Consider the following 49,049-nt stretch of genomic DNA (forward strand, 5'->3'; position numbering starts at 1 on the left):
AAGACAAGCCAGCTGCTGGCGGCATGCCAGACATGGGCGGCATGGGTGGCATGGGCGGCATGATGTAAGCCAGCCCTGGCCCTAGCTGCATGAAAAAGCCCCGCCTTGTGCGGGGCTTTTTCATGCGCGCGTGTCAGACCTGCGTCGGCTCAGGCAATGCCGCGTTCAGCCACGGTCACCCTTGCCATCCCCCTGCGATAGAGCACCAGGTAATAGCAGCCCAATCCGATCAACCAGCAGAACACGGCGGTCCAGACGTTGTGCGAGAGAAAGTGTGCGCCCTGCATCATCCGGCCTACCGATAGCACCACCCCGACACCTGCCGCGAGGGCGAAGGCACCACGTGCCAGGCGTGGCTTGCGGTCGCGCAGCACGAAGAACAATGCGAACAGGCTGAAGCCGGTCGCTGCATGGCCGCCGGGCCAGCACAGCCCTGGTTTGTCGGTCGCTGGCCGCGCTTCGAGCAGTTTGCTGTAGGTTTCCTTGCCGCCAAACTGGGTCAGGCTCCACGGGCACTGCACCGCCGTCAGTTGCTTGAGCGGCGTGACAAAACCGGTGGACAGCCCCAGGGCCAGCACCAGGCAACCCAGTTCGCGACGCCAACTGCCCAGGCGTGACCAGAAGAAACTGGCGATGAACGCCACTACCGCCAGCAGCCCGACACCGATCACCGCCTGCTTGACCCGGTCATGCAGGATGGTCTCCAGGAAGTAGCTATGGCGCCCGATGAATTGACCCACGGACGGATCGAACATCAGGTTGGCCACGTCCATGTCCAGCGATGTGGCCTCGAGCAGCAGCAGAACCAGTGCGGTAGCCAGGGGGATGCCAAGGTACAGCCAGAGGTTGATCGGGCGGGGTCGGGCGGTGTGCATGAAGGCTCCACAGGCAAGGGGGAAGGCACGAAAGATCGGGCATTTTCGGTCCGCGGCTATGCTCTGTGTGTGAAGGATCAGTGAAAAAAGCGTCAGTTACGCTGTTTTTCCACCAAGGCTGGCGATGCCTGGCCAATGGCCGTAAGCTGCGCCTGCCGCGCACAGCGAAGCGCCGCACAGGAGACCCCGATGCGCATTCTACTGGTTGAAGACAACCGCGATATCCTCGCCAACCTGGCTGATTACCTGGGCATGAAAGGCTACACCGTCGACTGCGCCCAGGACGGCCTGTCGGGCCTGCACCTGGCCGCGACCGAACACTATGACCTGATCGTGCTCGATATCATGCTGCCTGGCATCGATGGCTACACCCTGTGTAAGCGCCTGCGCGAAGACGCCCGCCGCGACACCCCGGTGATCATGCTGACCGCCCGCGACCAGCTGGACGATCGCCTGCAGGGCTTCCGTTCCGGGGCCGACGATTACCTGCTCAAGCCGTTCGCCCTGTCCGAATTGGCCGCGCGCATCGAGGCGGTGCTGCGTCGCGCCCAGGGCGGTGGTCGGCGTACGCTGCAGGTGGCAGACCTGAGCTACGACCTCGACACGCTGGAAGTCACCCGTCAGGGCAAGCTGCTCAAACTCAACCCGGTCGGCCTGAAGTTGCTGGCGGTGTTGATGCAGAAGAGCCCGCACGTGCTGCGCCGCGAAGTCCTTGAAGAAGCCCTGTGGGGCGACGACTGCCCCGACAGCGACAGCTTGCGCAGCCATGTCCACCAACTGCGCCAGGTGATCGACAAGCCGTTCGAAAAGCCCCTGCTGCATACCGTCCATGGCGTCGGCTATCGCCTCGCCGAGGGTCGCGATGGAGTTTAAGCAGAGCCTTGCCCAGCGCATCATCATTGCCTTTGCGCTGATGAGCGCGCTAGTCGCCGGCGCGTTTGCCTTCGGCATCGTCGCCACTGTTCACCTGGTCGAAGAACGCCTGATTTCCTCGGTGCTGGGGGGCGATCTGCAGCGCCTGCTGCGCATGGACAGCGTCAGTGACTGGAGCCACCGCCCGCGCCCTGACCAGTTGTTCTACTTCAGCGGCGGTCGCGATGATTTCGAATTGCCCAAGGACCTGCGTCACCTCGATGCCGGGTTCCACGAAGTGTTCCGCGACCAGCTCTCCTACCACGCCATGGTCGAGGTCGTGGACGGTCGTCGCTACGTGCTGCTGCAGGATCAGAGCGATTTCGAGGAGCGTGAGCGGGTGCTGTTCGCCGTGGTGGTGGTGGGCTTCCTGCTCAGCCTGGTGCTGGCGGCATTCCTTGGCTGGCTGCTGGCGCGTCGGGTCATGGCGCCGGTGATTCGTCTGGCGCGTCAGGTTCGCCATCGTGACCAGTTGCTCGGTTTGGCGCCGCCGCTTGCGCCGGACTATGCTGCCGACGAAGTCGGGCAGTTGGCGGTGGCGTTCGACGATACCCTTGGTCGCTTGCGCGATGCGTTGACCCGCGAGCGACTGTTCACCAGCGATGTCAGCCACGAACTGCGCACCCCATTGATGGTGCTCGCGACTTCCTGCGAACTGCTGATGGAGAACACCGGCCTGGACAGTCGGTCACGCGCCCAGGTGGAACGGATCGCCCGTGCCACCGAGGAGATGCGCGAGCTGGTCAAGACCTTCCTCATGCTGGCCCGGGCCCAGCGTGACGAAGGTGCGGTGGCCTCGCGGGCCAGCCTGCGCGAGGTGGCTGATGATCTGATCGGCGTGTGGCGCGACACCATCGAGCAGAAGGGCCTGACCCTCTACTACGATGGCCGTGTCAGTGCCAGCCCAACCTTGTACAACGCCACTTTCCTGCAATCGGTGATGGGCAACCTGCTGCGCAACGCAGCGCATTACACCGATACCGGTTATATCCGCCTGAGCCTCGAGGCCCGCGGTTTCAGTGTCGAGGACAGCGGCGTGGGCATTCCCGAGGAGCAGCGCGAGGCGATGTTCAAGCCTTTCGTGCGTGGCGACGAGCGGCGTGGCGAGGGGCTCGGCCTGGGGCTTTCGCTGGTGCAGCGGATCTGCGACGACCAGGGCTGGCGCGTGACCCTGACCGCCACCGCGCCCCACGGCTGCCGCTTCCAGGTAGACCTGAGCCAGGGCACCGCGCTGGCGCATGAGCAGGAAATCGACACGACACTGCAGTAGAAACCGGGGCCGTACGGCGGCCCCGATGCAGAATGTTGTGTAATGCTTCGTAAGATTTAACCCTTTCGTGTGACAGTTTTTTCACATGGCGATGACCTGATGCCAACGCTTGCCCACCTAATGTGGTCGGCATTGAGTCAGGAGATGTCCCATGCGTAGCCCTATCAAACTCGAATTTTCCGAAAAGTACGATCAGCAGCACGCCCGTGAGTACTTCATCAAGCATCAGGATGGCCTGGCCCGTCGCCTTTCCCACACGCGTGACGAGCAACTTGCTCGCCGCGCCCTGACACTGGCCGGCGAGCCGGGCCTGGTGCTCGACCTGCCATGCGGCGCCGGCCGTTTCTGGCCGCTGCTGGCAGAAAAACCCAACCGCGTGATCATCGGTGCAGACAATTCCGCTGCGATGATCGAGACAGCCTGTGCGTCGCAACCGCCAGCGGTGGTCGAGCGGGTACGCCCTTTGCAAACCTCAGCCTTTGCCATTGACCTGCCGGACAACTCGGTAGACAGCATTTTCTGCATGCGATTGTTCCACCACATCGGTGATCCGGCCCATCGCAAGACAATTCTTTCTGAATTTCAAAGAGTTAGCCGCGATAGCGTGATCCTGTCGCTGTGGGTGGATGGCAATTTCAAGGCATGGCGGCGCAAGAAGCTCGAACAACGACGCAGCGCCAAGGCGGAGCAGGACAGTTACCAGAATCGCTTTGTGTTACCTGCTGCTACGGTTGAAGAAGAATTTGTGACAGCAGGCTTCAGGATTCAGGAACGTCTCGACTTCCTGCCGTTCTATGCCATGTGGCGAGTCTATGTATTGCGAAAGGGGTGAGGGATTCATGGCAGCAACTCAGGGGCAGGTGTCGCAATTCGACTACTACTGGCAACAGCAGGGGGAATGGGTCGAGGAGCCCAATCAGCGACGTGGCGGTGAAAGTGGCGTGCAGCGCCTGGATGATGGCAACGGCCATCTGCTCTATGCTAAGCGCCAGGTCGGGCATATCTACCGCAGCCTGCTGCACCCCTTCGGCCGCCCCACGGTATTGCGCGAGCTGGACGCCCTGAACAGCTTCGAGCAGTTGGGAGTGCGGGTGCCGCGCATCGTCTTTGCTGGTGCAGAACGCGATGCCGAGCACCAGTGGCGGGCGCTGTTGGTCAGTGAAGCGCTGGATGGATTCGTCGATCTCGACACCTGGCACGCCCAGGGCGCTCGCGAGCATTACCCGCAGGTGCTGCATGAGCGCATGCTCAAGGACCTGGCTGACAACCTGGCGCGGATGCATCTGGGCCACTGGCAGCACGGCTGCCTGTACGGCAAGCATGTGTTCGTCAAGGTGAGCGGTGAAGGTGAGCAGGCGCGGGCCGAAGTGGCCCTGCTGGACCTGGAGAAGTGCCGCCGCCGCATCAGTTGCCAGCGCGCGGCCTACAACGACCTGCGCCAGCTGCGCCGCCATTCGTCGTTCAATGAAGCGGAGTGGCAAACCCTGCTCTACTTTTATGAGAGGGCGTTTGGCAGCGCTGTCAAAGGGTTAGGTTGATGAAACTAGAAATAGCTCGAGCTTTGTTCCTGGTGGCCGCGCTTGGCGTGACCAGCGTAGCCGTGGCGGCCTGGGAGGTGCCACGGCCTACCGTGTTCAGCAAGAGCGATGCGGCGGGGCAGTGCGCCACGCCGCGGGTGACAAAGCCAGAGCAGGCGCAGGCCCAGGCTCAGCCGGATCATGATCTGCTGTTGTTCCTGTTCGGGATGCGCCAGGGGCTGCGGCCGTTTGGTTGAGCCCCAGGCACGAGGCCCCGCAGACGCGGGGCCTTGTTGTTTCTGGCTAATGGGTTTGTGGTTTTTCCAGGCTTGAGGTTGTGCCGCCGCTCCCCTGGCGCTCATCCGCCACCGTCCGATGCGCCAGCAAGGTGTATACGCAGGGCAGCACGAACAAGGTGAACAGCGTGCCGATCGACATGCCGGTGGCAATCACGATACCGATGTCGAACCGGCTCACGGCGCCGGCACCCGTCGCCAGGATCAGTGGCACCATGCCGAATACCATTGCTGCGGTGGTCATCAGTACCGGCCGCAGACGGATCGCCGCGGCTTCCTCGATCGCCTCGCGCACCCCCAGGCCCTTTTCCTCGCGCAACTGGTTGGCGAACTCGACGATCAGGATGCCGTGCTTGCTGATCAGCCCGATCAGCGTGACCAGCCCGACCTGGGTGTAGATGTTCATGCTCGAGACGCCAAGAAACAGCGGCAGCAGTGCGCCACAGATCGACAGCGGTACGGTCACCAGAATCACCAGCGGGTCGCGGAAGCTTTCGAACTGTGCTGCCAGCACCAGGAAAATGATCGCCAGGGCCAGACCGAAGGTCACCCACAGGGCGCTGCCTTCCTGGACGAACTGCCGCGCGGTGCCGGCATAGTCGAAGGCGAAGCCCTCCGGCGCCTCCTCGCGGGCGATGCCGCGGATGGTATCCAGCGCCTCGCCCATGCTGACCATCGGTACGCCCTGGATGATCGCCGAGTTCAACTGCTGGAACTGGTTGAGCTGGCGCGGTCGTGCCCGCTCGCTGAGGGTGATCAGGGTCGACAGGGGCAGCAACTGGTCCTGATCGTTCTTCACGTAATAGTTGTTCAGCCAGCCGGCGTTGTCGCGGTAGGCCCGCTCGACCTGGGCGATCACCTTGTAGCTGCGCCCTTCGAGGGTGAAACGGTTGATCTCCGCCTCGCCCAGCAGGGTGGCCAGCGTTGCGCCGAGGGTATCCATCGACACCCCCATCTGCGCCGCCTTGGCCCGGTCGATATCGACCACCACTTCGGGCTTGTCGAAGGCCAGGTCGATGTCGAGGAAGGCGAACTTGCCCGAGGCCTGGGCGCGCTCCTTGACGCGCTGTGCCACTTCCAGCAGGGCTGGGTAGTCGCCTGCAGTGTTGAGCACGAACTGGAACGGCAGGCCTTCGCCAGTGCCCGGCAACGATGGCAGGTTGAAGCCGAAGATCTGCAGCCCGCCGATGTCCTCGAGCTTGGCCTGCACCAGCGGCAGCAGTTGCATCTGCGTACGTTCGCGCTCGTTCCAGGGCTTGAGCAGAAAGCCGCCGATACCGCTTTGCACACCATTGAAACCGTTGATCTGGAACGAGGAGTAATACTCGGGGAAGGTCTTGAACAGCGGTGTGAAACGGTCGGTATAGGCGTTGAGGTAATCCAGGTTGGCCGGCTGCGGCGAGCTGCTCATCATGAAGATCACCCCCTGGTCTTCGTTGGGCGCCAGCTCGTTCTGGGTGAACTTGAGCAGTACCGGGATCAGGCACAGGATGATCACGGCGAAGACGATGACCACCGGGCGGCTGTCGAGGGTGCCGTGCAGCAGGCGCTGGTAACGCACTTTCAGACGCTCGAAGATCTGGTCCAGGCGATGGGCCAGGCCTTTCTCGCTCTGCTCGGGGCGCAGCAGCAGGGCGCACATCATCGGTGACAGGGTCAGGGCCACGATGCCGGAGATCACTACCGCGCCCGCCAGGGTCAGGGCGAACTCCTTGAACAGCGCGCCGGTCAGCCCGGTGAGGAAGCCGATCGGTGCGTACACCGCCGCCAGGGTGATGGTCATCGACACCACCGGCATGGCGATTTCCCGCGCGCCTTCGAGGGCAGCGTCGAACGGCGTCTTGCCTTCTTCGATATGGCGGTGGATGTTCTCCACCACGACGATCGCGTCGTCCACCACCAGGCCGATGGCCAGGACCATGGCCAGCAAGGTCAGCAGGTTCAGCGAATACCCCATCATCTGCATGAAGAACAGCACGCCGATCATCGACAGCGGGATGGTGATCACCGGGATCAGCACCGAGCGCAGCGCACCGAGGAACAGGAACACCACGACGATGACGATCAGCACCGCTTCGCCGAGGGTCTTGATCACTTCATCGATGGAGGCCTGGATGAACAGCGTGGCGTCGTAGGCGATGGAGACTTTCAGTGCCGAGGGCAGCTGGCTTTCCAGGTCCGGCATGATTCGCCGCACCTCCTTGATCACCTCCAGCGGGTTGGCCGATGGCGTGGCCTTGATGCCGATGTACACCGACGGGATACCGTCGAAGGAGCTGACCGTGTCGTAATTCTCCGCGCCCATCTCGATGCGCGCCACATCGCCGAGCAGCACACGACTGTCGCCGACGGTCTTGACCGGCAGGGCGGCGAAAGCTTCGGCGGACTTCAGTTCGGTGGTGGCATTGACGCTGGTGACCACGTATTCGCCCTTCACCTCGCCGGCGGCAGCCAGGAAGTTGTAGCGGCGCACCGCGCTGGTCACATCGGTGGCCGAAAGGCCGAACCCGGCCAGCTTCACCGGATCGACCCAGATGCGCATGGCGAACACCTGGTTGCCGAGGATTTCGGCTTCGGCCATGCCTGGCAGGGTCGCAAGCTTGGGCTGGATGACCCGTGACAGGTAGTCGGTGATCTGCGGGTTGCTCATTTCGCTGCTGTAGAAGCTGATGTACATCAGCGCCGAGGCATCGGCCGCCTCCTTGCTCAGGACCGGGTCTTCGGAGTCCTGCGGCAGTTTGTTGCGCACCTCGTTGGCCTTGGCCAGCAGTTGGGTGAACAGGCGATCCGTATCGGCACCGATGCGCGCGTAGACCGAGATCACCGAAAAGTTCTGGCGGCTGACCGAGGTCATGTAGTCGATGCCGTCGGCACTGGCCAGGCTCTGCTGCAGCGGTTGGGTGATGTAGCCCTGGATGGTCTCGGCGTTGGCGCCGGGATAGGCGGTGGTCACCGTGATCAGGGCGTTTTCCATCTGTGGGTACTGGCGGATCTGCAGCTTGCTCCAGGCCTGGAAGCCGAGCAGAAGGATCAGCAGGCTGACCACGCTGGCGAGTACGGGGCGGCGGATGAATGGGTCGGTGAATGCCATGCCAGCCTCCGCGTCAGTGGGGGGCCGCCGCGCCTTGGGCGTCGGCGGGCGACAAGGGCGGGTCCTGGCTGATGCGTATCGCAGCGCCCGGGCTGAGCTTGAGCTGTCCGGCGGTGACCACCTGTTCGCCAGCCTGCAGCCCCTTGCGCACCACCACCACGCCATCGCGGCGCTCGCCGGTCTGTACGGTGCGCTGCTCGGCGACCAGATGTGTCTGGCCATCGTCGGCCTTCTTCTCGCCGACCACATACACCGAGTTGCCGTAGAGGGTGTAGGTGATCGCGCTCTCCGGCACCACCACCTGCAATTGCGGATCGGGCAGCAATACCAGCAGGCTGGCGAACATGCCCGGTAGCAGCTTGCCATCCGGGTTGGCCAGGGTGGCGCGCAGCAGCAGGTTGCGCGTGCTTTCCTCGACCTTGGGGTTGATTGCGCTGAGGCGGGCAGGGAAGGTCTGGCCGGGGAAAGCCGCCACCTGCACCAGCACCTGCTGGCCGAGGGACAACTGCGGTAGCGCCTGTTCGGGTACGTTGAAGTCGACGTAGAGGCTGGAGAGGTCCTGCAGCGTGGCAATCACCGTGCCGCTGGCCAGATAGTCGCCGACATCCACCTGACGTATGCCGATGGTGCCGCTGAAGGGCGCCTTCATGCTTTTCTTGGCCAGCGAGGCCTTGAGCTGTTCGACCACGGCCTGGTTGCGCCGGTACTGGGCGGTGAGGCGGTCGAATTCACCGCGGGAGATGGCCGAGTCGCCTACCAGTTGGCTGCCGCGGCCGAAATCGACCTTGGCCAGGCCCAGGTCGGCCTGCGCGGTGCCCAGCAGCGCGGCCTCCTGTTCGCTGTCGAGTTCCAGCAGCAGTTGCCCGACCTTGACCTGTTGTCCGGAATCGAAATGCAGGTGCTTTACCGTCCCGGCCACTTCCAGGCTGAGTTCGACGCCCTGCAGCGCCTTGAGGCTGCCGACCGCCGGCAGGCGTTCCTGCCACTGGCGTTGCTCGGCCTTGGCGGCAGCGACGCTGATCGCGGGCTTGGGAGCGGAAAAGACCTGGATCTGGCGGTAGATCGAAAAGGCCTTGATGCCCCCCAGGGCGAGCACGATCAGCAGCACCACGGCCAACATGATCAGCATGCGGCGGCGTAGCATGGTCCGGTTCCTTGGATGTGATTGTTATGGGTATGGCACGACCACGGGCGATCCTGCCCACGTGCGGATGAAGGCAAGTATTGACTGTTTTTCGGGAAGTGGGAGATGTATCGACTGGGCAGGCCCTATCGCAGGGCGAGCCTGCTCCCACTACCCGTGGATGCCGGACCTGTGGGAGCGGGCTTGCCCCGCGGTAGGGGCGGTGGGCCAGTGCTGAATCAGACCAGATGCAGGTGATTGTCCCAAAGCCCGGATGGCAGATTCATGGGCTGCCCGACCAGCTCTGCCTTGCGGCAGTCGTAATAGCGGCAGCGCCCCTGCCCCGAGGTGACGACGAAGCCGTCCTTCACCGCGCCGACCCCGGCGCAGTCGGGCATCGGCGCATCGAGCTTCACCGCGCCGCTGTCCAGGTCCCAGATGAACAGGCGGTTGGCCCGCGGCGCGGTCAGTGCCACCAGGCGCAGGTCACTGTGCACGGCGACACTGGCGGTGTACTGGGCCATCGACTGCAGTTGCCGCTCCGGCACCGGGAAGGCCTTGAACGCCTCGCCCGGACGCTTGATCGCCAGCAGTTCGGCGGTTTCTTCAGCACCTCCCATGAACTGCTGGCAGGCAAGGACGGTGCCGTCGTTGCCCACCGCGAGATGGCGCACGCTGTTCATCTGCTGGGCCAGCGTCTCCTTGCTCAGCAGCGTGCCATCACGCTGCATCAGCACCAGGCTCGGCTCCATGGCGTCCAGGTTCATCTCTACCCGGCTTTCGGCCTCGGTGCGGATGCCTCCGTTGGCCACCACCAGGGTTTCGCCGTCGGGCATCCAGGCCACTTCATGGGGACCGACGCCATGGGTGGGGATCTCGCCGCTGTGTACCAGGCGCTGGCCCTCGAAACGGTAGACCCCGAGCACGCCGCGCCCGGGGTCGGTGGTGTCGTTCTCGGTGGCGTACAGCCACTCGCCATCCTTGTGGATGACGGCGTGGCCATAGAAGTGCCGGTTCGGTTGCGAGGTGATCGTCTGCAGCAGACGCCCGTCGCGCAGGTCGATCAGGTAGCTTTCGGTACCTGGTCGACGGGCGACGAACAGGGCGACCGGCTGTTCGGGGTGATGAATGATTGCATGGCAACGCTGGGCCACCTGGGTGGCGAACACCTGGGTGCCGTCGAGGCGGTAGCCTACGGCATGGTGGCCGCCATCGGCGTCGTCACGCGCCGACAGCAGCAGCGGCTCGCTGCCCTTGTTGCGCAGCAGGGTCCAGCCGCCGAGCGTCAGGGCGCTGAGCAGCACGCTACCGAGTTTGAGGGCCTGGCGTCGCAGCATGATCAGTCACCGTCGTTGGCATTGAAGCCCAGCTGGATATTCAACGCCTTGGCCAGCTCGCCTTCGTGCAGGCGGTGGACGACGTTGAGGCTGTCGTAGATCTGGTTGAGGGTCTGCTTGCCGGCATCGTCGGCGAGCAGTTCGCCCAGGGTCTTCTGGTTGTCAGCCAGCAGTTTGGCAGCGCTGGCGTAGGCATCGTCGATCTTTTGCGCCAGCGCGCTCTGATCTTTACCCAGCAGACCGCGCAGACCTTTGTTGTCGACCCCGGTCCAGACGGTTTCGGCGGCCTTGAGCGAAGCCTCCAGGCTCTTGAGCGAGGAGTGGCTGCGCCAGGCTTCGGCCTGGAGCGGCTGAGGGATACCCTTGCTCTGACGGCCCATGGGGGCGCCGAGTTTCTTCTTCAGCGTGTCCAGGGCGGTGACCTGCGCGCGCAGCAGGTCGGCGATCGCTTCATGCGAGTCGGCGTAGCGCTGGTTGGGGAATTTGGTCATCTGCGACAGCATGCCATCGGTGCTGTTCCAGCTCTTGAGAATGTCTTCGGCCAGGGCTTTCTGGTGCTCGGCGATGGCCACCAGCAGCGGGCAGTAGCGGGCTTTCTGCTCTGCGGTGGCGATGTCCGGCTTGCTGTCGAAGAGGATGTACTCGTAGGCCGACAGGCCACGGACCACGACGCTGGCCTTGCCGAGGCTGTCTGCGTCGACCGGCTTGTCGCCGCTGACCAGTTGCTCGACCTGCCGGCCGACCAGGTTCTTCTTGTCAGGCCAGAACTGCACCTGCCAGGCGCGGTTGCCTTCGGCCAATGGGCCGACCAGCAGCGGCTGCAGTTCGGCCCAGGCCTTCTGCGCGTTGAGGAAGTCGGCGCGGGCGGTGTCCAGGCTCTGCTTGCCTTCGCAATAGGCCAGGGCGCTGGCGGCCAGTTGGCGGTCGGCCTCGACCCAACGGCTGTAGGTCGGCAGGATCACCTGCTGGGCGATGGCGGCGGAGGTCACGGCTTGCGGGTCCTGCGGCGAGCAGGCGCCCAGGGCGATGGCGGCGAGGCTGGTGAACAACAGTTTGGGTCGGAACATGCCCGGCTCCTTGCGCGTTTAAAGTGAGTTCAGGAAAGCCAGCAGCGCGGCGCGTTGCTCGGCATTGAAGGTCAGTACGTGACGGCGTGCAGCCTCGGCTTCGCCGCCGTGCCAGAGCACGGCCTCGAGCAGATTGCGGGCGCGGCCGTCATGGAGGAACTGGGTGTGGCCGCTGACGGTTTCGGTCAGGCCGATGCCCCACAGCGGCGGCGTGCGCCAATCCTGGCCACCGGCGGCGAACTCGCTACGGTTGTCGGCAAGGCCTGGGCCCATGTCGTGCAGCAGCAGGTCGCTGTAGGGGCGGATCACCTGGTTGGCCAGCTCTGGCTCGACGTTGTCACTACCCGTGGTGAACTGCGGTGTGTGACAGCCCTGGCAACCCGCCTGGAAGAACAGGTTCTTGCCGGCCAGCACCTGCGGCGAATTCACCTCGCGGCGTGCAGGCACCGCCAGATTGCGGGTGTAGAACGTCACCAGGCGCAGGATGTTGTCGCTGACTTCCTTTTCGCCGTCGTCACCGTCGCCGTTGGGCGCGGCGCGGCATTCGACCTGCGCCGGCGTGCAATCGTCCTCGGGCTTGAGGGTGCTGGTCAGGCCCATGTCGCCAGCGAAGGCGTGGACGTTCTGCTGGTTGACGTTGGGTTGCCCGGCTTTCCAGCCGAAGCGGCCGACCACGGTCTTGCCCTGGGCATCGTCCCAGACCCGGTTGGCGCGGCCGCGGATGCCGTCGTTGTTGCGATCATCCGGGTCTTCGTTGGCCAAAAGCGCAGCCTCCGGGATGGCCTCGAGCAGTCCGAGGCCGATCATGGGCGGGGCGACGCGGGCGGACATGCGTGTGTCCGGGTGCATCGGGCCGTAGCCGAGCTGGGTGATCTCCACGGTCGGGCGGCGCAGTTCGACCTGGTGGCCATCCTCGAAGGTGACGGTCTCGCTGTCGTAGCTGACCCGCACCTTGCCTTCCGGAGCTACGCCGGGGATCGACATGTCCTGCAGCTGCGTACCGTAGACCGGTTCGGGAACCACGCCGAGGCGTTCGATTTCCTTGATGAACTGCGGCTGGTCGGGGATCGACAGGCGCACCAGCATGGACACGGCATTGCGGGCCTCGGCCTCTGGCGGATGACCTCGGCCGTCGCGGATGTGGCAGTTCTGGCAGGCATTGGTGTTGAACAGCGGGCCCAGGCCATCGCGTGCAGTGGTGGTCGAAGGTGCGATCACCCAGGGATTGCGGAAGAAGCTGTTGCCGACGCTGAAATCCAGGCGGCGCTCGGGCGTGAGGTTGGCCGAGGGCATCGAGAAGGCGTTGCGGTCGCTGCGCAGGATCGTCGCCTTGCCGCCGGACAGCGCTTCGCCGGGCTCGGCCTGGGTGAAACGCGGAGCGTCGTCACAGGCGGCCAGGACGGTGACCATCAGCAGAAGTGGGAGTCGGGACAGCGACGAGGACATCGAGAATCCTGGGCGTGAGCGAAAAACCGGCGTGCAAGCTTAGCAAAATGGGGATGTTTGAATAAGAGCAATTTGCAATTGCCTGCTGAATCCGCTGGCGGCCCTTTCGCGGGCAAGTCGCAGCGGCTGGATATGAAAAAGGCGACCCGAAGGCCGCCCCTTTCAAACCTTCACCCTGGCATCAGAACTCGTGGTCTGCGGTGTCCGGGTTCAGGTTGTCGATGCCCAGCTTGCCGGCGGCCTGCTCGATGGCACCGGTCTGCTTGACCAGCGCGGCGATGGCGTCGCGCACCACCTGGTTGCCTGCAGCGTTATCGGCAGCGATCAGCTGGTCGTAGTGCTCGCCCTTGAGGGCGTGGTCGACGATCACCTGGATCTTCGCTTCGGTGTCCTGCAGGTCGGCTTTCAGGGTGGCGTCGGTGGCCGGGTCGACCTTGGCCACCAGCGACGACAGGCTCGGGCCGCTGACCTTGGAGCCGTCCGGACGGGTGTACTCGCCCAGGTAGATGTTGCGGATGCCCTTGGCGTCGTAGAAGTGCGACCAGTGGGTGTTATCGCTGAAGCAGTCGTGCTCGTCTTCAGGCGAGTTGGCTTCCAGCGAGACCTTCATGCGCTCGCCCGCCAGTTCGCCCAGCGACAGGCTGCCCATACCGAACAGCATCTTGCGCAGGCCATCCTTGACCGGCTCGGCTTCCAGCGAAGCGCGGTAGTTGTCGGCGACGTTCGGTGCCCAGTTGCCGACCATCTCTTCGAGGTCGCTCACCAACAGGTCGGTGACGGCTTTGAGGTAGGCGCGGCGACGGTCGTTGTGACCACCGGTGGCACCCTGGCCTTCGAGGTAGTCCGAAGCCGGACGGTTGCCTGCGCCTGGGCCCGTGCCGTTGAGGTCCTGGCCCCAGAGCAGGAATTCGATGGCATGGTAGCCGGTGGCGACGTTGGCTTCGGAACCGCCCAGCTCGTTCAGGCTGGCCAGTTTCTCGGGCGTGATTTCCTTGACGTCGACCTTGTCTTCGCCGACCTGGATCTCAGGGTTGGCGATGATGTTGGCGTTGGCAGCCGGGTTGCCCAGGGCGTGCTCGTAGCTCTTGTCGACGTAGTCGATCAGGCCTTCGTCCAGGGGCCAGGCGTTCACCTGACCTTCCCAGTCGTCGATGATGGTGTTGCCGAAGCGGAAGGCTTCGCTCTGCAGGTAAGGAACGCGGGAAGCGACCCAAGCGTCCTTGGCGGCTTTCAGGGTCTCATCGTTGGGCTTGGCCAGGAACGCGTCGATGGCGGTCTGCAGTTGCTTGGCGGTGCTCAGCGAGTCGCTGTACACGGCATGGACCATTTCGGCGTAGTGCTTGACCACGGCCTGGGCAGCAGCTTCATCGACAGCCCCAGGTGCGGCAGCAGTGCTGGCGGCAGGTGCCTGGGCTTGCGGAGCGGCGGCCTTGTCGTCCTTGCCTTCGCCGCAGCCGGCGAGAGCGATGGCGATGGCCAGCAGACTGGCGGAGGCCAGAGGCATTCGAATCATTGTTGGTTTCCCTGCGTCGTTTGGTTGGACCATGTGTTGGTAGCGCTGCACCGTGGCACGCGAAACCGCAACATAATGCGAAAGATTTGCATTTGGTGTAAAGGGTTGGCCGCGCTTTTCGTGCAAATGTCGTTTCCAGGGTCGTCAATGACGACCACGCTCAGAGTGCCGAGACCTGGTTGCGTTGGGCGTGCTTGAGGAAGGCGGTCAGCTCACGCGAGGGCAGCGGCTTGCTGTAGTGGTAGCCCTGACCCTCATGGCAGCCCTGGGCGATGATGTAGGTTTCCTGCTCGGCGGTTTCCACGCCCTCGGCGATGACCTGCATCCCGAGGCTCTTGCCCAGCTGGATGATGGCGCGAACGATGGTGGCGTCGTCATCGTCGTCCAGCAGGTCCTGGACGAAGCTCTTGTCGATCTTGATCTTGTCCAGCGGCAGCGACTTCAGGTAACTGAGCGAGGAGTAGCCGGTGCCGAAGTCGTCGATGGCGATCAGCGCCCCTGAACGGCGCAGGCTCAGCAGGTGTTGGGCGGCGGTGCTAATGTCTTCCATCAGGCCGGTCTCGGTCACCTCCAGCTCCAGGCTGCGCGGCGGCAGGCGATAGGCCTGCAGCAGGTTGTTGACCACCCGCGGCAGCTCGTTGTGGTGCAGTTGCACGGTCGACAGGTTGACCGCCATGCGCAGCTCGCTGAAACCCAGGTCGTGCCACTCGCGCAACTGGCGGCAGGCCTGGTCGAGCACCCATTCGCCGATGGCGATGATGTTGCCGTTCTGTTCGGCCAGCGGGATGAACTGGTCTGGCGGTACCATGCCCAGCTCCGGATGCTGCCAGCGCAGCAGCGCTTCGACGCCGACCACGCGGTGGTCGCGGTAGCTGATCTGCGGTTGATACACCAGGTAGAGCTGGTTGCGCGGCAACGCCTCGCGCAGGTCTTTTTCCAGCTCTCGGCGCCGACGCATCTCGCTGTCGACGCTGGCGATGTAGAACTGATAGCGGTTGCGCGAGCGGGCCTTGGCCAGGGTCATGGTCTGTTCGGCCTTTTGCAGCAGCTTCTCGGTGCTGTCGCCGTCTTCGGGGAACAGGGTGATGCCGATGGTGGCACGTAGTCGGATTTCCTGATGATCGAGGGCGAAGGGCACTTCCAGGTCGTCGAGAATGCTCTGGGCCAGCTCGGCGGCCTCGTAGGGCTGCTCGATGTTGGCTTGCACCAGGGCGAACTGGTCGCCACCCAGGCGGGCGAGGGAACCGAGGCGGCCGCTGTGGGCGCGCAGGCGGTCGGCCAGGGCCAGCAGCAACTGGTCGCCGACCTGGTAGCTGAACTGCTCGTTGATGCCCTTGAAGTCGTCCAGGCCCACGCACAGTACGGCCACACGGTGCTGCAGGCGCCCGCCATCGACGAGAATCTTGTCCAGTTGCTGTTGCAACTGCTGGCGGTTGGGCAGGCCGGTCAGGAAGTCGTACTGGGCCATGCGCTGCAGGCTGTTTTCCGCCTCGTGGCGCAAATGGGTGTTGCGTTCGATGGAGGCCAGCAACTGGTTGGCGGTGTCGACCCACAGGCCCAGTTCGTTGCGTTCGTGGCCCTTGAGTTGGGGAATCTGGTGCTGGCTGGGGCGGTCGGGGTTGATCTGGGTGAGATGCTCGATGATTTTCGACAAGGGTTTGGTCAGCAGCCAGTGGTACACGAGGTAGAGCACCAGGCCCATGGCCAGGGCGCGCAGCACGCCGGAAATGAAGATGATGACCGCGTTGACCAGAAAGCCCTCGCCATAGCTGGCGGTATCGAGGGTGATGCTCAGGTCGCCGTAGTATTCGCTGTAGGGGCCGCGGCCGACCAGTTGGGTGGTGTAGGTGCGCTCCTGGCCGAGGATCAGGTCGGTCAACCAGCGCAGGGGCATGTCCTGCAGGGGGCGGGACTTCTGCGCGAGCATGGTTTCATTGGGGTGGCCGATGGAGGCCATGCGGACCGATTCGTCCTGGAACAGACCCTCCATGACTTGCATGCCCATCTCTCGGTCGAGGCTGTAGACCGCTTGGGTGGAGGGGTCGCGGAACATGTCGAGGATGCGCTGGGCATCGTTGTTGACGGCCTGGCGGGTCTTGTAGGTGTCATAGACGATCTGCGCACAACTGAGAACGACGCCCACCGCGAGCGCCGACAGCAGCACGACCCTGAGCAACTTGACCGACAAGCTGTTCCGAAATTCCAGCTTCAATGGGGTTTCCTTAATCCATGCGCATGCCATTATTTTGCCATCAACCTTGGCAATACACTATCGACCGATTGCCGCGGCAGGCGAGGGGCCCGTCGCTGGATGCACCCTGAGTACTGTATCGGTTATGCGGCCTTGCGACTTGAATGTCCTGCATCAACTTTCCAGAAGGTTGATGTTAGCGCGCTATTGAGGGGGAGCAAGAGAGGGCGCGCGGGAGGCTTGAAAATTAGCCGTGGTTTTTCCGTTTCCTGGACCCGGGAAACAAAAAAACCCGGCCAGGGCCGGGTTTTTCAGAGCGCTGAACGAATCAGGCCTTGAAGGTCTTGCCTTCGAACTGCTCGGCAACGAACTTCCAGTTGACCAGGTTCCAGAACGCCTCGACGTACTTCGGACGCAGGTTACGGTAGTCGATGTAGTAGGCGTGTTCCCAGACGTCGCAGGTCAGCAGCGGGGTGTCGCCGCTGGTCAGCGGGTTGCCGGCGCCGATGGTGCTGGCCAGGGCCAGGGAACCGTCAGCCTTCTTCACCAGCCAGCCCCAACCGGAACCGAAGGTGCCGACCGAAGTCTTGGTGAACTCTTCCTTGAACTTGTCGAAGGAACCGAAGGCAGCGTTGATGGCTTCAGCCAGGGCGCCAGTCGGCTGGCCGCCGGCGTTCGGTGCCAGGCAGTTCCAGTAGAAGGTGTGGTTCCAGACTTGAGCGGCGTTGTTGAAGATACCGCCCGAGGAGGTTTTGACGATTTCTTCCAGCGACTTGCCTTCGAATTCGGTGCCTGGGACCAGGTTGTTCAGGTTCACGACATAGGTGTTGTGGTGCTTGTCGTGGTGAAACTCCAGGGTTTCCTTGGAGATGTGCGGCTGCAGGGCATCGTGGGCGTAGGGCAGCGGCGGCAATTCAAAAGCCATGGTGGATCTCCTGATTCAGGTCTGTTTGCGGTTTGCGCAAGGCCGATCACGGGCGGCCCGATGAGCGTCGGCGAGTTTGTACTCTTTGCGACGCAAGGGCTGGATCATAGCACCAGCCCCCGCGCATAACCACGCAACAACTATAGGGAATAGAGGTTCCAGAGCGGTTGGGCCCCGGCGACCAGTGGGGAATCAGCCGAGGATCAGTTGCGCGGCCACGGCGAACATCATCACCGCCACCATCAGGTCCAGCAGCCGCCAGGTCCCGGGGCGTGCGAGCCAGGGTGCGAGCCAGGCGGCGCCCAGGGCCAGGGTGAAGAACCACACCAGCGATGCGCTCGCCGCTCCGGCGACGTAGGCACCGGGCACCGTCTGCTGGGCGCCGAGCGAGCCGATCAGCAGCACGGTGTCCAGGTAGACGTGGGGGTTGAGCAGGGTCACCGCCAGGGCACTGAGCAGCACTGCCCGGCGTGAACGCAGGCCTTGGCCTTGCTGCTGTTCCAGGCTCTGCTTGGAGCAGGCCCGTTGCAGGGCCTTGGCGCCATACCAGATCAGGAACAGCGCACCGCCCCAGCGTGCGGCGGCAAGCAGGGGCGGGTTGTGCGCCAGCACCGTCGCCAGGCCGAACACTCCGGCCGCCACCAGGATCGCATCGCACAGCACGCACAACAGTGCCACCGGCAGGTGATGTTCGCGGCGCAGGCTCTGGGCCAGGACAAAGGCGTTCTGGGTGCCGATGGCCATGATCAGGCCGAAGGCCACCAGCATGCCGTTCAGGTAACTCTGCCACATAACGGGAGCACTCCACGGGCGCCACCTTTGAAGGGCGACGCGTATTCACAAGAAGATGCTGGCCATTGTCGGCAAGGGCGCTGTATAAGAAAAACAAATAGTACTCATCCGGCATTAGGAAAATCGATGTTCGACTACAAGTTGCTCGCTGCCCTCGCCGCCGTGATCGAACAAGGCGGGTTCGAGCGCGCCGCCCAGGTACTGGGGCTTTCGCAGTCGGCCATCTCGCAACGCATCAAACTGCTGGAGGCGCGTGTCGGCCAGCCGGTGCTGGTGCGTGCCACGCCACCGAGCCCGACCGATGTCGGTCGCCAGTTGCTCAACCACGTGCAGCAGGTGCGCCTGCTCGAGCGTGACCTGCAGCGCCAGGTCCCGGCGCTGGATGAAGAGGGCATGCCCGAACGTCTGCGTATCGCTCTCAACGCTGACAGCCTGGCGACCTGGTGGGCCGGGGCAGTGGGGGATTTTTGTGCCGGGCAACGCTTGCTGCTGGACCTGGTGGTCGAAGATCAGGAAGTCGGCCTGCGGCGCATGCGTGCCGGCGAGGTGGCGGCCTGCCTGTGCGGTAGCGAGCGCCCGGTGGCGGGGGCGCGCAGCCAGCCGTTGGGGGCGATGCGCTATCGCGCGCTGGCAAGCCCGGCGTTCATGGCGCGGTATTTTCCGCAGGGGTTCGAGGTGGCGCGGCTGGCCCGTACACCGGCGGTGGTCTTCGGGCCTGACGATTTCCTGCAGCACCGCTACCTGGCGTCATTGGGGATCGAGGACGGTTTCCTGCATCACCTGTGCCCGTCGTCCGAGGGTTTTTTGCGTCTGACCGAAGCCGGGCTCGGTTGGGGCCTGGTGCCTGAACTGCAGGCCCGCGAACAACTGGCCAGTGGCCAGTTGGTGGAAATCTGCAGCGATACTCCCATCGATGTGCCGTTGTACTGGCATCATTGGCGCAACGGCGGGCAACTGCTCGCACAACTGACAGAACACCTGCGCCAGGCGGCGCCAGGTTGGCTGGTGCCCTTGTAGGCACGGGCGGCGTCAACTGCATCTGTAATCTGGCAAGGCGGAGTCTTACATGCGAATTCTGGTCACCGGCGCGAGCGGCTTCATTGGCGGGCGCTTTGCGCGTTTTGCCCTGGAGCAGGGCCTGCAGGTGCGGGTCAACGGCCGCCGTGCCGAAGGCGTGGAGCACCTGGTCAAGCGCGGGGCGCAGTTCATTCCAGGCGACCTGGGCGACGCCGAGGTGGCGCGCCGCCTGTGCCAGGGCGTCGACGCCGTGGTGCATTGCGCGGGGGCGGTGGGCAACTGGGGGCGTTATCAGGATTTTCATCATGGCAACGTGGTGCTCACCGAGAACGTGGTCGAAGGTTGCCTGAAAGAACATGTGCGGCGCCTGGTGCACCTGTCGTCGCCGTCGATCTACTTCACTGGCCGCTCGCGCCTGGACATTCGCGAGGACCAGGTGCCGCGGCGTTTTCACGATCACTATGCGCTGACCAAGCATCTGGCCGAGCAGAAAGTCTTCGGTGCCCAGGAGTTCGGCCTCGAAGTGCTCGCCCTGCGTCCGCGCTTCGTCACCGGCGCAGGGGATGCGAGCATCTTCCCGCGGCTGATGCGCATGCAGGGCAAGGGGCGTCTGGCGATCATCGGCAACGGCCTGAACAAGGTCGACTTCACCAGCGTGCACAACCTCAACGAGGCGCTGCTCAGCGCCCTGTTCGCCGAAGAGCAGGCGCTGGGCCAGGCCTACAACATCAGCAACGGCCAGCCACTGCCACTGTGGGACGTGGTCAATTATGTAATGCGCCAGATGCAGTTGCCGCAAGTCACCCGTTACCGCTCCTATCGCCTGGCCTACAGCCTCGCAGCTGTCAACGAGGCCGCCTGCATGCTCTGGCCCGGCCGGCCGCAACCCACCCTGACACGTACCGCGATGCAGGTGATGAGCAAGGATTTCACACTCGACATCAGCCGCGCCCGGCATAATCTCGACTACCGCCCCAAGGTCAGCCTGTGGACCGCGCTGGATGAATTCTGCGGCTGGTGGCAGCACCTTCCGGGGCAGCAGTGAACCTGTCGGGCGGACGATGGTCATCAGTGCGCCGCCCGGGCGGTTTATAATATGTCTCTTTGCTATTAGTGCGGTCGAACCTACCCATGCGCAACGATGCCCACGATGATTTCGATGATGTGCCGGTCCTGAGGGCGGGTACGCCTGACGATGATGAACTGCTTCCGGCTCACGTGGCCCGCGGCCGCCAGAAAGCCGCGCGGCCAGCCAGCAACGGCCCGCTGTGGGCGCTGCTGCTGGCCTCGTTCATCGCCCTGGCCGGGCTTGGCTGGTGGAGCTTCCAGCAGATCTCGCTGATGGAGCAGCAATTGGTGGCCACTCAGGAGAGCTTTGCCCGCATCAGCGAGGAAGCTGCCGGCCGCCTGCAGGCGATCAGCGGCAAGGTCGATGCCAGCGAGTCGAACAGCAGCACTGGCAGCGAAGCCCTGAAACTGCAGATTCGCCAGTTGCAGGCCAGCCTTGCCGAGCAGAGCAAGCAGCAGGAAGGCGTCGCTGGTCAGGCCGGCGATCTGGGCAAGCGCCTGGAGCAGGTGCTGGCCGATACCCGCGAGCAGCAGAAGGCGGTGACCGAACTGCAGACCCAGTTGCAGGCGCAGCTCAAGGCCGTGAATACGGAACTGACAGCGCTCAAGTCGGGCCAGGTCGATGGCGGCAAGCTCGATGGCCAGCTCAAGAGCCTGAGCAGCGAGGTGGCCGCGATGAAGAAGCAAGGCGCTGCGATCGAGAGCCTGGAGCAGGATGTGCTGGTGCTCAAGAGCCAGGCGGACAACCGTCCGGCCAGCGCGGCTGCCAGTGGCGCGTCGGTGCAGGAGTTCGATGCCTTCCGTGGTCAGACCACCCGCAGCCTCAACACCTTGCAGAGCCAGATCCAGAACCTGCAGCAGCAGATCAACGCGCGGCCCTGATCGCCTGCGCAGGTCAAAAAAAGCCCGCCCCCACGACCATGTGTGGGGGCGGGCTTTTTTTCAGCGTGTGCGTTACATCCGCGGATAGTCGATGTAGCCCACTGGCCCTTTGCCGTAGAACGTCTCGGGGTGCGGCTCGTTCAGCGGCGCATCGGCTGCCAGGCGTGCTGGCAGGTCTGGGTTGGCGATGAACGGGATGCCGAAGGCGACGGCATCGGCCTTGCCGCTGGCCAGTGCTGCGTTGGCGGTGGCCTTGGTGAAGCGTTCGTTGACGATGTAGGGGCCGCCGAACGCCTCTTTGATCAGCGGGCCGATGCTGTCGTCGGCTTCTTTTTCCCGCGAGCAGATGAAGGCGATGCCGCGCTTGCCCAGTTCACGGGCAACGTAGGTGAAGGTCTCGGCGCGGTCGGCGTCGCCCATGTCATGGGCATCGGCCCGTGGTGCGAGATGCACGCCAACGCGCTTGGCGCCCCAGACACCGACCACAGCGTCGGTCACTTCCAGCAGCAGGCGGGCACGGTTTTCCAGCGAGCCGCCGTATTGGTCGGTGCGCTGGTTGGTGCTGCTCTGCAGGAACTGATCGAGCAGGTAACCATTGGCGCCATGGATTTCCACGCCGTCGAAACCAGCAGCCTTGGCGTTCTCGGCACCGGTCCGGTAAGCCTCGACGATGTCAGCGATTTCTTCGGTTTCCAGCGCACGTGGAGTCGGGTAGTCGCTCAGCGGACGCACCAGGCTGACGTGGCCTTTGGGCTGGATCGCGCTTGGGGCCACCGGTAGCTCACCGTTCAGGTACGACGGGTGGGAGATGCGCCCCACGTGCCACAGTTGCAGGAAGATGCGCCCGCCGGCGCCATGCACGGCCTGGGTCACGTTGAGCCAGCCACGGACCTGGTCGTTGGACCAGATGCCGGGGGTGTCGGGATAGCCGACGCCCATCGGCGTGACCGAAGTGGCTTCGCTGAGGATCAGGCCGGCGCTGGCGCGCTGCACGTAGTACTCGGCCATCAGTGCGTTGGGCACGCGGCCCTCGTCGGCGCGGCAGCGGGTCAGCGGGGCCATGATGATGCGGTTGGGCAGCTCGAGGTCGCCCAGGGTGATCGGATCGAAAAGCGTGGTCATATCGCAAGCCTCGCGTAGGTCAGTTGGATGCAGCGGCCAGTTCGGCGTCGTTGTCGCCGCGCTGGTTGAAAGTGATCAGGGTGACGATCAGCGCCAGGACAGCCAGGGCACCTGCAGCCAGCGGTACGCTGGTCAGGCCCAGGCCATGGGCGATGACGCTGCCGCCGACCCAGGCGCCCAGAGCGTTGCCCAGGTTGAAAGCGCCAATATTCAGGGTGGAGACCAAGTTCGGCGCATCCTTGCCGTAGGTGACCACGTTGACCTGCAGCGCCGGAACGGCGGCGAAGGCAGCGGTGGCCCAGAGGAACAGGGTGATTTCGGCGGGCACCAGCGCGTTGCTGGTCCAGCTGAACAGGGTGGAGACCACCGCCATGGTGGCGAACACGCCCACCAGCGTGGCGGCGAGGCGGCGATCGGCAAGCTTGCCTCCGAGGATGTTGCCCAGGGTCAGGCCCAGGCCGATCAGCACCAGGGTCCAGGTCACGCCGCGTGGCGATACGCCGGTAACATCACCGAGCAGTGGCGCGACGTAGGTGAACAGGGCGAACACCGAGGCCGAGAACAGTACGGTCATGCTCAGCGACAACCAGATCCGGGCACCCTTGAGGGAGGCGAGTTCAGCACGCATGTCGACCTTTTCGGCATCCTGTTGCAGGGGCAGAAAGCGGATCAGGCCGATCAATGCGATCACGCCGATGCCGGTCACGGCCCAGAAGGTCGAGCGCCAGCCGGCGACCTGGCCGAGGGCGGTGCCCAGTGGCACGCCGAGCACGTTGGCCAGGGTCAGGCCGGTGAACATCAGGGCCACGGCCGAGGCGCGGCGGTTGGCCGGTACCAGGCTGGCCGCGACCACCGAGCCGATACCGAAGAATGCGCCGTGGCACAGGGCGGTGACCACGCGGGCGAACATCAGCAGGTTGTAGTCGCTGGCCACTGCACACAGCAGATTGCCGACGATGAACACGCCCATCAGCACTACCAATGCCGCCTTGCGTGGCAGACGGGCCGTGGCCAGGGCCATGAACGGCGCTCCGATCGCCACGCCCAGGGCGTAGCCGGTCACCAGCCAGCCGGCGCCGGGAATGCTCACCCCCAGGTCGCGCGCCACATCGGGCAGCAGGCCCATGATGACGAACTCGGTGGTGCCGATGGCAAAGGCGCTCAGCGCCAGGATCAACAGTGAAAGGGGCATTGCAAGGTCCTTGTCAGAGCTCTTGGCTCATCTGCTCGAGGAAGGCCTGGATGGTTTCCTCGTTGCGCTTGAAGAAATGCCACTGCCCGACCTTCTGGCTGCTGATCAGGCCTGCGCGCTGCAAGGTGGCCAGGTGGGCGGAGACGGTCGACTGCGACAGGCCGCAGCGTTGATCGATCTGCCCGGCACAGACGCCGAATTCGGTGCTGTGGTGCTGGTCGGGGAATTGCGCCGCTGGGTTCTTCAGCCAGTTGAGGATGTCTCGGCGGACCGGATGGGCCAGGGCTTTTATTATTTCGTCGAGGTCGAGAGGCATGGTTGGGCTCGTGGTGTGTAGCGGTATATCGCGATGGGGCGAAATATAAATCGGTATTTCGCGATATACAAATATGAAGAGGTTCTGAGCTGAGCTGAAATCGTTATATCGCGTTATAACGATATAAATGGCCACGGTGCTAGAATGCCGCCATGAACTACCTCGCACACCTGCACCTTGGCGGCCCCGCGCCGCAGCAACTGCTCGGCAGCCTGTACGGCGATTTCGTCAAAGGCCCGCTCGAAGGGCGCTTTGCGCCTGAGCTGGAGGCGGCAATCCGGTTGCATCGACAGATCGATCGCTACACCGACAGCCACCCGCTGGTGCTGGCGGCGCTGGCGCGTTTCCCGCGGGAGCGTCGGCGGTTTGCCGGGATTGTGCTCGACGTGTTCTTCGATCACTGCCTGGCACGGCACTGGGCGGATTACGCCGAGCAGCCGCTGGCGCAGTTTACCGACAGCTTTTACCGGGTACTGTTGGCCGAGCCGCAGTTGCCGGGGCGCTTGGCACGCATTGCGCCGTTCATGGCAGCGGATGACTGGCTGGGAGCCTATGGTGATTTCGCCACGCTGGAGCAGGTCTTCAATGGCATTGCCCGGCGCTTGTCGCGGCCGGAAGGGATGGCTGGGGTGATGGATGAGCTGGAGCGGCTGTATGAGCCGTTGCTGGCGGATTTTCGCGAGTTCTACCCGCAGTTGCAGGTGTTTGCGGCTACGGGGCGTTGAGGGTTCGAGGGCTGTCAGGGCCCTATCGCGGGGCAAGCCCGCTCCCACAGGTACCCCATTGTTTTTGGATACAGTGGGGTACCTGTGGGAGCGGGCTTGCCCCGCGATAGGGCCGGTCGACCCACCCCAGCAATCAGGCCGCCCTGGCCTGCCGACGCGGCACCGCCACCTCGACGTCCTCGACCCCGAACAACGCCATCTGAATCGCCTGCTGCGCCATGAACGCCAGCGCCGCACGTTCCTTGCCCTGACTCTCCACCGGCGCCAGCAGGTGAATCACCACCTCCCCCCGCTCCCGGCCAAACAGGCGCATCAAGTGCGAAACCAGGTCATCATCGCCAATGAACGGCGCGATCGGGTCCGGTTCACCGTTGCGCAGGTACTGGATCGCCACTGGCTGCACGGGCGTGCCCTGGTCGATGGCGCCGGCCAGCAGGCGCCCGTGGAAGGTGCGCAAGGCACGGCCATCGGTGGTGGTGCCTTCAGGGAAGATCAGCAACGGTCTGGCCTGGCCCAATTGCTCGCTGATCTGTTCACGCAGACGCTGGGCATCACCCCCGCCACGGCGAATGAACAAGGTGCCGGCCTTCTCCGCCAGCCAGCCGGCCAGCGGCCATTGGCGTACCTCGGCCTTGGACAGGAACGACAGCGGGGTGAGCATGCCCAGTACCGGGATGTCGGTCCAAGACACGTGGTTGCTGACCCACAGCATCGAGCGCTGCGGCAGTTCACCGACGACCTGCACCTCGAAGGGCAGGGCGCCGATCAGGCGTTTCATGAACAGGCAGGTCCAACGTTGCCGTCGCTCGATGGATGCGTGCAGGCCCAAGCGTTCGCCCAGGGCGATGACGCTGGCCATGGCCATTCCCAGCAACAGCACCAGCACCAGGCGCAGGAGGCGGGCACAGGCCCGCAGGCCCGGCATCAGACTGCCGCCTTGAAGTGGCGGGCGTAGCGCGGGCAGAGGTCATCGCGCTTGAGCAGGATGAACACGTCGGCGACCTGGAAGTCTTCGTCCCAGCAAGGCTCGCCACAGATCTTCGCTCCCAGGCGCATGTACGCCTTGAGCAGCGGTGGCATCTCGGTGATCACGTTGTTCGGCAGGGCCAGGCTGGGGAGCGGCTTTTTCGGCTCGGCGCGCAGGTGCTCGTTGCACAGGTAGCGTTCGCGCAGGCGCTGCATGATTGCGTGGGCCTGGATGCCGCCGTCCTGCATGGGGATGCTGGCGCAGCCCATCAGGTAGCTGTAACGACCTTCGTTGAGCACTTCGGCAAGCTCGCCCCAGAGCACGGCGATGGTGCCGCCGTTGCGGTAGTCGGGGTCGACGCAGGTGCGGCCCAGCTCCAGGATCGGACCTTGCAGTTGCAGCAGGCCATGCAGGCTGAATTCTTCTTCACTGTAGAAGCGGCCCAGGCTGCTGGCGGCCTGGTGGTCGAGCAGGCGGGTGGTGGCGACCAACTGGCCGGTGGCCAGGTCGCGCACACCGATGTGGCGGCAGTGGATATCGTAGTCATCCATGTCCAGGCCCAGTTCGGCGCCCTTGAGCTTGGCCTTGAATTCGGCGCTGAACACCTTGAAACGCAGGGCCTGTGCTTCCTGCAGGGCCGCAGCGCCGACCAGGCGTTCGGCTTGCAGACGGCGTTCAGTGCTGTTGTCGCCAGAGCGAGCGATCCGAGTCATTGCGAGTCTCCATAAGCCAGCCAAATAGGGTTGCGGCCGGTCGGCTTTGTTGTGCAAATTCAGCCTAGGTAGGCGCGGTGTCACCTCCATGAATCTTTGGTGATGCTTGCGTGACACCCCTCACGAGGAGCATTCGATGACCTGGTTGCAACGACTCAACGACCCGCTGCGCCAGGCGCTGGCGGCCACCCTGGGCGAGACCTACGCGGCCACGCTGGAGCGCCTGGGCGCTGTCACGCCGTTCGAGCTGGCGGCGCTGGGTGGGCGCGCGATGGATACGCCGGGATTGGCCTTTCTGGTCGGTTACCAGGCAGCCTTGCGTGTGCTCTGGCCCAGCGCGCCTGCTGGATTGGGGGCCTTGTGCGCCACCGAGCGGCGCAGTGTGCGTCCGGCCGACATGCACACCCGCCTCGACGGCTTGCGGCTGAGTGGTCGCAAGGATTTCGTCACCGCCGGCCTCGACGCCGAATGGCTGTTGGTGGCGGCCCGCAGCGAAGCGCAGGGCGAGGGCGCGCGGCTGAGCCTGGCGGTGGTCTACCCCGGTGAGCCCGGCGTGACCCTCGAAGCGTTGCCGACCCTGCCGTTGATGCCCGAGGTCGGCCATGCCCGTGTCGAACTGAAGCACGCGGCCTGCGAACTGCTGGCCGGTGATGGCTGGGATGCCTATGTCAAACCGTTCCGCTCCCTCGAAGACCTCTATGTACTCACTGCGCTGCTCGGATGGCTGCATGGCGTTGGCCAGGAGTGCGCCTGGCCGCAGGCGTTGCGCCTGCGCCTGATCGGCTTGCTCGCCGCCTGTGCCGAGGCCAGTCGGCAGTGCGCCGACAGCGTGGGCTGTCATCTGTTGCTGGCCGGTCTGTTCGCCCAGTTCCAGGCACTGCGGGTCGATATCGACAAGGCCCTGGTCGAAGGCCCCGAACACTGGATGCAGCTCTGGCAACGCGACCAGGGGCTGCTGGCGCTGGCGGCTGCGACCCGGGAAAGGCGCCTGGCCAAGGCCTGGGCTGCTGCAGGATTGTCATGAAGCCCAGGCATCCTCCGCCGATTGACCGCGCGTGAGGTATCGATGGGCAGACTGAAGGTGGTGCTGGGTATTCTCGGGCTGATCGCCCTGCCGGTGTACGCCGAGGAGTGGCCGGGCAGCCACTGGCAGCAGGATCCGACGCAGTACGACTGGCAGGCTGTCGACGCCTATGCCTTCCCGCTGCGCGACGATGCCGTTCGCAGCGGTGTGCGCAGCGATGCACTGCTGATCATTCGTGACGGTCGCGTCCTGTACGAGCGCTACGCCGCCCCTACAAGTGCCGATACCCCGCACCTGACCTGGTCGATCAGCAAGAGCGTGCTGGCCACGCTGTTGGGCGTCGCCCGCGGCGAAGGGCGGTTCCAGCTCGATGATCCGGCCGCCCGCTATTACCCCGCCCTGCGTGAGCATCCGCAACTGCGCCTGGTCGACCTGCTGCACTGGGCCAGCGGCCTGGCCTGGCAGGAAGACTATGAATACGCGCCATTGAAATCCTCGGTAGTGGCGATGCTCTATACCCGCGGGCGCAATGACATGGCGGCCTATACCGCTGGCATGGCGCAAGCCGAGACGCCGGGTGAGCATTTCGCCTATTCCAGCGGCGACAGCAACCTGCTGGCGGCGGCCTTGCGCGGCATGCTCACGCCGGATCAATACGCCGACTATCCCTGGCAGGCGCTGTTCACCCCGCTTGGCATCACGCATGCGGTGTGGGAGCGCGACGCTGCGGGTACCTATGTCGGCTCCTCCTACCTCTACCTCAGTGCTCGCGATCTTGCGCGCATCGGGCTGCTGATGCAGCGCGACGGGCGTTGGCGTGAGCGGCAACTGCTCCCTGCCGACTGGGTGGCCTTCAACCGCACCCTGTTCACCCATGCCGAGCCGGTGCCGGGCGATGCCAACCCTGGCGGGCACTGGTGGCTGAACCAGCCACTGCCGGGCAACCCGACGCCCTGGCCAGACGCACCTACCGACACCTTCGCCGCCCTCGGTCACTGGGGCCAGGCGCTGTACGTGTTGCCCACGCAGAAGCTGGTGATCGTACGCTACGGCGACGACCGCGACGGCAGCTACAGCCACAACGAACTGCTCAAGCGCGTGCTGGCCGTGCTGGCGAAGGAGGGCGCATGAAGCGGATCTTGCTGGTGCTGCTGCTGGTCCTGCTGGCCTCGGGATGGAGCGAACGTCAGGCCCTGTCGGATTTTCCGAGCATTCTCCCGGCGTATTCGGCAAAGGAGTACTGCTCGTGCCGCTTCGTCATGGGGTTTGACGAGGCCTATTGCCGGGCTTATGTGAAGCAGTACCTGCCGTTGGGGCGCCTGGAAGAGGACAGCCGCGCACGCAGCGTTCGCGCCGAAGGCCTGGGACGGCTTAGCGAGGCTGCCTGGCAGGGGCCTCGCGAGGGTTGTCGCTTGCTGCCGTGAAGGCCCGCAGGGTAAGGTGGCTGGCCTTGCTTCACGAGGTTTCACATGTCCACTTTGCTCCGCCTGTTACCCGCCCTGTTGCTGGCCCTGTGTCTGCCCGCCCATGCCAACTGGCATCTGGACGGCGAGTCCTCGCGCCTGTCGTTCATCACCGGCAAGAACGGCGATACTGCCGAGGTGCACCGCTTCCTGGTGTTGCACGGCACCATCGACCGCAAGGGTGTGGCTGGCTTGAGCATCGAGATGGATTCGGTGAGCAGCGGTATCCCGCTACGTGATGAGCGCATGCGTGACGGCCTGTTCGAGGTCGAGCGCTTCCCCGAAGCGACGGTCAAGGCCCAGCTCGACCTGCGGCCGATCAACGACCTGGCCAACGGTGCCCAGCTGGAGTTGCGCCTGCCACTGACCGTGACCCTGCACGGCCAGTCCCACAACTACAACGCGCTGCTGCTGGCCACCCGCCTCGATGAGCGGCGCTTCCAGGTGGTGACCCTCGAGCCGCTACTGTTGCGGGCCGAGGATTACGGCTTGCTGCCAGGGCTGGAAAGCCTGCGCAAGTTCGCCAAGCTCAAGTCCATCAACCCGTCGGTGCCGGTGAATGCGGTGCTGATCTTCACCGCACGTTGACATGCCAGGGCCAGTCTTCCCCTGGCGGGATGGCAACCAGTTCGAACTGCTGATCGACGGCCCGGAATTTTTTCCGCGCATGCTCACGGCGATCGTGCGCGCCGAGCGCCAGGTCGATCTGGAACTGTACCTGGTGGAGGCGGGGGCCTGTGCCGATGCGGTGGTCGAGGCCCTGGAGTCGGCCGCCTTGCGTGGTGTGCGGGTGCGTTGCCTGTTCGACGACTACGGCGCCCTGGCTTTCCCTTCGGCACTGCGCCAACGCTTGCAGGCCGCCGGTGTCGAGCTGCGGCTGTACAACCGCCTGCGCTGGCGCCGGGGCCTGCGCAACCTGTACCGCGATCACCGCAAGCTGCTGCTGGTGGATGAGCACTGGGCGGTGGTGGGTGGCACCGGCGTGACCGACGAATTCTGGACACCGGGGCAGCAGGCGAGCGAGTGGCATGAAGTGATGGTGCGCATGGAGGGGCCGGTGGTGAGTGACTGGCAGGTGCTGTTCGACCGCCAGTGGCACGCCAACCACCGCCGTACCGCCTGGCGCCCGCCCGAGAACTTCGGCCTGTCGCGCCTGCCGAAGATGCCGGCGCAGGGGCAGGGCCTGGGCCGCGTGGCCTATGCCGATGCACGCCAGCACCGCGACATCCCGCATTCGCTGGTCCGTGCGCTGAACAGTGGGCAGCGTCGCATCTGGCTGGCGACGCCGTATTTTCTGCCAACCTGGAGCGTGCGCCGCTCGCTGCGCCGGGCGGCGCAAAAGGGCATCGACGTACGCTTGCTGCTCACGGGCCCACGTACCGACCACCCTTCGGTGCGCTACGCCGGCCATCGTTACTACCCTCGCTTGCTGCGCGCCGGGGTGAGGATCTTCGAATACCAGCCATGCTTCCTGCACCTGAAGATGGCCGTGGTCGACGACTGGGTCAGCATCGGCTCGTGCAACTTCGACCACTGGAACCTGCGCTTCAACCTCGAAGCCAACGTCGAGGCCCTCGACCCGCCGCTGACCGCAGCGGTGCTGGCCAGCTTCACGCGGGATTTCGCCGTGAGCGAGGAGGTCGATCTGGATCACTGGAAGGCCCGACCGCTGTGGCGGCGGGTGCAGCAGCGGATCTGGGGCTGGCTGGATCGTCTGGTAGTCAATCTGCTGGATCGCCGCAACTGAGACCTGCGCCGTATATCGGTCATGGACAAAGCGGACTATCGTGCAGTGATTGTTCCCTGCAAACGAAGGAGTGAATGCGATGACGGCGAAGAAGATTCTCATGCTGGTAGGCGATTACGTCGAGGACTACGAGGTGATGGTGCCGTTCCAGGCTTTGCAGATGGTCGGCCACACAGTGCACGCGGTCTGCCCCGAGAAGATCGCCGGGCAGACCGTGCGCACGGCCATCCACGACTTCGAGGGCGACCAGACCTACAGCGAGAAACCTGGGCACAACTTCGCCCTCAACTTCGATTTCGTCCAGGTGCGTGCCGAAGGGTATGACGCGCTGCTGATCCCCGGTGGGCGGGCGCCGGAGTACCTGCGCCTGGACGAACGGGTGCTGAAACTGGTCAAGGAATTCGACCAGGCGGGCAAGCCGATCGCGGCGGTGTGCCATGGCGCACAGTTGCTGGCGGCGGCCGGGGTGCTCGAAGGGCGTGAATGCAGCGCTTATCCTGCGTGCGCGCCGGAGGTGCGGTTGGCCGGGGGACGGTTCGTGGATATCGCCATCGACCAGGCGCATGTGGATGGCAATCTGGTGACCGCACCGGCATGGCCGGCGCATCCGGCGTGGCTGGCGGCTTTGCTCAAGGTGCTGGGGACGCGTATCGGCTGATTCGCGATAGCGCCGGGTAGCGGTTCTGGAGAAATACCCGTCGCGCAGGGGAAAGGGCGCATGGCGCAGCCGATGTTAGGGTTTCCCCTCAGGCCCGGCTTGGCCGGGCGCTTCACCCACATCGACAGAGCGATCGCCCCGCATGGAAATCCGCCTGCTCCACGGCGCTGCCATCGCGCCTTACATCGATGACATCGCTCGCCTGCGCCTGACATTGCTACGCGAGTTTCCCTACCTCTACGAGGGTACGCCGGAGTGCGAGGCCGATGCGCTTCGCCGCTACATCGACTGCGAGTGCAGCCTGGCGATCCTGGCAGTGGACGAGGGGCGGGTGGTCGGTGCCTCGACCGGTCTGCCGCTGAGTGACAAGAGCGAGGCGTTGCGCCAGCCGTTTCTCGAGCAGGGGCGCGATCCGCGTACAGTCTATTATTTCGGCAAGTCGGTGTTGCTGCCGGCTTATCGCGGGCGGGGATTGGGTGTGCGTTTTTTCATCGAGCGTGAGTCCTATGCGCACAAGTTGGGCGGCTTTCATTACTGTGCGTTCAGCGCCGTCGAACGGCCCAATGGCCATCCGCGACGACCCGACGACTATAAGCCGCTACACGGCTTCTGGCGTAATCGTGGCTTCCTGCATCAGCCGTCCATGCGTGCGTCGTATGCCTGGCGCGATCTTGATGAAGCGGATGAGTCAGACAAGACGCTGTCGTTCTGGCTCAAGGATCTGTTGTTGTGATCCTGGGCTAAAACGGCAGCGCCCCGTTCGCGGGCAAGCCCGCTCCTTGTAGGAGCGGGCTTGCCCGCGAACGGGGCGCTGCTGTTTCAGCCTGGGATTAAAGCAGCCTTACTTCACTTCAACAGCCAGGCTCTGGGCAATCTTGTTCTGCCACAGCGCAGGGCCGGTGATGTGCACCGACTCGCCATTGCTGTCCACCGCGACGGTGACCGGCATGTCCTTGACGTCGAACTCGTAGATCGCTTCCATGCCCAGTTCGGCGAACGCCAGGACCTTGGACTTGCGAATCGCCTGGGCCACCAGGTAGGCGGCGCCGCCAACGGCCATCAGGTACACGGCCTTGTTGTCCTTGATCGCCTCGATGGCGGTCGGGCCGCGCTCGGACTTGCCGATCATGCCCAGCAGGCCAGTCTGCTCGAGGATCTGCCGGGTGAACTTGTCCATGCGCGTAGCAGTGGTCGGGCCGGCAGGGCCGACCACTTCGTCACCGACCGGATCGACCGGGCCGACGTAGTAGATGAAGCGGCCTTTCAGATCCACCGGCAGCTCTTCGCCACGGTTGAGCATTTCGACCATGCGCTTGTGTGCAGCGTCACGGCCGGTGAGCATCTTGCCGTTGAGCAGGATGGTCTCGCCCGGTTTCCAGCTGGCGACTTCTTCGGGGGTGATCTCGTCGAGGTTGACGCGACGTGCGCTCGGGCCGGCTTCCCAGACGATTTCCGGGTAGGCATCCAGCGACGGCGCTTCCAGCTCTGCCGGGCCGGAGCCATCGAGCACGAAGTGGGCGTGACGGGTGGCGGCGCAGTTGGGGATCATGCACACCGGCAGCGAAGCGGCGTGGGTCGGGTAGTCCATGATCTTGACGTCGAGCACGGTGGTCAGGCCGCCCAGGCCCTGGGCGCCGATGCCCAGCTGGTTGACCTTCTCGAACAGCTCCAGGCGGATCTCTTCGATGCGGTTCTGCGGGCCACGGGCTTTCAGTTCATGGATATCGATCGACTCCATGAGCACTTCCTTGGCCATGACTGCGGCTTTCTCTGCTGTACCGCCGATGCCGATGCCCAGCATGCCAGGCGGGCACCAGCCAGCGCCCATGGTCGGGACGGTCTTGAGCACCCAGTCGACGATCGAGTCGGACGGGTTGAGCATGGCCATCTTCGACTTGTTCTCCGAACCGCCGCCCTTGGCTGCGACGTCGACTTCGACCTTGTCGCCGGGCACGATGGAGTAGTGGATCACCGCCGGGGTGTTGTCCTTGGTGTTCTTGCGGGCACCGGCCGGGTCGGCCAGGATGGAGGCGCGCAGGACGTTTTCCGGCAGATTGTAGGCGCGGCGCACGCCCTCGTTGATCATGTCGTCCAGGCTCATGGTCGCGCCGTCCCAGCGCACGTCCATGCCAACGCGCACGAACACGGTGACGATACCGGTGTCCTGGCAGATCGGGCGGTGGCCGGTAGCGCACATGCGCGAGTTGATCAGGATCTGGGCGATGGAGTCGCGGGCAGCGGGCGATTCTTCACGCAGATAGGCTTCGTGCATCGCCTGGATGAAATCGACGGGGTGGTAGTACGAGATGAATTGCAGGGCGTCGGCAACGCTCTGAATCAGGTCGTCTTGCTTGATCACGGTCATGCAGCGCGCTCCTCTTAAAGACGGGAACATTCGTAAAGGCATCGACACAGCCGACCAGCGCGTCGAAAGGCCTTGCAAGGCGCACCGGCAGGTCAGGCCGGCACAAAAAGGGCGCGGCAGTATAGCGCGGCTGCCCGTGGGAAACACCTGCGAGTGGTCTGGACCATGGTCGGCCGCTGCCAGGCATCGTTCTTGCTGGCGCTCTGTACAATGGCAACAGACTTCAGGAGACCCTTCGTACATGCCCGATCTTCGTGTGGGCGAGCGCTGCATCAGCGTTCCAACCGGCAGCAACCTGCTCGATGCCCTCAATGGCGCCGGCCTGAACGTGCCCTACAGCTGCCGGGCCGGCAGTTGCCACGCCTGCCTGGTGCGTTGCGTCGATGGCGAGCCGCAGGACGCCCGGCCCGAAGCCTTGCCGGACGACAAGCGTGAGCAGGGCTGGCGATTGGCATGCCAATGCCGGGTGGCCGGCGATATGCGGGTTGCCGTGTTCGATCCCTTGACCGACGGCCTGCCTGCGAAGGTGATTGAGGTCGATTGGCTGGGCGATGTGTTGCGTCTGCGGCTGCGACCCGAGCGTGGCCTGCGTTATCGGGCCGGCCAGCATCTGGTGCTGTGGCTGGGGTCGGTGGCGCGACCTTATTCGCTGGCAAGCCTGCCGGGCGAGGATGAATTTCTCGAATTTCATATCGACTGCCGACGTCCAGGCGCCTTCTGCGACCAGGCGCGGGGCTTGAAAATTGGCGACCAGATGGTTCTGGGGGAGCTCAGAGGGGGCGCGCTGCACTACGACCCCGACTGGCAGGAGCGGCCGCTGTGGTTGCTGGCGGCAGGTACCGGCCTAGCCCCGCTGTGGGGCGTTGTGCGAGAGGCTTTGCGTCAAGGCCATCGGGCAGAAATCAAGGTGATGCATGTGGCATGCGACGCTGCCGGGCATTACCTGCAACCCGCGCTGCACCAGATGCATGGCATCGATGCCGAATGCGTGCTGCAGGAACATCTTGAGGAGGCGCTTGCCAGCTTGCGTCCGACCTCTCGCCAGACCATCGCTTTGCTCTGTGGATCGCCCGCAAGTGTCGAGCGCTTCGCGCGCAGATTGTTCATCGCCGGTGTGCCGAGAAATCAGGTGTTGGCTGACGTGTTCGTCGAGCATGCCTGACTTCTTGCAGCACCACGGCCTATCGCGGGCTACCAAAAAAAGACCGCTCCGAAGAGCGGTCTTTTTTGGGGGCGCCTGAGGCCGTTGCCACGGCTTGGGCATCAACCAACCAGCGGATCACCGACGTGCAGGATCTTCATGCCGTTGGTGCCACCGATGGTGTGGTAGCTGTCGCCCTTGGTCAGGATCACCCAGTCACCCTGTTCGACCAGCCCACGCTTGAGCAGCTCGTCGACAGCCGCCTGGCTGACCTTGTCGGCCGGCAGCGAAGCCGGATCGAAGGCGATCGGGTACACGCCGCGGAACATCGAAACGCGGGCCTGGGTCGCGCGGTGCGGCGACATGGCGAAGACCGGCACATGCGAGCGCAGGCGCGACATGATCAGCGGGGTGTAGCCGCTTTCGGTCAGGGCGATGATCGCCTTCACGCCAGGGAAATGGTTGGCGGTGTACATCGCCGCCAGGGCGATGCTCTCGTCGCAGCGCTCGAAGGTGGTGTGCAGGCGGTGGCTGGACTTCTGGTTGGTCGGGTGCTTCTCGGCGCCCAGGCAGATGCGCGCCATGGCTTGCACGGCTTCGATCGGGTACGAGCCGGCGGCGCTTTCGGCCGACAGCATCACCGCATCGGTGTTGTCCAGCACGGCGTTGGCCACGTCGGATACTTCGGCGCGGGTCGGCATCGGGTTCTGGATCATCGACTCCATCATCTGGGTCGCAACGATCACCGCTTTGTTGTTGCGGCGCGCGTGCTGGATGATCTTCTTCTGGATGCCGATCAGCTCGGCGTCGCCGATTTCCACGCCGAGGTCGCCACGGGCAACCATCACCGCGTCGGAAGCAGCGATCAGGCCGTCGAGGGTTTCGTCGTCGGCAACGGCTTCGGCACGCTCGATCTTGGCCACCAGCCAGGCGCTGCCGCCGGCTTCGTCACGCAGCTTGCGTGCGTATTCCATGTCCTTGGCGTCACGCGGGAAGGAGACGGCCAGGTAGTCCAGGTCCATTTCCGCGGCCAGTTTGATGTCGGCCTTGTCTTTTTCGGTCAGGGCCGGTGCAGTCAGGCCGCCACCTTTGCGGTTGATGCCCTTGTGGTCGGACAGTGGGCCACCGACGATCACCACGCAATGCAGCGCGTCGGCAGTAGCGGTTTCGACGCGCATGACCACGCGACCGTCGTCGAGCAGCAGCTCGTCACCTACACCGCAGTCCTTGACCAGGTCGGGGTAGTCGATGCCGACGATATCCTGGTTGCCTTCGGTGAGCGGGTGGGCGGTGGAGAAGGTGAACTTGTCACCGATCTTCAGTTCGATGCGCTTGTTGCTGAACTTGGCGATACGGATCTTCGGACCTTGCAGGTCGCCCAGCAGTGCGACGTGGCGGCCGTTCTTGGCGGCGATGTCGCGGATCAGGCGAGCGCGGGCCTTGTGCTCGTCCGGAGTGCCGTGGGAAAAGTTCAGACGTGCCACGTCCAGGCCGGCGAGGATCAGTTGTTCGATCACTTCCGGCGAGTTGCTGGCGGGGCCCAGGGTGGCGACGATTTTGGTACGGCGGATGGTCATGCACAGACTCCTATAGTGAAGCGCAGCGAAAGGCTACTCCTCAATTGAGCTGTAGTCATTGTTCCGTTGCACTACCTTGCAGGTTGGCGAGAGGGTGGTTGCACCGTCGGCAGCACCCTACAAGCAGCAGGTTACAGGTAGACGCTTGCCGCCGGGCGTCTGCGGGATGAAGCGTGCATCGGCGCGCTGAAGAAATCGGGGCGCAGGCCGATATACTGCCCATCAAAGGAGAATTCCCATGCGAGCCCTGATCGTGTTAACCATGGCGGCCAGTGTCGTCGGCTGCACCCGTTGGTCCATGGACCATCACCTGAACAACGCCTACCGTGCCTACGACCGTGGCGATTGCCAGCGCGTGATGCTGGAGCTGTCGCAGGTCGATCGCACCAGCCGTGCCCGCCCGTTCATCCATCCGGAAGTGGCGATGCTGCGTGGCCAGTGCCTGGAGCGGCAGAAACTCTATGTCGATGCAGCGCAGACCTACCAGTTCCTGATTCAGCGCTACCCGCAGAACGAGTATGCCTACCGTGCCCAAGCGCGCCTGCAGACCCTGGAGCAGCTTGGCCATCTGCGTGGTGAGCCTGCGGTGACCCGCCCTGCGCCGACTACCCCTTTGCGTTAATACCAAGGTGACAATGATTTCATCCGGGCCGCCGCTCAGGCTAAGCTAGGCTGTAAAGTAGGTGTAACGCTCACCGCCAGTACCTGGTCTTCCTGGCATAGGGTACGGAGAATCATGTTCATCGAACGTCAGATCGATCGTCATCAACTGCCTTACGTGCTCAAGGTCTTCAACCGGTTGACCGATCAGGAGATTGGCTACCTGGGGAATGCCTCCGAGGATGGGGTCATGGTGATCAGCCAGCTCCCGATCATGGTCGGCCCGGATTTCGAGCTGCAATTGCGCGTGCCGCTTGCAGGCGGTGGCCATCAGTTCATCAATCTCACCGCCAGTTGCCTGTGGAGCCGCGAGGACCAGACCCCGGGGCATTACGATGCCGGCTTCATGCTGTTACAGGCGCCGCGCGAGTACGAGGAGTTCGTGCGCTCGCTGCGCGACTTCTTCAGTTTCAGGCCGATGAACGAGTCGGCCTGAAGGCGTTCCTCCGGTAGACTCGTCCGCGAACTTTGTACAGGACGACACCGTGAGCTCCAGCATCTTCTGGCACGACTACGAAACTACCGGTATCAATCCGCGCTGCGATCGGCCGTTGCAGGTTGCAGGCGTACGCACCGATTTCGAACTCAACGAGATCGACGAACCGGTCAACCTGTATTGCCGCCCCTCCGACGACATCCTGCCGCACCCCGCCGCCTGCCTGGTAACCGGTATCACCCCTGAACAACTGATCGCCAAAGGCTTGGGGGAAGCGGAGTTCATGACCAGGGTGCATGAACAGCTGTCGCGCCCCGGCACCTGTGGCGCAGGCTACAACACCTTGCGCTTCGATGATGAAGTCACTCGCTACAGCCTCTACCGCAATTTCTTCGACCCCTACGCCCGTGAGTGGCAGGGTGGCAACAGCCGCTGGGACTTGATCGATGTAGTGCGTACCGCCTATGCCCTGCGCCCGGAAGGTATCGTCTGGCCGCAGCAGGAGGGGCGCACCAGCCTGCGCCTGGAGTTGCTGAGCAAGGCCAACGGCATCGACCACGGTCATGCCCACGAGGCCTTGTCCGATGTCCGGGCCACCATCGCGTTGGCTCGTCTGATTCGCCAACGCCAGCCCAAACTTTATGACTGGTTGTTCCAGTTGCGTAGCAAGCACAAAGTCATGGAGCAGATTCGCCTGCTCCAACCGCTGGTGCATATCTCCGGGCGCTTCTCCAGCGAACGTAGTTACCTGGGGGTGGTATTACCCTTGGCCTGGCACCCGCGTAATCGCAATGCACTGATTGTGTGCGACCTGCACATGGAAACCTTGCCTTTAATAAGGGAAAGTGCCGAGGTATTGCGTTCGCGCTTGTACACGCGGCGCGAGGAGTTGGCTGACGGCGAATTGCCGGTTCCGCTGAAGTTGGTGCACATCAACAAGTGCCCGGTGGTGGCGCCATTGAACGTATTGCGCCCGGTCGATCAACAGCGACTGGGTCTGGATATGTCGCTTGTTCAGTCTCGCGCCGAACAATTGATTCAGCAGCATGACGCGTGGCGGGACAAGCTGGAGAGCGTTTACAGCGCTGATGAATTCGCACCCAGCGAAGATCCTGAGCAACAGTTGTACGAGGGATTTCTCGGGGATCGTGATCGTCGCCTGTGCGAGCAAGTTCGTTTGAGCGAGCCGCGACAGTTGGGGCAGGGGCACTGGATGTTCGATGATGCGCGCATGCCCGAGCTATTGTTCCGTTATCGAGCGCGCAACTTTATCGACACGCTGAACGAACAGGAGCAACAACGCTGGCATCGCTTTTGCCAGCAGCGCCTGAGCGATCCGCAGCTGGGCGCGCCCAACACCCTGGGCGATTTCGAGCAGGCGGCGCAGGCGAGTCTGGCCAATGCGGACGATGCCGGGCGGCAGGTGCTGGAGGCCTGGCTGGCGCATGCCGGGAAACTGCGAATGCACTATGGGTTGGCAGAATAAATAAAAACGCCGGCGATCAGCCGGCGTTTTGTTGAAGCCATACGCAATTGTCTGGATCAGTCCAGCAGGGTTGCCCAGCTTTCAACCACGTCACCACCCCACTTGGCTTTCCATTCTTTCAGGGTCTTGTGGTTGCCGCCTTTGGTTTCAATCACTTCACCGTTGTGCGGGTTTTTGTATTGCTTGACCTTGCGAGCACGTTTGGTGCTGGTGGTCTTGGCAGCGCCACGTGGGGCCTTGCTCAGTTTCGATTCCGGGTCGAGCAGGGCAATCACGTCACGCAGCGACTTGGAGTATTCGCCCATCAGTGCGCGCAGTTTGCCTTCGAATTCCAGCTCTTTCTTCAGCTTGTCATCTTGCGACAGGTTGGCGAGGCGAGCTTGAAGTTCCTTGATAGCTTCTTCGGTGGCGCGGTATTCGTTGATCAGGGACATGGAGTGTTCCTTGGTGAATGTACAGAGAGACAGTGGGCCAATAATAGACAGGCGATACCCGCAAGTAAACAATTAATAAGGGTGTCAAATGTCGAATCATTGTGACGCAACAATAAGAATGCGTCGGTAAAGAAAAATTTACATATTGCGTTATGCGTATCTTCTCACCTCATCCGCCAGCCCGCGGAGGGGCCTGGTCGGCATTGAGCCGGCACACAGGCCAATGGTTACTGCCTTTTTCACGGCAGATGGCTAGAATGTGCGCCTTTGCGAAGTTTTCCGGAGTCTGATCCATGCGCACCTATCGTCTGACGATTGCCTGCCCCGACCGTGTCGGCATCGTGGCAAAAGTCAGTAACTTCCTGGCCTTGTACAACGGCTGGATCAACGAAGCCAGCCACCATTCCGACGAGCAGAGCGGGTGGTTCTTCATGCGCCATGAAATCCGCGCCGAATCGCTGCCATTCGGTATCGAGGCCTTCCGCGAGGCCTTTGCGCCGATCGCCGAAGAGTTCTCGATGAGCTGGAATATCACCGACTCGGCGCAGAAGAAGCGCGTGGTGCTGATGGCCAGTCGCGAGTCGCACTGCCTGGCCGACCTGCTGCACCGCTGGCACACCGATGAACTGGACTGCGATATCCCGTGCGTGATCTCCAACCACAACGACCTGCGCAGCATGGTCGAGTGGCACGGTATTCCGTTTTTCCACGTGCCGGTCGATCCCAAGGACAAGGCCCCGGCCTTCGCCGAAGTTTCGCGCCTGGTTGCCGAGCATGGTGCTGATGTGGTGGTACTGGCGCGCTACATGCAGATCCTGCCGCCACAGTTGTGCCAGGACTACGCGGGGCGTGTGATCAACATCCACCACAGCTTCCTGCCATCGTTCGTCGGCGCCAAGCCCTACCACCAGGCTGCACTGCGCGGTGTGAAGCTGATCGGTGCCACTTGCCACTATGTCACCGAAGAGCTGGACGCAGGTCCCATCATCGAGCAGGACGTGGTGCGTGTGAACCATGCCGACAGCATCGAGGATATGGTTCGCTTCGGTCGTGATGTGGAGAAAATGGTGCTGGCGCGGGGTTTGCGCTACCACCTGGAAGACCGCGTGCTGGTTCACGGCAACAAGACCGTGGTCTTCGACTGACCGGAGCCCGCCCAGATGGCCGATCCGCGTGACAAAGCTGGCGCCCAGCCTCCGCCGACACTCGGTGAAGGCTGCCTGGCGCGCTACGATCCCGAGGCGTTGAGCGACGAAGACGGTACCGAGTTCGAAGGTGCCGCCGAGCTCTGGGAGCAACTCAACCCGCCTGACGCCGCCAGCGCTCCAGCAACGGGCGCGCCAGCAGGCAGACGAACACCGGCCCCCCGGCGAGCAGATAGAAGTAATAAGTGACGGCGCGCCAGATCAGGATCGCCGCCGCCGCTGTCGAGCTGCCCACCAGTGGCGACAGCAGGGTCGCCGACGTCAGCTCGGCGGCCCCTGCACCGCCTGGCAGCAGGCTGAATTGGCCGGCACTGAGCGAGAGCATCTGCACCAGGAAGCTCGGTATCCACGACAGCTCCACCCCCAGCCCCCTCAAGACCAGATACAGCACGCTGTAGCGCAAGCTCCAGTGCGCGCAGGTGAGGGCGAATACCAGCGCCAGCGTGCGCTTGGGCAGGCGCCAGGTTTCGGCCAGTGCCCGGATGAAGCGCAGCAGCCTACGTGCCCAGCGCCGACGACGGCTTGTCGACAAACCCAGGCGTTGCAGCAGACGGCCGTTCCAGCGCATCACGCCACGACGGCAGCGCAGCAGCAGGACGATTGCCGCCAGCACGCCACACAGCAAGGCAGCACTGCCCAGCAACATGCTTTCCTGGCTGCGGCCCAAGCTGTGGAACAGGGCGTAGCCGGCGATGGCCAGCATGGCGCAGAAGAAGAACAGCAGGTCGTTCAACTGATCCATGGCGAACACTGCGCCACTGCGGGCGGGGCCAATGCGTTCGCGGGCCAGCAGTGTCATCAGGGTCAAAGGGCCTCCGCTACCGCCGGGCGTAGTGCAGATGGCGAATTCGGTCGCCATCACCACTCCCAGGCTGCGTACTCTGCCCAGTTGCGCGCCCTGCTGGCCGAGCAGCAAGCGCAGGCGCACGGCGTTGATGATCCAGCACAGCAGAATCATGCCTAGCAGCGTTGCCATCAGCCCCGGGTCGAACGTCTGCAGGCGCGGCAAGAGTTGGCTGCCGCCGAGCAAACCCGGCACCAGCACGGCGAGCACCAATGCCAGCCCCAGCCAGGCGAGGCGGTTCATGGGCAGGTCCTGCGCTCCAGCCAGGCGGACTTGGTCAGAGGCTCACGCCCTTGCTCGATCAATTCACGCAGGGTGCGCAACCAATAGTTGCGTGCGCTGGCGTGGCGCATATCCACCGGATGCAGGCCCAGGCGCAAGGTTTCGGCCTGGCGCCAGCGTCGGGCCTGCCAGTCACAGAGCATCCGTGACATACCGCGGCGCCATGCACTGCGGGCGCTCCAGACCAGCCCAGGAGCTTCGATCGCGGTGAAGTCCGGCAGCCGATAAAGGTGCTGGGGTGTGCTGGTGTAGCGCAGCGGCAGGCGGCGCAGGGCCTGGCGGGTGCCTTCGCTCATCAGCCAGGCGGGCGCGACGAAGCCTGCGACCGGCCAGCCTTGGCTGGCGAACAGGGCCAGGCCCGCCTCCAGACGTTGCAGGGCTTCGCGCTGCTCCAGCGCATAGAACTCGCCCTCATGGGTGTAGATCCGGCGCATGAAGTACTCGGCAGGCCCGCGTGGGGCAGGGCCATCGTCGGCGTGGTAGAAACCGTGCAGCGCCAATTCGTCGCCGCGCGCCAGGCGCCGATCGAGCAGGCGGCAGAAGTCGGGGGAACGGGCCAATGCGTTGCGGTGGTGGAAGTCCGGGACCACCAGCCAGGTCATGGGCACGTCGCCCATTGCATCGACGGCTTCGACGAAGGGGCGGTAGTCGGGCCAGGTTTCGGGCGCGACATCGTGCAGCACCAGCATCAGGCTACGCGAATCGGCGGGCGCTTCACGCATGGGCGCGTACCTGTGGCGACAGGCCAAGCACGGCCTGGTAGTGCAGCAGCAGGCCATCGACCACGCTGTCCCACGAGTAATGCTGCTCCACATGGCGACGGGCCTGGGCGCCGAGGGGGCGCACGCCGGCTTCGAAGATTTCGCGCACTGCCCCGGCCATTGCCTGGCTGTCGTTGGCCTGGCACAGGCGCCCGCACTGGTCGTTGACGATCTCGCCGAAAGCCCCGGCGCGCACGGCGACCACCGGTGTGGCGCTGGCCATGGCCTCGAGTATCACCAGGCCAAAGGTTTCCTGGTCGCCGGCGTGCAGCAACAGGTCGGCACTGGCGAGCAGGCGGGCCACTTCATCGGCGGGGCAGAAGTGGTCGATCACGCTGACGTTGTCCGGCACGTTGGTCGGCATGTTCGAGCCGACCAGCAACAGGTGGTAATGGCGACCCAGGTGGCCCATGCACTCGAGCAGCACTGGCAAGTTCTTCTCCCGCGAGCCGCGACCGGCGAAGACGAGCAGACGAGTGGTGTCGGGAAGGCCGAGCTGGGCCCGCAGGTGCGGATCGCGCCTGTCGGGGTGGAAGGTATTCAGGTCGACCCCCAGGGGCTGTACATGCACATCCCGCACGCCAAGACGGCGCAGTTTGTCGGCCATCACCTGGCTCGGCGCCAGCACCCGGTCGAAATTGCCGTAGAGCTTGCTGACATAGGCTTCGACATTGGGGGTGAACCAGTTGCCCATGCGGTTGCTGACCAGCAATGGCAGGTCGGAGTGATAGAAGCCGATCACCGGCACGTCCAGCTTGCGTCGCGCCTCCAAAGCGGCCCAGGCGGTGAGGTAGGGATCGCCGACCTCGATCAGGTCAGGCTTGAGGCGGCGTAGCTCGTTGCACCAGGGCGTCAGGCGTACTGGAAAACGGTAGCCCTTGCCGAACGGCAGGGGCGGCGCGGGCACCTGGTAGATGCCATTGGCATCACGGGCGCTGGGGCCGGGGATCAGCAGACTGTGGCGTACGCCGGGCATGGCGTCGAGGCGATGGTGTTTGGCATCAAGATAGGTCCGTACACCGCCGCTGGCCGGGGCGTAGAACATGGTGATGTCAGCGATGTGCACGATCAGCATCCCTCCGGGATCGTCTTCGGGTCTGTCATCCGGCGGTAACAGACCGACGGTGACGCGCCTAAAGATTGACCTTTATGAAGGATAGTTTGTTCGATCGGGATTGGGCGGCGGGGCGTCCTGGCTTGCCCGCTGCGGGAGCGGGCGAGTCGGGATACCCCGCCGCTCCCACAGGTGCTGCACAGCGCTCAGGCGTCAGATGCGGAAACTGCCCACCAGTTGCTTGAGGCGTGCGGCCTGCTGTTCCAGATCGGAGCAGGCGCGCAGGGTGGCCTGCAGGTTTTCCACGCCCTCCTGGTTGAGCGTGTTGATCTCGTTGATGTCCATGTTGATCGACTCCACCACCGAGGTCTGTTCCTCGGTGGCGGTGGCCACCGACTGGTTCATGCCGTCGATCTCGCCAATGCGCTGGGTCACACTGCCCAAGCGCTCGCCGGCCTGGTTGGCGATCTGCACGCCGTCCTGGCTGTGGCGTTGACTCTGGTCCATGGTCTCGACCGAGGTGCGGGCGCCGACCTGCAACTCCTCGATCATCCCTTGGACCTGCTGCGCCGATTCCTGGGTACGGTGGGCGAGGTTGCGCACCTCGTCAGCCACCACCGCGAAGCCGCGGCCGGCCTCACCGGCACGGGCGGCCTCGATGGCCGCGTTCAGCGCCAGCAGGTTGGTCTGTTGGGAGATGCTGGTGATGACCTCGAGGATCTGGCCGATGTTGACGGTCTTGTCGTTGAGGGCCTCGATATGCGTACTGGAACTGACGATCAGCGCCGACAGGCGGTTCATCGCCTGGATATTGTGCTCGACCACCTGCTGCCCTTCTTCGGCGAGCAATCGGGCAGAGCTGGCATGCTGCGAGGCTTGTGCGGCATTGCCGGCGATTTCCTGGGCCGCGGCGCCCAGCTCGTTGATGGCGGCGGCGACGCTGTTGGTGCGGTTGGCCTGCTCGTCCGAGTTGAGCATCGAGGAATTGGAGGCGCTGACCACCCGCAGCGCCACTTCGTTGACCTGCTCGGTGGCCGAGGAGACTTCGCGAATCGAGCTGTGCACCCGTTCGACGAAGCGGTTGAATGCGCTGCCGAGCACACCGAACTCGTCATGGTTATGGATGTTCAGGCGCTTGGTCAGGTCGCCTTCACCTTCGGCGATGTCCTCCATGGCACGGGTCATGGTGTGCAGCGGTTGCATCAGCACGCGGATCAGCAGGCCGAGCAGGGCGATGATGATGACCACCGCCACCAGCGTGGCTATCACCGCCGAGTTACGGAAGGTGCTGAGCATGCTGAAGGCTTTGTCCTTGTCCACCGACAGGCCGATGTACCAGTTGGCCGAAGGCAGGCCCTGGATGGGCGTGAAGGTGAGCAGGCGCGCCTGGCCGTCGACCTGCACTTCGGTCAACTCGCGGGACAGTTTCGGGGTGTTCTGTGGGAAGGCCTCCGACAGCGATTTCATCACCAGGGCGTTGTCCGGGTGCACCAGGATCTTGCCCTGGTCGTTGACCAGGAACGCGTAGCCCATGCCGCCGAAGTTCAACGAGTTGATGATCTGTACCAGGCCGTCCAGCGCCAGGTCGCCGCCGACCACGCCGACATCGCTGGAAACCTTGTCGAGGATGCCCATGACCATCTTGTTGGTGGTCATGTCGATGTAGGGTTCGGTGAGGAGAGGGCCGCTGGCGGCCATGCCATCCTTGTACCAGGGGCGTACGCGCGGGTCGTAGCCGTCGGGCATCTTGCTGTCGGGGCGCACGCTGAAGCTGCCGTCGACCTTGCCCAGGTAGACCGTGAGGAAACTGGAGATCAGCGCCTGTTGCCCCATCAGGGTTTCGGCATCGGCCGGATGCTGGGCGATATTCTGCGCAAGGTTTTCCACCAGCCGGATCCGCCCTTCGAACAGGTTGCGGATCGTAGTGGACGTGGACTGGCCCATTTCTGCCAGGTAACTCTCCAGATTGGCGCGAATGGCATTACGCTGGAGATAGTCGTTGTACAACGTGAACAGCGCAAAGGCCAGTATCACGATCAGAGAGGCCGCCAAGAGAATCTTGTGGCTGAAACGAAGGCTTTTGTTCATGACGTCGTCGGGTCCGCTAAGGTTTTATCGGGTCGCTCGCACGAAGCACAGCAGAAAACAGTGCAACAATCCGGTGAGCCTTGGTGGGTTGTGTCCTGTATTTCGGGTCAATATCGCCTCTGCATATCGGCCGCTTTTAGGCAAAGCTTGAGAAGAGGATGAAATAAGATGTCGGATTCTTCGCAAATCGTTGTAGGTGGCGGTCTAGACGGCTTGCCAGTCGGCCAGGCCATGCGCTTGGCCAACCGCCATGGACTGATCGCCGGAGCGACCGGCACCGGCAAGACCGTGACCCTGCAGCGTCTGGCCGAGGTGTTCAGCGACGCGGGTGTGGCGGTGTTCGCGGCAGACGTGAAAGGAGACCTGTGTGGCCTGGGGGCGGCGGGTTCGCCCCAGGGCAAGGTGGCCGAACGCATTGCCGGGATGCCGTGGCTCGCCCACCAGCCCAAGGCCTACCCGGTGAGCCTGTGGGACATCGCCGGGCAGAGTGGTCATCCGTTGCGCACTACCCTCAGCGAAATGGGCCCGTTGCTGCTGGGCAACCTGCTTGAACTGACCGACAGCCAGCAGGCGGCACTCTATGCGGCGTTCAAGGTTGCCGACCGCGAGGGGCTGTTGCTGCTCGACCTGAAAGACCTCAAGGCGCTGCTCGGGCATCTGAAGGACAACCCGCAGCTGCTGGGCGAGGACAGCGCACTGATGACCACCGCTTCGACCCAAGCCTTGCAGCGGCGCCTGGCCACGCTGGAACAGCAGGGGGCCGAGGCGTTGTTCGGTGAGCCGGCGCTGCAACTGGAGGATCTGCTGCGGGTCGATAGCGATGGCCGCGGGCGCATCCACCTGCTTGACGCCAGCCGCCTGGTGCACGAGGCGCCAAAGGTCTATGCGACCTTCCTCCTGTGGCTGCTGGCCGAGCTGTTCGAGCAACTGCCGGAGCGCGGCGACGCCGACAAGCCGGTGCTTGCGCTGTTCTTCGACGAAGCGCACCTGCTGTTCAACGGGACCCCCAAGGCCCTGCAGGATCGTCTGGAGCAGGTGGTGAGGCTTATCCGTTCGAAGGGTGTGGGGGTGTACTTCGTTACCCAGTCACCGGGCGACCTGCCCGATGCCGTACTGGCGCAGCTGGGCTTGCGCATCCAGCACGGGCTGCGGGCCTTCACTGCCAAGGAGCAGAAGTCGCTCAGGGCCGTGGCCGACGGTTTTCGTCCCAATCCTGCCTTCGATACCCTGACGGTGCTCACCGAACTGGGGATCGGCGAGGCGTTGGTGGGCACCTTGCAGGACAAGGGGACACCAGAGGTCGTCCAGCGCGTGCTGGTGGCGCCGCCGCAATCGCGTATCGGCCCGCTCACTACGGCGGAGCGCAGTGCACTGATCGCGCAGTCGCCCCTGGCAGGACGTTATGACAAGCCGATCGACCGTGAGTCGGCCTATGAATTGCTGACCCAGCGCAAGGGCGAGCCGGTGGAGCCGGCGCCTCAGCCCAAGGCTGACGCAGACAGCCTAGCGGACAAGGCGGGTGAATTCTTGCAGAGTGCGGCAGGGCAGGCGATCAAGTCGGCGGTGCGCCAGGCCGCCAACCAGTTGGGCAGGCAACTGGTGCGGGGCTTGATGGGATCTTTACTGGGAGGCAAGAAGCGCTGAGTTTCCCCAGGGCATGAAAAAGGCGCCGTCGCGGGCGCCTTTTTCAATGCTGCAGGTGTCAGCCGATCGCTTTGGAGGCGAGCCAGAACAGGCCAGCCGCCAGGCCCATCGAGGCTGGCAGGGTCAGTACCCAGGCCAGCAGGATGGTTTTCACCGTGCCGCCTTGCAGGCCGCTCTTGTTGGCGACCATGGTCCCGGCAACACCCGACGACAGTACGTGGGTGGTCGAGACCGGCAGGCTGAACACGTTGGCCATACCGATGGCGCAAGCTGCGGTGATCTGTGCCGACATACCCTGGGCGTAGGTCATGCCCTGCTTGCCGATCTTCTCGCCAACGGTCAGTACCACACGCTTCCAGCCGACCATGGTGCCCAGGCCCAAGGCCAGGGCGACGGCCACGATCACCCAGAACGGGGCGTATTCGGTGGTTGCGGTGAGGTCCTTGCGCAGTTTTTCCAGGTCGGCCTTCTCGCGGCTATCCAGCCCTGGCAGTTTTCCGACCTTTTTCGCGGTGTCGTCCAGGCACAGCAGGTAGCGACGGACTTCCACACGCTGTTCGGCGTTCAGGTCACGGTAGTCGGTCACGCCCTGGAGCGAGGTCTGCAGCGCGGCAATGGTTGGCTCGGTCTGTTGCGGGTTGCAACTGAACTGCTCCGGCAGGTCGTTCGACTTGGCCTTGCCCAACGCCAGGAACTCGCCAAGCGTGGCGGCATTGCGCTGGTAGAACTGGCTCATGTGCAGGGTGGCGTCGCGGGTGCGCTCGATCTGGTAGGTGGTGCTGTTCAGGTCGAGAACGAACTTGGCCGGGACGATACCGATCAGCACCAGCATGATCAGGCCAATGCCTTTCTGGCCGTCGTTGGAGCCGTGCACGAAGCTCACGCCCATGGCCGAAATCACCAGCACCAGGCGGTTCCAGAAGGGTGGGTGCTTCTTGTCGTCGAGCTTGCGGCGCTGGTCCGGGGTCTTGTGCATCTTCGACAGCGGGCGCCACCATTTCAGGCCAATCAGCACCAGTGCGGCAACGGCGAAGCCGGCCATGGGCGAGACCACCAGCGACATGGCGATGTCGATCGCTTTCTGCCAGTTCACGCCGTCACCCAGCGGGATGTCGCTGAGCAGTGCGTTGGCCAGGCCAACCCCGAGAATCGAGCCGATCAGGGTGTGCGAGCTGGACGCCGGGATACCGAAATACCAGGTTCCCAGGTTCCAGGTGATGGCGGCGGCGAGCAGGGAGAAGACCATGGCCAGGCCATGCCCGGTGTTCACGTTGATCAGCAGCTCGACCGGCAGCAGGTGCACGATGGCATAGGCCACCCCGACACCGCCGAGCAGAACCCCGAGGAAGTTGAACACACCCGAGAAGAACACGGCCAGGTGCGGCGGCATGGCTTTGGTATAGATGACGGTGGCTACCGCGTTGGCGGTGTCATGAAAGCCATTGATGAACTCGAATGCGAGCACGAAGGTGAGGGCGAGCACCAGGCTCACGGCTACCCAGGCATCCAGTCCGCTGAATAAATCGATCATGAAGGTTTTCTGGCGGTCGTAGGGGGGCCGGATTATGCCAGAAAACCATGGCAATCGATGCACCCGTGACAGACAGATGGCAGCTTTTCTAATGCCGCCATGCCGGTTCGGCGGCAGGAAGCAAAGCGAAATCGGCGAATAAAAAACCGTTAATTTCGTTGAAATGCAGCGAATACGCGATAAATCGAAGGGTTTCACGGGATTCAAACGATTGTATGAAATTTGTGTAATTCCATTTCATCATCGTCGATTGCAGAAAAAGCGCACGGCGCCATGGCGTTCAGCACCATGG

The 49,049-nt window shown here is 63.8% G+C and carries 46 protein-coding genes; 23 read left to right on the plus strand and 23 right to left on the minus strand.

Annotation, left to right across the window (positions count from 1 at the left end; translation table 11 throughout):
* Window positions 1-149: 149 nt before the first annotated feature.
* Window positions 150-875, minus strand: a complete 726-nt coding sequence (locus tag VA602_RS09995; protein ID WP_054893831.1) for a phosphatase PAP2 family protein — start codon at window positions 873-875, stop codon at window positions 150-152.
* Between the two features lie 189 nt (window positions 876-1,064).
* Here VA602_RS09995 and colR point away from each other — a divergent pair, with 189 nt between their 5' ends.
* The 5 genes from colR to VA602_RS10020 all read left to right on the plus strand — a co-directional run bounded on the left by colR (window position 1,065) and on the right by VA602_RS10020 (window position 4,831).
* Window positions 1,065-1,748 (plus strand): two-component system response regulator ColR, encoded by a 684-nt coding sequence (colR, locus tag VA602_RS10000; protein WP_054893830.1) that lies wholly within the window; start codon window positions 1,065-1,067, stop codon window positions 1,746-1,748.
* A complete protein-coding gene (locus tag VA602_RS10005; RefSeq protein ID WP_054893829.1) occupies window positions 1,738-3,057 on the plus strand; it encodes a sensor histidine kinase in 1,320 nt (439 codons plus the stop codon). The genes colR and VA602_RS10005 overlap by 11 nt, the downstream gene beginning before the upstream one ends.
* Before the next feature lie 151 nt (window positions 3,058-3,208).
* Window positions 3,209-3,889 carry a class I SAM-dependent methyltransferase gene (locus VA602_RS10010; RefSeq protein ID WP_112899077.1) on the plus strand — a complete coding sequence of 227 codons (681 nt, stop codon included), beginning with the start codon at window positions 3,209-3,211 and terminating at the stop codon, window positions 3,887-3,889.
* Between the two features lie 7 nt (window positions 3,890-3,896).
* Window positions 3,897-4,595: a lipopolysaccharide kinase InaA family protein gene (locus VA602_RS10015; protein ID WP_054893827.1), complete on the plus strand. Its 699-nt coding sequence runs from the start codon at window positions 3,897-3,899 to the stop codon at window positions 4,593-4,595.
* Window positions 4,595-4,831 (plus strand): hypothetical protein, encoded by a 237-nt coding sequence (locus VA602_RS10020; RefSeq protein ID WP_054893826.1) that lies wholly within the window; start codon window positions 4,595-4,597, stop codon window positions 4,829-4,831. The genes VA602_RS10015 and VA602_RS10020 overlap by 1 nt, the downstream gene beginning before the upstream one ends.
* A gap of 46 nt (window positions 4,832-4,877) precedes the next feature.
* On the opposite strand, the gene VA602_RS10025 is transcribed toward VA602_RS10020, so the two are convergent.
* From VA602_RS10025 to VA602_RS10065, 9 genes are all read right to left on the minus strand, one after another.
* Window positions 4,878-7,961 (minus strand): multidrug efflux RND transporter permease subunit, encoded by a 3,084-nt coding sequence (locus tag VA602_RS10025; protein WP_323453141.1) that lies wholly within the window; start codon window positions 7,959-7,961, stop codon window positions 4,878-4,880.
* A gap of 13 nt (window positions 7,962-7,974) precedes the next feature.
* Window positions 7,975-9,105 carry an efflux RND transporter periplasmic adaptor subunit gene (locus VA602_RS10030; protein WP_063545992.1) on the minus strand — a complete coding sequence of 377 codons (1,131 nt, stop codon included), beginning with the start codon at window positions 9,103-9,105 and terminating at the stop codon, window positions 7,975-7,977.
* A gap of 218 nt (window positions 9,106-9,323) precedes the next feature.
* The gene (locus tag VA602_RS10035; RefSeq protein WP_153773175.1) at window positions 9,324-10,421 is read right to left on the minus strand and encodes a DUF1513 domain-containing protein; all 1,098 of its coding nucleotides are present in this window, start codon (window positions 10,419-10,421) and stop codon (window positions 9,324-9,326) included.
* A 2-nt stretch (window positions 10,422-10,423) separates the two neighbouring features.
* Window positions 10,424-11,488 carry an imelysin family protein gene (locus VA602_RS10040; RefSeq protein WP_151925147.1) on the minus strand — a complete coding sequence of 355 codons (1,065 nt, stop codon included), beginning with the start codon at window positions 11,486-11,488 and terminating at the stop codon, window positions 10,424-10,426.
* Window positions 11,489-11,506: 18 nt separating this feature from the next.
* Window positions 11,507-12,934 (minus strand): di-heme oxidoreductase family protein, encoded by a 1,428-nt coding sequence (locus tag VA602_RS10045; RefSeq protein WP_323453142.1) that lies wholly within the window; start codon window positions 12,932-12,934, stop codon window positions 11,507-11,509.
* A gap of 181 nt (window positions 12,935-13,115) precedes the next feature.
* A complete protein-coding gene (locus tag VA602_RS10050; RefSeq protein WP_054893820.1) occupies window positions 13,116-14,447 on the minus strand; it encodes an imelysin family protein in 1,332 nt (443 codons plus the stop codon).
* Between the two features lie 160 nt (window positions 14,448-14,607).
* Window positions 14,608-16,659 (minus strand): putative bifunctional diguanylate cyclase/phosphodiesterase, encoded by a 2,052-nt coding sequence (locus VA602_RS10055; protein ID WP_063545989.1) that lies wholly within the window; start codon window positions 16,657-16,659, stop codon window positions 14,608-14,610.
* Between the two features lie 307 nt (window positions 16,660-16,966).
* Window positions 16,967-17,563: a superoxide dismutase gene (locus tag VA602_RS10060; RefSeq protein ID WP_054893818.1), complete on the minus strand. Its 597-nt coding sequence runs from the start codon at window positions 17,561-17,563 to the stop codon at window positions 16,967-16,969.
* Window positions 17,564-17,755: 192 nt separating this feature from the next.
* Window positions 17,756-18,355 (minus strand): LysE/ArgO family amino acid transporter, encoded by a 600-nt coding sequence (locus tag VA602_RS10065; protein ID WP_323453143.1) that lies wholly within the window; start codon window positions 18,353-18,355, stop codon window positions 17,756-17,758.
* Window positions 18,356-18,481: 126 nt separating this feature from the next.
* Here VA602_RS10065 and VA602_RS10070 point away from each other — a divergent pair, with 126 nt between their 5' ends.
* The 3 genes from VA602_RS10070 (at window position 18,482) to VA602_RS10080 (ending at window position 21,322) form a co-directional block, all read left to right on the plus strand.
* Window positions 18,482-19,372, plus strand: a complete 891-nt coding sequence (locus VA602_RS10070) for a LysR family transcriptional regulator ArgP (protein ID WP_063545988.1) — start codon at window positions 18,482-18,484, stop codon at window positions 19,370-19,372.
* Between the two features lie 49 nt (window positions 19,373-19,421).
* The gene (locus VA602_RS10075) at window positions 19,422-20,417 is read left to right on the plus strand and encodes an NAD-dependent epimerase/dehydratase family protein (protein WP_065864208.1); all 996 of its coding nucleotides are present in this window, start codon (window positions 19,422-19,424) and stop codon (window positions 20,415-20,417) included.
* 86 nt (window positions 20,418-20,503) lie between these two features.
* On the plus strand, window positions 20,504-21,322 hold the full coding sequence (locus VA602_RS10080; protein ID WP_323453144.1) for an ATPase: 819 nt from the start codon (window positions 20,504-20,506) through the stop codon (window positions 21,320-21,322).
* A 72-nt stretch (window positions 21,323-21,394) separates the two neighbouring features.
* On the opposite strand, the gene VA602_RS10085 is transcribed toward VA602_RS10080, so the two are convergent.
* The 3 genes from VA602_RS10085 to VA602_RS10095 are packed head-to-tail and all read right to left on the minus strand — an operon-like array spanning window position 21,395 to window position 23,952.
* Window positions 21,395-22,444 (minus strand): alkene reductase, encoded by a 1,050-nt coding sequence (locus VA602_RS10085; protein ID WP_054893813.1) that lies wholly within the window; start codon window positions 22,442-22,444, stop codon window positions 21,395-21,397.
* Window positions 22,445-22,463: 19 nt separating this feature from the next.
* Window positions 22,464-23,636 (minus strand): MFS transporter, encoded by a 1,173-nt coding sequence (locus tag VA602_RS10090; protein WP_054893812.1) that lies wholly within the window; start codon window positions 23,634-23,636, stop codon window positions 22,464-22,466.
* Between the two features lie 13 nt (window positions 23,637-23,649).
* Entirely contained in the window at window positions 23,650-23,952 is a 303-nt protein-coding gene (locus tag VA602_RS10095) for an ArsR/SmtB family transcription factor (protein WP_054893811.1), read from the minus strand.
* 152 nt (window positions 23,953-24,104) lie between these two features.
* Here VA602_RS10095 and VA602_RS10100 point away from each other — a divergent pair, with 152 nt between their 5' ends.
* Window positions 24,105-24,677 carry an acyl carrier protein phosphodiesterase gene (locus VA602_RS10100; RefSeq protein ID WP_323453145.1) on the plus strand — a complete coding sequence of 191 codons (573 nt, stop codon included), beginning with the start codon at window positions 24,105-24,107 and terminating at the stop codon, window positions 24,675-24,677.
* 133 nt (window positions 24,678-24,810) lie between these two features.
* Here VA602_RS10100 and VA602_RS10105 read toward each other — a convergent pair whose 3' ends face one another.
* Window positions 24,811-25,602, minus strand: a complete 792-nt coding sequence (locus VA602_RS10105; protein WP_323453146.1) for a lysophospholipid acyltransferase family protein — start codon at window positions 25,600-25,602, stop codon at window positions 24,811-24,813.
* The gene (gene olsB / locus VA602_RS10110) at window positions 25,602-26,357 is read right to left on the minus strand and encodes an L-ornithine N(alpha)-acyltransferase (RefSeq protein ID WP_063545976.1); all 756 of its coding nucleotides are present in this window, start codon (window positions 26,355-26,357) and stop codon (window positions 25,602-25,604) included. The genes VA602_RS10105 and olsB overlap by 1 nt, the downstream gene beginning before the upstream one ends.
* 136 nt (window positions 26,358-26,493) lie before the next feature.
* Here olsB and VA602_RS10115 point away from each other — a divergent pair, with 136 nt between their 5' ends.
* The 7 genes from VA602_RS10115 (at window position 26,494) to VA602_RS10145 (ending at window position 31,982) form a co-directional block, all read left to right on the plus strand.
* On the plus strand, window positions 26,494-27,381 hold the full coding sequence (locus VA602_RS10115) for an acyl-CoA dehydrogenase middle domain-containing protein (RefSeq protein ID WP_323453147.1): 888 nt from the start codon (window positions 26,494-26,496) through the stop codon (window positions 27,379-27,381).
* A gap of 51 nt (window positions 27,382-27,432) precedes the next feature.
* Window positions 27,433-28,512: a serine hydrolase domain-containing protein gene (locus VA602_RS10120; protein ID WP_323453157.1), complete on the plus strand. Its 1,080-nt coding sequence runs from the start codon at window positions 27,433-27,435 to the stop codon at window positions 28,510-28,512.
* Window positions 28,509-28,805, plus strand: coding sequence for an amidase (locus VA602_RS10125; protein ID WP_323453148.1), 297 nt, complete (start codon window positions 28,509-28,511; stop codon window positions 28,803-28,805). Before VA602_RS10120 ends, VA602_RS10125 begins: the two co-directional genes overlap by 4 nt.
* Before the next feature lie 45 nt (window positions 28,806-28,850).
* Complete coding sequence (locus VA602_RS10130; protein ID WP_054893805.1) at window positions 28,851-29,432, plus strand: YceI family protein; 582 nt, start codon at window positions 28,851-28,853, stop codon at window positions 29,430-29,432.
* Between the two features lies 1 nt (window position 29,433).
* Window positions 29,434-30,591 carry a phospholipase D-like domain-containing protein gene (locus VA602_RS10135; protein ID WP_323453149.1) on the plus strand — a complete coding sequence of 386 codons (1,158 nt, stop codon included), beginning with the start codon at window positions 29,434-29,436 and terminating at the stop codon, window positions 30,589-30,591.
* Between the two features lie 79 nt (window positions 30,592-30,670).
* Window positions 30,671-31,249, plus strand: coding sequence for a DJ-1/PfpI family protein (locus VA602_RS10140; protein ID WP_323453150.1), 579 nt, complete (start codon window positions 30,671-30,673; stop codon window positions 31,247-31,249).
* A gap of 142 nt (window positions 31,250-31,391) precedes the next feature.
* The gene (locus VA602_RS10145) at window positions 31,392-31,982 is read left to right on the plus strand and encodes a GNAT family N-acetyltransferase (RefSeq protein WP_054893802.1); all 591 of its coding nucleotides are present in this window, start codon (window positions 31,392-31,394) and stop codon (window positions 31,980-31,982) included.
* A 108-nt stretch (window positions 31,983-32,090) separates the two neighbouring features.
* On the opposite strand, the gene VA602_RS10150 is transcribed toward VA602_RS10145, so the two are convergent.
* Window positions 32,091-33,614: a fumarate hydratase gene (locus VA602_RS10150; RefSeq protein ID WP_054893801.1), complete on the minus strand. Its 1,524-nt coding sequence runs from the start codon at window positions 33,612-33,614 to the stop codon at window positions 32,091-32,093.
* A gap of 241 nt (window positions 33,615-33,855) precedes the next feature.
* On the opposite strand from VA602_RS10150, the gene VA602_RS10155 reads away from it, so the two are divergent.
* The gene (locus VA602_RS10155) at window positions 33,856-34,776 is read left to right on the plus strand and encodes an iron-sulfur-binding ferredoxin reductase (RefSeq protein ID WP_323453151.1); all 921 of its coding nucleotides are present in this window, start codon (window positions 33,856-33,858) and stop codon (window positions 34,774-34,776) included.
* 101 nt (window positions 34,777-34,877) lie between these two features.
* Here the strand turns inward: VA602_RS10155 and pyk are convergent, their stop codons facing one another.
* Window positions 34,878-36,332 carry a pyruvate kinase gene (gene pyk / locus VA602_RS10160; RefSeq protein ID WP_054893799.1) on the minus strand — a complete coding sequence of 485 codons (1,455 nt, stop codon included), beginning with the start codon at window positions 36,330-36,332 and terminating at the stop codon, window positions 34,878-34,880.
* Between the two features lie 238 nt (window positions 36,333-36,570).
* Between pyk and VA602_RS10165 the strand changes: the two genes are divergently transcribed.
* The 3 genes from VA602_RS10165 (at window position 36,571) to sbcB (ending at window position 38,914) form a co-directional block, all read left to right on the plus strand.
* Window positions 36,571-36,954 carry a tol-pal system YbgF family protein gene (locus tag VA602_RS10165; RefSeq protein WP_054893798.1) on the plus strand — a complete coding sequence of 128 codons (384 nt, stop codon included), beginning with the start codon at window positions 36,571-36,573 and terminating at the stop codon, window positions 36,952-36,954.
* 114 nt (window positions 36,955-37,068) lie between these two features.
* A complete protein-coding gene (locus VA602_RS10170; RefSeq protein WP_054893797.1) occupies window positions 37,069-37,428 on the plus strand; it encodes a PilZ domain-containing protein in 360 nt (119 codons plus the stop codon).
* A 49-nt stretch (window positions 37,429-37,477) separates the two neighbouring features.
* Window positions 37,478-38,914, plus strand: coding sequence for an exodeoxyribonuclease I (gene sbcB, locus VA602_RS10175; RefSeq protein ID WP_323453152.1), 1,437 nt, complete (start codon window positions 37,478-37,480; stop codon window positions 38,912-38,914).
* A gap of 56 nt (window positions 38,915-38,970) precedes the next feature.
* Here the strand turns inward: sbcB and mvaT are convergent, their stop codons facing one another.
* Window positions 38,971-39,348 (minus strand): histone-like nucleoid-structuring protein MvaT, encoded by a 378-nt coding sequence (gene mvaT / locus VA602_RS10180; protein WP_063545971.1) that lies wholly within the window; start codon window positions 39,346-39,348, stop codon window positions 38,971-38,973.
* Window positions 39,349-39,641: 293 nt separating this feature from the next.
* On the opposite strand from mvaT, the gene purU reads away from it, so the two are divergent.
* Entirely contained in the window at window positions 39,642-40,493 is an 852-nt protein-coding gene (purU, locus tag VA602_RS10185) for a formyltetrahydrofolate deformylase (protein WP_054893794.1), read from the plus strand.
* Window positions 40,494-40,508: 15 nt separating this feature from the next.
* Window positions 40,509-40,742, plus strand: coding sequence for a hypothetical protein (locus VA602_RS10190; protein ID WP_081255308.1), 234 nt, complete (start codon window positions 40,509-40,511; stop codon window positions 40,740-40,742).
* Here VA602_RS10190 and VA602_RS10195 read toward each other — a convergent pair.
* The 4 genes from VA602_RS10195 to VA602_RS10210 form a co-directional block, all read right to left on the minus strand.
* Window positions 40,648-41,640: a lysylphosphatidylglycerol synthase transmembrane domain-containing protein gene (locus VA602_RS10195; protein ID WP_323453153.1), complete on the minus strand. Its 993-nt coding sequence runs from the start codon at window positions 41,638-41,640 to the stop codon at window positions 40,648-40,650. The genes VA602_RS10190 and VA602_RS10195 overlap by 95 nt on opposite strands.
* Window positions 41,637-42,401, minus strand: a complete 765-nt coding sequence (locus tag VA602_RS10200) for a DUF2334 domain-containing protein (RefSeq protein ID WP_125931517.1) — start codon at window positions 42,399-42,401, stop codon at window positions 41,637-41,639. The genes VA602_RS10195 and VA602_RS10200 overlap by 4 nt, the downstream gene beginning before the upstream one ends.
* On the minus strand, window positions 42,394-43,515 hold the full coding sequence (locus tag VA602_RS10205; protein ID WP_323453154.1) for a glycosyltransferase family 4 protein: 1,122 nt from the start codon (window positions 43,513-43,515) through the stop codon (window positions 42,394-42,396). The genes VA602_RS10200 and VA602_RS10205 overlap by 8 nt, the downstream gene beginning before the upstream one ends.
* Window positions 43,516-43,707: 192 nt before the next feature.
* Window positions 43,708-45,582, minus strand: coding sequence for a methyl-accepting chemotaxis protein (locus VA602_RS10210; protein ID WP_323453155.1), 1,875 nt, complete (start codon window positions 45,580-45,582; stop codon window positions 43,708-43,710).
* Window positions 45,583-45,750: 168 nt separating this feature from the next.
* On the opposite strand from VA602_RS10210, the gene VA602_RS10215 reads away from it, so the two are divergent.
* A complete protein-coding gene (locus VA602_RS10215; RefSeq protein WP_323453156.1) occupies window positions 45,751-47,226 on the plus strand; it encodes a helicase HerA-like domain-containing protein in 1,476 nt (491 codons plus the stop codon).
* Window positions 47,227-47,284: 58 nt separating this feature from the next.
* Here the strand turns inward: VA602_RS10215 and VA602_RS10220 are convergent, their stop codons facing one another.
* On the minus strand, window positions 47,285-48,757 hold the full coding sequence (locus tag VA602_RS10220) for an inorganic phosphate transporter (RefSeq protein WP_054893788.1): 1,473 nt from the start codon (window positions 48,755-48,757) through the stop codon (window positions 47,285-47,287).
* Window positions 48,758-49,049: the final 292 nt, after the last annotated feature.

Source organism: Pseudomonas machongensis (assembly GCF_034961125.1).
GTDB classification, from domain to species: domain Bacteria; phylum Pseudomonadota; class Gammaproteobacteria; order Pseudomonadales; family Pseudomonadaceae; genus Aquipseudomonas; species Aquipseudomonas machongensis.

Excerpts from the sequence above, each read along its gene's own strand:
- VA602_RS10135 (WP_323453149.1), top strand. The coding sequence starts at position 29,434 with ATGCCAGGGCCAGTCTTCCCCTGGCGGGATGGCAACCAGTTCGAACTG.
- VA602_RS10155 (WP_323453151.1), top strand. The coding sequence starts at position 33,856 with ATGCCCGATCTTCGTGTGGGCGAGCGCTGCATCAGCGTTCCAACCGGC.
- VA602_RS10035 (WP_153773175.1), bottom strand. The coding sequence starts at position 10,421 with ATGCTGCGACGCCAGGCCCTCAAACTCGGTAGCGTGCTGCTCAGCGCC.
- purU (WP_054893794.1), top strand. The coding sequence starts at position 39,642 with ATGCGCACCTATCGTCTGACGATTGCCTGCCCCGACCGTGTCGGCATC.
- VA602_RS10060 (WP_054893818.1), bottom strand. The coding sequence starts at position 17,563 with ATGGCTTTTGAATTGCCGCCGCTGCCCTACGCCCACGATGCCCTGCAG.
- VA602_RS10220 (WP_054893788.1), bottom strand. The coding sequence starts at position 48,757 with ATGATCGATTTATTCAGCGGACTGGATGCCTGGGTAGCCGTGAGCCTG.
- VA602_RS10150 (WP_054893801.1), bottom strand. The coding sequence starts at position 33,614 with ATGACCGTGATCAAGCAAGACGACCTGATTCAGAGCGTTGCCGACGCC.
- VA602_RS10140 (WP_323453150.1), top strand. The coding sequence starts at position 30,671 with ATGACGGCGAAGAAGATTCTCATGCTGGTAGGCGATTACGTCGAGGAC.
- VA602_RS10075 (WP_065864208.1), top strand. The coding sequence starts at position 19,422 with ATGCGAATTCTGGTCACCGGCGCGAGCGGCTTCATTGGCGGGCGCTTT.
- VA602_RS10210 (WP_323453155.1), bottom strand. The coding sequence starts at position 45,582 with ATGAACAAAAGCCTTCGTTTCAGCCACAAGATTCTCTTGGCGGCCTCT.
- VA602_RS10040 (WP_151925147.1), bottom strand. The coding sequence starts at position 11,488 with ATGTTCCGACCCAAACTGTTGTTCACCAGCCTCGCCGCCATCGCCCTG.
- VA602_RS10020 (WP_054893826.1), top strand. The coding sequence starts at position 4,595 with ATGAAACTAGAAATAGCTCGAGCTTTGTTCCTGGTGGCCGCGCTTGGC.
- VA602_RS10095 (WP_054893811.1), bottom strand. The coding sequence starts at position 23,952 with ATGCCTCTCGACCTCGACGAAATAATAAAAGCCCTGGCCCATCCGGTC.
- VA602_RS10195 (WP_323453153.1), bottom strand. The coding sequence starts at position 41,640 with ATGAACCGCCTCGCCTGGCTGGGGCTGGCATTGGTGCTCGCCGTGCTG.
- VA602_RS10200 (WP_125931517.1), bottom strand. The coding sequence starts at position 42,401 with ATGCGTGAAGCGCCCGCCGATTCGCGTAGCCTGATGCTGGTGCTGCAC.
- VA602_RS10030 (WP_063545992.1), bottom strand. The coding sequence starts at position 9,105 with ATGCTACGCCGCCGCATGCTGATCATGTTGGCCGTGGTGCTGCTGATC.
- VA602_RS10100 (WP_323453145.1), top strand. The coding sequence starts at position 24,105 with ATGAACTACCTCGCACACCTGCACCTTGGCGGCCCCGCGCCGCAGCAA.
- VA602_RS10025 (WP_323453141.1), bottom strand. The coding sequence starts at position 7,961 with ATGGCATTCACCGACCCATTCATCCGCCGCCCCGTACTCGCCAGCGTG.
- VA602_RS10090 (WP_054893812.1), bottom strand. The coding sequence starts at position 23,636 with ATGCCCCTTTCACTGTTGATCCTGGCGCTGAGCGCCTTTGCCATCGGC.
- VA602_RS10070 (WP_063545988.1), top strand. The coding sequence starts at position 18,482 with ATGTTCGACTACAAGTTGCTCGCTGCCCTCGCCGCCGTGATCGAACAA.
- VA602_RS10130 (WP_054893805.1), top strand. The coding sequence starts at position 28,851 with ATGTCCACTTTGCTCCGCCTGTTACCCGCCCTGTTGCTGGCCCTGTGT.
- VA602_RS10165 (WP_054893798.1), top strand. The coding sequence starts at position 36,571 with ATGCGAGCCCTGATCGTGTTAACCATGGCGGCCAGTGTCGTCGGCTGC.
- VA602_RS10125 (WP_323453148.1), top strand. The coding sequence starts at position 28,509 with ATGAAGCGGATCTTGCTGGTGCTGCTGCTGGTCCTGCTGGCCTCGGGA.
- VA602_RS10050 (WP_054893820.1), bottom strand. The coding sequence starts at position 14,447 with ATGATTCGAATGCCTCTGGCCTCCGCCAGTCTGCTGGCCATCGCCATC.
- VA602_RS10080 (WP_323453144.1), top strand. The coding sequence starts at position 20,504 with ATGCGCAACGATGCCCACGATGATTTCGATGATGTGCCGGTCCTGAGG.
- olsB (WP_063545976.1), bottom strand. The coding sequence starts at position 26,357 with ATGACTCGGATCGCTCGCTCTGGCGACAACAGCACTGAACGCCGTCTG.
- VA602_RS09995 (WP_054893831.1), bottom strand. The coding sequence starts at position 875 with ATGCACACCGCCCGACCCCGCCCGATCAACCTCTGGCTGTACCTTGGC.
- VA602_RS10145 (WP_054893802.1), top strand. The coding sequence starts at position 31,392 with ATGGAAATCCGCCTGCTCCACGGCGCTGCCATCGCGCCTTACATCGAT.
- VA602_RS10215 (WP_323453156.1), top strand. The coding sequence starts at position 45,751 with ATGTCGGATTCTTCGCAAATCGTTGTAGGTGGCGGTCTAGACGGCTTG.
- VA602_RS10045 (WP_323453142.1), bottom strand. The coding sequence starts at position 12,934 with ATGTCCTCGTCGCTGTCCCGACTCCCACTTCTGCTGATGGTCACCGTC.
- VA602_RS10105 (WP_323453146.1), bottom strand. The coding sequence starts at position 25,602 with ATGCCGGGCCTGCGGGCCTGTGCCCGCCTCCTGCGCCTGGTGCTGGTG.
- VA602_RS10170 (WP_054893797.1), top strand. The coding sequence starts at position 37,069 with ATGTTCATCGAACGTCAGATCGATCGTCATCAACTGCCTTACGTGCTC.
- VA602_RS10115 (WP_323453147.1), top strand. The coding sequence starts at position 26,494 with ATGACCTGGTTGCAACGACTCAACGACCCGCTGCGCCAGGCGCTGGCG.
- mvaT (WP_063545971.1), bottom strand. The coding sequence starts at position 39,348 with ATGTCCCTGATCAACGAATACCGCGCCACCGAAGAAGCTATCAAGGAA.
- VA602_RS10065 (WP_323453143.1), bottom strand. The coding sequence starts at position 18,355 with ATGTGGCAGAGTTACCTGAACGGCATGCTGGTGGCCTTCGGCCTGATC.
- VA602_RS10085 (WP_054893813.1), bottom strand. The coding sequence starts at position 22,444 with ATGACCACGCTTTTCGATCCGATCACCCTGGGCGACCTCGAGCTGCCC.
- VA602_RS10015 (WP_054893827.1), top strand. The coding sequence starts at position 3,897 with ATGGCAGCAACTCAGGGGCAGGTGTCGCAATTCGACTACTACTGGCAA.
- colR (WP_054893830.1), top strand. The coding sequence starts at position 1,065 with ATGCGCATTCTACTGGTTGAAGACAACCGCGATATCCTCGCCAACCTG.
- VA602_RS10205 (WP_323453154.1), bottom strand. The coding sequence starts at position 43,515 with ATGCTGATCGTGCACATCGCTGACATCACCATGTTCTACGCCCCGGCC.
- VA602_RS10010 (WP_112899077.1), top strand. The coding sequence starts at position 3,209 with ATGCGTAGCCCTATCAAACTCGAATTTTCCGAAAAGTACGATCAGCAG.
- pyk (WP_054893799.1), bottom strand. The coding sequence starts at position 36,332 with ATGACCATCCGCCGTACCAAAATCGTCGCCACCCTGGGCCCCGCCAGC.
- VA602_RS10005 (WP_054893829.1), top strand. The coding sequence starts at position 1,738 with ATGGAGTTTAAGCAGAGCCTTGCCCAGCGCATCATCATTGCCTTTGCG.
- VA602_RS10190 (WP_081255308.1), top strand. The coding sequence starts at position 40,509 with ATGGCCGATCCGCGTGACAAAGCTGGCGCCCAGCCTCCGCCGACACTC.